Origin of the sequence: Lactobacillus iners DSM 13335 (genome assembly GCF_000160875.1) — a bacterium.
Taxonomy (GTDB): domain Bacteria; phylum Bacillota; class Bacilli; order Lactobacillales; family Lactobacillaceae; genus Lactobacillus; species Lactobacillus iners.
In genome coordinates, this window is sequence record NZ_GG700811.1 from 1 (window position 1) to 57,671 (window position 57,671).

General features: G+C 31.3%; 58 protein-coding genes, 1 tRNA gene and 2 other annotated features (1 of these 61 running past the window's edge). Of the genes, 52 read left to right on the forward strand and 7 right to left on the reverse strand.

Features of this window, described 5'->3' with window-relative positions; translation table 11 throughout:
- The 6 genes from HMPREF0520_RS05005 to HMPREF0520_RS05030 form a co-directional block, all read left to right on the forward strand.
- Positions 1–259: LPXTG cell wall anchor domain-containing protein (locus HMPREF0520_RS05005; RefSeq protein ID WP_428829113.1), on the forward strand; the 259-nt coding region annotated here is incomplete at its 5' end.
- A gap of 138 nt (positions 260–397) precedes the next feature.
- Positions 398–622, forward strand: a complete 225-nt coding sequence (locus HMPREF0520_RS05010; protein WP_006729820.1) for a hypothetical protein — start codon at positions 398–400, stop codon at positions 620–622.
- Between the two features lie 3 nt (positions 623–625).
- Positions 626–1,324 carry a hypothetical protein gene (locus HMPREF0520_RS05015; RefSeq protein ID WP_006729821.1) on the forward strand — a complete coding sequence of 233 codons (699 nt, stop codon included), beginning with the start codon at positions 626–628 and terminating at the stop codon, positions 1,322–1,324.
- 45 nt (positions 1,325–1,369) lie between these two features.
- The gene (locus tag HMPREF0520_RS05020) at positions 1,370–2,713 is read left to right on the forward strand and encodes a hemolysin family protein (protein WP_006729822.1); all 1,344 of its coding nucleotides are present in this window, start codon (positions 1,370–1,372) and stop codon (positions 2,711–2,713) included.
- 92 nt (positions 2,714–2,805) lie between these two features.
- Positions 2,806–3,372 carry a hypoxanthine phosphoribosyltransferase gene (gene hpt / locus HMPREF0520_RS05025; protein ID WP_006729823.1) on the forward strand — a complete coding sequence of 189 codons (567 nt, stop codon included), beginning with the start codon at positions 2,806–2,808 and terminating at the stop codon, positions 3,370–3,372.
- Between the two features lie 73 nt (positions 3,373–3,445).
- Complete coding sequence (locus tag HMPREF0520_RS05030) at positions 3,446–4,663, forward strand: DEAD/DEAH box helicase (RefSeq protein ID WP_006736220.1); 1,218 nt, start codon at positions 3,446–3,448, stop codon at positions 4,661–4,663.
- A gap of 18 nt (positions 4,664–4,681) precedes the next feature.
- Here the strand turns inward: HMPREF0520_RS05030 and HMPREF0520_RS05035 are convergent.
- Positions 4,682–4,754: transfer RNA gene (locus tag HMPREF0520_RS05035), tRNA-Arg, on the reverse strand.
- A gap of 51 nt (positions 4,755–4,805) precedes the next feature.
- Complete coding sequence (locus tag HMPREF0520_RS05040) at positions 4,806–4,985, reverse strand: hypothetical protein (protein ID WP_006729825.1); 180 nt, start codon at positions 4,983–4,985, stop codon at positions 4,806–4,808.
- A gap of 112 nt (positions 4,986–5,097) precedes the next feature.
- Between HMPREF0520_RS05040 and wecB the strand changes: the two genes are divergently transcribed.
- Complete coding sequence (wecB, locus tag HMPREF0520_RS05045; protein WP_006729826.1) at positions 5,098–6,240, forward strand: non-hydrolyzing UDP-N-acetylglucosamine 2-epimerase; 1,143 nt, start codon at positions 5,098–5,100, stop codon at positions 6,238–6,240.
- 65 nt (positions 6,241–6,305) lie between these two features.
- On the opposite strand, the gene HMPREF0520_RS05050 is transcribed toward wecB, so the two are convergent.
- Entirely contained in the window at positions 6,306–6,752 is a 447-nt protein-coding gene (locus HMPREF0520_RS05050) for a flavodoxin (RefSeq protein WP_006729827.1), read from the reverse strand.
- Between the two features lie 132 nt (positions 6,753–6,884).
- Between HMPREF0520_RS05050 and map the strand changes: the two genes are divergently transcribed.
- Genes map through galU form a run of 3 tightly spaced genes read left to right on the forward strand, consistent with a single transcriptional unit; the run spans position 6,885 to position 9,557 of the window.
- Entirely contained in the window at positions 6,885–7,706 is an 822-nt protein-coding gene (gene map / locus HMPREF0520_RS05055; protein WP_006729828.1) for a type I methionyl aminopeptidase, read from the forward strand.
- Between the two features lie 3 nt (positions 7,707–7,709).
- Entirely contained in the window at positions 7,710–8,630 is a 921-nt protein-coding gene (locus HMPREF0520_RS05060; RefSeq protein WP_006729829.1) for a YihY/virulence factor BrkB family protein, read from the forward strand.
- A gap of 39 nt (positions 8,631–8,669) precedes the next feature.
- Entirely contained in the window at positions 8,670–9,557 is an 888-nt protein-coding gene (gene galU / locus HMPREF0520_RS05065; protein ID WP_006729830.1) for a UTP--glucose-1-phosphate uridylyltransferase GalU, read from the forward strand.
- Positions 9,558–9,595: 38 nt separating this feature from the next.
- Here galU and HMPREF0520_RS06380 read toward each other — a convergent pair whose 3' ends face one another.
- Positions 9,596–9,889: a hypothetical protein gene (locus tag HMPREF0520_RS06380; protein ID WP_006736954.1), complete on the reverse strand. Its 294-nt coding sequence runs from the start codon at positions 9,887–9,889 to the stop codon at positions 9,596–9,598.
- An 87-nt stretch (positions 9,890–9,976) separates the two neighbouring features.
- On the opposite strand from HMPREF0520_RS06380, the gene HMPREF0520_RS05075 reads away from it, so the two are divergent.
- Positions 9,977–10,930 (forward strand): alpha/beta hydrolase, encoded by a 954-nt coding sequence (locus HMPREF0520_RS05075; protein WP_006729831.1) that lies wholly within the window; start codon positions 9,977–9,979, stop codon positions 10,928–10,930.
- A gap of 242 nt (positions 10,931–11,172) precedes the next feature.
- On the opposite strand, the gene rlmD is transcribed toward HMPREF0520_RS05075, so the two are convergent.
- Positions 11,173–12,558, reverse strand: coding sequence for a 23S rRNA (uracil(1939)-C(5))-methyltransferase RlmD (rlmD, locus tag HMPREF0520_RS05080; RefSeq protein WP_006729832.1), 1,386 nt, complete (start codon positions 12,556–12,558; stop codon positions 11,173–11,175).
- Positions 12,559–12,653: 95 nt separating this feature from the next.
- Between rlmD and recX the strand changes: the two genes are divergently transcribed.
- Both recX and HMPREF0520_RS05090 read left to right on the forward strand, forming a co-directional pair.
- Positions 12,654–13,469, forward strand: coding sequence for a recombination regulator RecX (recX, locus tag HMPREF0520_RS05085; RefSeq protein ID WP_006729833.1), 816 nt, complete (start codon positions 12,654–12,656; stop codon positions 13,467–13,469).
- Positions 13,470–13,488: 19 nt separating this feature from the next.
- Positions 13,489–13,980, forward strand: a complete 492-nt coding sequence (locus HMPREF0520_RS05090) for a hypothetical protein (RefSeq protein WP_006729834.1) — start codon at positions 13,489–13,491, stop codon at positions 13,978–13,980.
- A gap of 3 nt (positions 13,981–13,983) precedes the next feature.
- Here HMPREF0520_RS05090 and HMPREF0520_RS05095 read toward each other — a convergent pair whose 3' ends face one another.
- The gene (locus tag HMPREF0520_RS05095) at positions 13,984–14,430 is read right to left on the reverse strand and encodes a hypothetical protein (RefSeq protein ID WP_006729835.1); all 447 of its coding nucleotides are present in this window, start codon (positions 14,428–14,430) and stop codon (positions 13,984–13,986) included.
- 107 nt (positions 14,431–14,537) lie between these two features.
- Here HMPREF0520_RS05095 and HMPREF0520_RS05100 point away from each other — a divergent pair, with 107 nt between their 5' ends.
- From HMPREF0520_RS05100 to HMPREF0520_RS05220, 25 genes are all read left to right on the forward strand, one after another.
- A complete protein-coding gene (locus HMPREF0520_RS05100) occupies positions 14,538–15,413 on the forward strand; it encodes a hemolysin family protein (protein ID WP_006729836.1) in 876 nt (291 codons plus the stop codon).
- Positions 15,413–16,984 (forward strand): peptide chain release factor 3, encoded by a 1,572-nt coding sequence (locus tag HMPREF0520_RS05105; protein ID WP_006729837.1) that lies wholly within the window; start codon positions 15,413–15,415, stop codon positions 16,982–16,984. The genes HMPREF0520_RS05100 and HMPREF0520_RS05105 overlap by 1 nt, the downstream gene beginning before the upstream one ends.
- 138 nt (positions 16,985–17,122) lie before the next feature.
- The gene (locus tag HMPREF0520_RS05110) at positions 17,123–20,074 is read left to right on the forward strand and encodes an SIR2 family protein (RefSeq protein WP_006729838.1); all 2,952 of its coding nucleotides are present in this window, start codon (positions 17,123–17,125) and stop codon (positions 20,072–20,074) included.
- 50 nt (positions 20,075–20,124) lie between these two features.
- Positions 20,125–22,776: a DNA polymerase I gene (gene polA / locus HMPREF0520_RS05115; protein ID WP_010222443.1), complete on the forward strand. Its 2,652-nt coding sequence runs from the start codon at positions 20,125–20,127 to the stop codon at positions 22,774–22,776.
- A gap of 12 nt (positions 22,777–22,788) precedes the next feature.
- On the forward strand, positions 22,789–23,619 hold the full coding sequence (gene mutM, locus HMPREF0520_RS05120) for a DNA-formamidopyrimidine glycosylase (protein ID WP_006729840.1): 831 nt from the start codon (positions 22,789–22,791) through the stop codon (positions 23,617–23,619).
- Positions 23,616–24,209: a dephospho-CoA kinase gene (gene coaE, locus HMPREF0520_RS05125; RefSeq protein ID WP_006729841.1), complete on the forward strand. Its 594-nt coding sequence runs from the start codon at positions 23,616–23,618 to the stop codon at positions 24,207–24,209. Before mutM ends, coaE begins: the two co-directional genes overlap by 4 nt.
- 3 nt (positions 24,210–24,212) lie before the next feature.
- The gene (gene nrdR / locus HMPREF0520_RS05130) at positions 24,213–24,680 is read left to right on the forward strand and encodes a transcriptional regulator NrdR (RefSeq protein ID WP_006729842.1); all 468 of its coding nucleotides are present in this window, start codon (positions 24,213–24,215) and stop codon (positions 24,678–24,680) included.
- Between the two features lie 3 nt (positions 24,681–24,683).
- Positions 24,684–26,030 (forward strand): DnaD domain protein, encoded by a 1,347-nt coding sequence (locus HMPREF0520_RS05135; protein ID WP_006729843.1) that lies wholly within the window; start codon positions 24,684–24,686, stop codon positions 26,028–26,030.
- 16 nt (positions 26,031–26,046) lie between these two features.
- Entirely contained in the window at positions 26,047–26,946 is a 900-nt protein-coding gene (gene dnaI, locus HMPREF0520_RS05140; RefSeq protein WP_006734528.1) for a primosomal protein DnaI, read from the forward strand.
- A 268-nt stretch (positions 26,947–27,214) separates the two neighbouring features.
- Entirely contained in the window at positions 27,215–29,146 is a 1,932-nt protein-coding gene (gene thrS / locus HMPREF0520_RS05145) for a threonine--tRNA ligase (RefSeq protein WP_006729845.1), read from the forward strand.
- Positions 29,147–29,191: 45 nt separating this feature from the next.
- Positions 29,192–29,292, forward strand: a sequence feature (ribosomal protein L20 leader region).
- 40 nt (positions 29,293–29,332) lie between these two features.
- Complete coding sequence (gene infC, locus HMPREF0520_RS05150; protein ID WP_029327255.1) at positions 29,333–29,851, forward strand: translation initiation factor IF-3; 519 nt, start codon at positions 29,333–29,335, stop codon at positions 29,849–29,851.
- A gap of 21 nt (positions 29,852–29,872) precedes the next feature.
- Entirely contained in the window at positions 29,873–30,073 is a 201-nt protein-coding gene (rpmI, locus tag HMPREF0520_RS05155) for a 50S ribosomal protein L35 (protein WP_006729847.1), read from the forward strand.
- A 36-nt stretch (positions 30,074–30,109) separates the two neighbouring features.
- Positions 30,110–30,466: a 50S ribosomal protein L20 gene (gene rplT / locus HMPREF0520_RS05160; protein ID WP_006729848.1), complete on the forward strand. Its 357-nt coding sequence runs from the start codon at positions 30,110–30,112 to the stop codon at positions 30,464–30,466.
- 143 nt (positions 30,467–30,609) lie between these two features.
- A complete protein-coding gene (locus HMPREF0520_RS05165; protein WP_006735687.1) occupies positions 30,610–31,362 on the forward strand; it encodes a DeoR/GlpR family DNA-binding transcription regulator in 753 nt (250 codons plus the stop codon).
- On the forward strand, positions 31,362–32,276 hold the full coding sequence (pfkB, locus tag HMPREF0520_RS05170) for a 1-phosphofructokinase (RefSeq protein WP_006729850.1): 915 nt from the start codon (positions 31,362–31,364) through the stop codon (positions 32,274–32,276). Before HMPREF0520_RS05165 ends, pfkB begins: the two co-directional genes overlap by 1 nt.
- A 27-nt stretch (positions 32,277–32,303) precedes the next feature.
- Positions 32,304–34,196, forward strand: a complete 1,893-nt coding sequence (locus tag HMPREF0520_RS05175) for a PTS fructose transporter subunit IIABC (protein ID WP_006729851.1) — start codon at positions 32,304–32,306, stop codon at positions 34,194–34,196.
- Between the two features lie 118 nt (positions 34,197–34,314).
- Complete coding sequence (locus HMPREF0520_RS05180) at positions 34,315–34,833, forward strand: YqeG family HAD IIIA-type phosphatase (protein WP_006729852.1); 519 nt, start codon at positions 34,315–34,317, stop codon at positions 34,831–34,833.
- A complete protein-coding gene (gene yqeH, locus HMPREF0520_RS05185) occupies positions 34,833–35,945 on the forward strand; it encodes a ribosome biogenesis GTPase YqeH (protein ID WP_006729853.1) in 1,113 nt (370 codons plus the stop codon). Before HMPREF0520_RS05180 ends, yqeH begins: the two co-directional genes overlap by 1 nt.
- Entirely contained in the window at positions 35,945–36,574 is a 630-nt protein-coding gene (locus HMPREF0520_RS05190) for a nicotinate-nucleotide adenylyltransferase (RefSeq protein ID WP_006729854.1), read from the forward strand. The genes yqeH and HMPREF0520_RS05190 overlap by 1 nt, the downstream gene beginning before the upstream one ends.
- Positions 36,567–37,175 carry a bis(5'-nucleosyl)-tetraphosphatase (symmetrical) YqeK gene (gene yqeK, locus HMPREF0520_RS05195; RefSeq protein WP_006729855.1) on the forward strand — a complete coding sequence of 203 codons (609 nt, stop codon included), beginning with the start codon at positions 36,567–36,569 and terminating at the stop codon, positions 37,173–37,175. The genes HMPREF0520_RS05190 and yqeK overlap by 8 nt, the downstream gene beginning before the upstream one ends.
- Positions 37,176–37,186: 11 nt before the next feature.
- Complete coding sequence (gene rsfS, locus HMPREF0520_RS05200) at positions 37,187–37,531, forward strand: ribosome silencing factor (RefSeq protein WP_006729856.1); 345 nt, start codon at positions 37,187–37,189, stop codon at positions 37,529–37,531.
- Positions 37,532–37,540: 9 nt separating this feature from the next.
- The gene (locus HMPREF0520_RS05205; protein ID WP_006729857.1) at positions 37,541–38,701 is read left to right on the forward strand and encodes a nucleotidyltransferase; all 1,161 of its coding nucleotides are present in this window, start codon (positions 37,541–37,543) and stop codon (positions 38,699–38,701) included.
- The gene (locus HMPREF0520_RS05210) at positions 38,702–39,229 is read left to right on the forward strand and encodes a DUF177 domain-containing protein (protein WP_006729858.1); all 528 of its coding nucleotides are present in this window, start codon (positions 38,702–38,704) and stop codon (positions 39,227–39,229) included.
- 115 nt (positions 39,230–39,344) lie between these two features.
- On the forward strand, positions 39,345–40,070 hold the full coding sequence (locus HMPREF0520_RS05215; protein ID WP_006729859.1) for a response regulator transcription factor: 726 nt from the start codon (positions 39,345–39,347) through the stop codon (positions 40,068–40,070).
- Positions 40,048–41,589, forward strand: a complete 1,542-nt coding sequence (locus HMPREF0520_RS05220; RefSeq protein ID WP_006729860.1) for a sensor histidine kinase — start codon at positions 40,048–40,050, stop codon at positions 41,587–41,589. Before HMPREF0520_RS05215 ends, HMPREF0520_RS05220 begins: the two co-directional genes overlap by 23 nt.
- An 84-nt stretch (positions 41,590–41,673) precedes the next feature.
- On the opposite strand, the gene yidC is transcribed toward HMPREF0520_RS05220, so the two are convergent.
- Positions 41,674–42,633, reverse strand: coding sequence for a membrane protein insertase YidC (yidC, locus tag HMPREF0520_RS05225; protein ID WP_006729861.1), 960 nt, complete (start codon positions 42,631–42,633; stop codon positions 41,674–41,676).
- A gap of 148 nt (positions 42,634–42,781) precedes the next feature.
- On the opposite strand from yidC, the gene HMPREF0520_RS05230 reads away from it, so the two are divergent.
- From HMPREF0520_RS05230 to rpoN, 14 genes are all read left to right on the forward strand, one after another.
- Positions 42,782–43,543, forward strand: coding sequence for a TrmH family RNA methyltransferase (locus HMPREF0520_RS05230; RefSeq protein ID WP_029327256.1), 762 nt, complete (start codon positions 42,782–42,784; stop codon positions 43,541–43,543).
- A gap of 72 nt (positions 43,544–43,615) precedes the next feature.
- Positions 43,616–43,963, forward strand: coding sequence for a winged helix-turn-helix transcriptional regulator (locus HMPREF0520_RS05235; protein WP_006729863.1), 348 nt, complete (start codon positions 43,616–43,618; stop codon positions 43,961–43,963).
- Positions 43,964–44,009: 46 nt separating this feature from the next.
- Positions 44,010–44,216: a binding site (T-box leader), on the forward strand.
- A gap of 37 nt (positions 44,217–44,253) precedes the next feature.
- On the forward strand, positions 44,254–45,303 hold the full coding sequence (gene pheS / locus HMPREF0520_RS05240) for a phenylalanine--tRNA ligase subunit alpha (RefSeq protein WP_006729864.1): 1,050 nt from the start codon (positions 44,254–44,256) through the stop codon (positions 45,301–45,303).
- Positions 45,303–47,717, forward strand: a complete 2,415-nt coding sequence (pheT, locus tag HMPREF0520_RS05245; RefSeq protein WP_006729865.1) for a phenylalanine--tRNA ligase subunit beta — start codon at positions 45,303–45,305, stop codon at positions 47,715–47,717. The genes pheS and pheT overlap by 1 nt, the downstream gene beginning before the upstream one ends.
- A 23-nt stretch (positions 47,718–47,740) precedes the next feature.
- Positions 47,741–48,841 (forward strand): endolytic transglycosylase MltG, encoded by a 1,101-nt coding sequence (mltG, locus tag HMPREF0520_RS05250; protein WP_006729866.1) that lies wholly within the window; start codon positions 47,741–47,743, stop codon positions 48,839–48,841.
- A 72-nt stretch (positions 48,842–48,913) separates the two neighbouring features.
- Positions 48,914–49,399, forward strand: a complete 486-nt coding sequence (gene greA, locus HMPREF0520_RS05255) for a transcription elongation factor GreA (protein ID WP_006732208.1) — start codon at positions 48,914–48,916, stop codon at positions 49,397–49,399.
- A gap of 54 nt (positions 49,400–49,453) precedes the next feature.
- Positions 49,454–51,556, forward strand: a complete 2,103-nt coding sequence (locus HMPREF0520_RS05260) for a peptidoglycan D,D-transpeptidase FtsI family protein (protein ID WP_006729868.1) — start codon at positions 49,454–49,456, stop codon at positions 51,554–51,556.
- A 27-nt stretch (positions 51,557–51,583) separates the two neighbouring features.
- A complete protein-coding gene (locus HMPREF0520_RS05265) occupies positions 51,584–54,145 on the forward strand; it encodes a sigma 54-interacting transcriptional regulator (protein ID WP_010222465.1) in 2,562 nt (853 codons plus the stop codon).
- Positions 54,146–54,276: 131 nt separating this feature from the next.
- On the forward strand, positions 54,277–54,684 hold the full coding sequence (locus HMPREF0520_RS05270) for a PTS sugar transporter subunit IIA (RefSeq protein WP_006729870.1): 408 nt from the start codon (positions 54,277–54,279) through the stop codon (positions 54,682–54,684).
- A gap of 17 nt (positions 54,685–54,701) precedes the next feature.
- The gene (locus HMPREF0520_RS05275; RefSeq protein ID WP_006729871.1) at positions 54,702–55,193 is read left to right on the forward strand and encodes a PTS sugar transporter subunit IIB; all 492 of its coding nucleotides are present in this window, start codon (positions 54,702–54,704) and stop codon (positions 55,191–55,193) included.
- 16 nt (positions 55,194–55,209) lie between these two features.
- Positions 55,210–56,034: a PTS mannose/fructose/sorbose/N-acetylgalactosamine transporter subunit IIC gene (locus HMPREF0520_RS05280; protein ID WP_006729872.1), complete on the forward strand. Its 825-nt coding sequence runs from the start codon at positions 55,210–55,212 to the stop codon at positions 56,032–56,034.
- Positions 56,031–56,858, forward strand: a complete 828-nt coding sequence (locus tag HMPREF0520_RS05285; RefSeq protein ID WP_006729873.1) for a PTS system mannose/fructose/sorbose family transporter subunit IID — start codon at positions 56,031–56,033, stop codon at positions 56,856–56,858. The genes HMPREF0520_RS05280 and HMPREF0520_RS05285 overlap by 4 nt, the downstream gene beginning before the upstream one ends.
- Complete coding sequence (locus HMPREF0520_RS05290) at positions 56,859–57,563, forward strand: MgtC/SapB family protein (RefSeq protein WP_006729874.1); 705 nt, start codon at positions 56,859–56,861, stop codon at positions 57,561–57,563.
- A 13-nt stretch (positions 57,564–57,576) separates the two neighbouring features.
- A protein-coding gene (rpoN, locus tag HMPREF0520_RS05295) for an RNA polymerase factor sigma-54 (RefSeq protein ID WP_006729875.1) crosses the window boundary here: on the forward strand, positions 57,577–57,671 show its start. 1,186 nt of this gene lie beyond the right edge of the window; 95 of the gene's 1,281 nt are visible here — the first part of the coding sequence; its start codon is at positions 57,577–57,579; its stop codon lies beyond the right edge, outside the window.

Genomic DNA, 57,671 nt, shown 5'->3' on the forward strand with positions numbered 1-57,671 from the left:
AATAGATAATATTTCTAATAACAATACTATTGGTAACGATTTAATGAATAATACTTCTGATTTAAACAATGAAGTAACTGAATCATCAACTGCCAATAAGCAAAAAGATTTATCCGCAACTGAAAAGAAAACTAATTCCAAAATTACTAAACGCCTACCTCAAACAGGTGAAAAAGAAAATTCTGTTTTAGGATTATTGATTATAGGGCTTAGTGGATTGTTAGGAATTGTTGATCGTAAAAAGAAAAAGGATAAATAATATAACTTATTAAACGAAAAGTCGGTAAATTAAAATTACCGGCTTTTTTGTTTGGTATTATCAATGAATATAATTGTTTTTTTGTATAAACAGAAATATCATATAATTTATATGTTATTGTTAAGGTGGTAATGTTGTATGAAACAAAAGGGAATGTTACTAGGACTTGTTTTGATGATTATAGGAATAGTATGTTGGTTAATGGTAAAATATGTTCTATATGATATTAAGGTATTGTATCCTGTAGGATGTATAATTTTATGTGTTGGTGGCTTGATAGTTACGATTAACTTATTTATTAATACCGTTAAGGACGATAAAATATTACGTAGTAAGATTGATCAAAAGAAGGAAAAAGAATAGAAAATGTTAGATTTGTTAGTATCGCCTGCTCAGTGGGCTTATTTTGATAATTGGTATAATTTTATATCACCAACTATATTTTTGGCTTTTGGAGCTTGTTTTATTTTTGTAGGATTGTTACCAATTAGTTGCATAAAAAATAAGATTACTATTACATTGTTTATAATCAATGTTTGTTTAGGACTTATCTTGGCAGCGGTTGTTTATGTGCATAATCAAAGTGCAAAAGAGTATTTTAAGGAATCACATTATGTCAGTGCAATGACGAGAACGTATAGTTTTCAATTATTTTCTAAACGATATTATGCTTATGATGACGTTGATACACTTAGATACATTTCTGATCCTAGTACACCATTAGCCATAAAATCAGTATATAAGGCTACTCAAGTAAAAGAACCAATTACATACTTGGGTAAAGACGATGGCTATGTTTATATAAAAATGCACAATCAAAAACTGAAGTTTGGCAAAGATATTTGTCGAAAAGTAAATGGTAATGTTGCATATATGACTGGTTATCGATTTGATATGCGATCAGCTGGATTTAGTAAAATTGGATTTTTAAAATTGCCAAATTATTTTAGAGATAAGTTAGAAATACCAGCCAAATTATGGAATACTAAAGCACCGCAAAAAGTAATTAATAATTATGATCGACCAGGATTGGTTGGACATTGGATAACAGATTCATGTAAATGATAATAGATTACTATTTTATGTATTTGATTAAAAAGGTGAGAATTTGTGTCAATAACTAGTATAACTGCTAATTTAATAGTCATTGGTATAGCTTTTTTGATAGCTATTTTTTTCGTAGTGTCAGAGTTTGCGTTGGTGCAAACACGTTCTAGTCAATTAGAGGATCTTATTGCTAATAAGCAAGGAAATATTAAGAAATTACACCGTGCTTTGCATATGGTAAAAAATCTTAATGAATATTTATCTACTACTCAGGTGGGTACTACTTTGGTAGGAGTCATTCTTGGTTGGGTTGGACAAAGCACTATTGAAAAAGGATTGACTAAGTTATTTGGTATGGCTAACTTGTTTGGCGGAAAAACTAATGCTATTTTAGGAGCAACCGTTGGTGTAATTTTGCTGACTTATTTGGAAGTTGTTATTACTGAGATAGTACCAAAAAATGTTGCTATAGATATGCCAGTTAAATGCTTAATGGCTATTGTCAATCCGTTAGTTATGTTTCATATAATCGTGTATCCATTCGTTTGGCTTTTAAATCATTCTGCTGATTTATTTTTAAAATTAATGGGATTACATACTGCTGGTGAAGAGAAAGAGGTTTATTCGCAATCTGAAATTTTGCGTTTATCTCAAAAGGCTGTAACTGGTGGATCACTTGATCAAGATGACTTACTTTACATGGAGCGAGCATTTGAACTTAATGATAAAGATGCTAAAGATATCATGACCGATAGAACTAGAGTTGAAGTTTTAGATGTTAAAGATAACGTTAAGCAGGCATTACATATGTATTTGGAAGAAGGTTATAGCCGTTTTCCTGTTGTACGTGATAATGACAAAGATGATGTTGTTGGTTATGTATACTCTTATGATTTAGTTAAGCAAAGTATAGATGATAGTGATGTTCCAATTAGTCGTTTAATTAGAGCAATTATTACTGTACCTGAATCTATGAAAATTCAAGATATTTTAAAATTGTTAATCAAAAAGCATACACCAATTGTTTTAGTGGTTGATGAATATGGAGGAACGTCAGGTATCGTCACAGACAAGGATATTTATGAAGAACTTTTTGGTAGTATTAAGGATGAAATTGATGATGTTGCTGATGAATACATTGTCAAAGATGAAACAGGTATTATTCGTGTTTCGGGAAAAACTACTCTTTATGATTTTGAACGTTACTTCCATACTAAATTAAAAGCATTTCAGGATAATGATATTATTACCGTGGGTGGTTATTTTATGGAGCAATATCCGGATTTGAATGCAGGTGAATTTGTTGAATTAGAAGGCTTTAAATTCAAATTGGTGGCAATAGAACAAGGTTTTATGCGATGGTTTGAAGTTGAAAAAATAGTTAAAGATACGCCAATTAACGAATAATATTGCCCTTTTTGTCAAATTTATGTGATATTAATACTGATAAAATGTTATAATCACATTATGTCAAAGGATTAAATGAATGGGGATAAGAAATGGCTAATTGCGACAATATTTCTAGTATTATTGATAGAAGATTGTTTACTGAAGAAGATATTAAATTGATGTGTAAACGATTGGGCAAGGAATTGACTAAAGAATATGCTGGCAAGGATTTGTTAGTTATCGGTGCACTAAAAGGTGCAGTATTTTTCTTAACTGATTTGGTTAGAGAAATGGATGTACCTTTGCAAATGGATTTTATGGATGTTTCTAGTTATGGAGATTCTATGGAATCTAGTGGCAAAGTTAGATTGGATGTTGACGTACAGACAGACGTCAAGGGCAGAGATGTCTTGATTGTTGAAGACATTGTCGATACTGGTCATACAATGAAGTATATGAAAGATTTATTGGCAAGTCGAGGTGCTAATAGTGTTAAGTGTTGTGCTTTATTGAATAAAACCGAGCGACGTGTAGATGATGTTGATGTAGAATATTATGGATCTATTGTTGAAAATGAATTCGTAGTAGGCTATGGTCTTGATTTAGCTGGACGGTATCGTAATTTGCCATTTGTTGGTGTATTAAAGCCAGAAATTATAGCAAAATATACCAAGTAATATAAAGATTGATAGTAATTTGACAGTACTTAGTAAATGCTAAGTGCTGTTTTTGATGTTTAAGTGGAATGTAATGTATTTAAAAGAGATAAGAGAAGTTTTAAACGACGAAAAAAAAGCTAGACCGACATTAATTCAAGAGCGAACATATGATGCTTTGAAAAACGGTGAAAGTATTGTAGGATTGGCTAAAACGGGGACAGGTAAGACCTTAGCTTATGGATTGCCTATTTTAGAACGTGCTAGAGAAATTGGCGGTCTTGCTGTTATTTTAGAGCCGACAAGTGAGTTGGCAGTGCAGACTAAAAATGTTTTGTTACCGTATGTTAAAGCCTTGGGCTTAAAATCTATAGCTCTTGTTGGAGCAGGTAATCGAAATCGGCAAATGGAACAGTTAAAAAAAGAAAAACCAAGTATTTTAATTGCTACACCAGGAAGATTATTTGATTTCATCTCTGCCAAAAAAATTAATTATCAGGACATTAAGGCATTAGTAATTGATGAAGCTGATGATATTTTAGAATTTGCTAAGTTAGATTTGCTATCAGCTTTGGGGCAGAATTTGTCCTCGGATGCTCAAATTGTATTATTTGGTGCTTCAGAGTCATCGATCACTAAAAATTGTGAAACAATTTTTGAACGGTCATTTTTCCTAATTGATGTACGTTCTGAACAAAAATTGGCAGTTAAACATTATTTCTTACAAGTATCTAATGAATATAAGATTCAATTTTTGCAAAGATTGACTAAACTAGATAAATTTAAAGGCTTAATTTTTTTCAGTTCTAATGAAAGCCAAATGCGTTTTGCTAGAATAGTTGCACATACTAAAATGCGATTTGCTATTTTGAATAATGAAATGGATAAGACAGTACAAAAAAATATACTGACTTCTTTTCAAAAAGGCAAAGTGAATTTGCTTTTTGTAACTGATTTAATTGCAAGAGGGTTAGATTTATCTGAAGTAACTTATGTTGTTAATTTTGAGATACCAGACGATGCAAATACTTATTTACATCGTAGTGGTAGAACTGGGCGGATGAATAATGCGGGTTATGTTGTTAACTTAGGTGATGATCACGATTTTCGTAAATTAAAGAAAATGATAGCACCAGTAGAAGTTAAGCAAGTATACTTTAAGGGTTATCAGCTAGTGACAGAAAAGCCCCTGCAAAAAGCCAAAGATAAAAAAGTGGTTTCGATGTCAGAAACTAAGAAAAAGGGCAAAAAGAAAAATAGATGGAAAAAGCAGAAAAATAAAGGATATCACGCAAAAAAGCAGGATAAATAAATCCTGCTTTTTGTATAATGATTCGGGTGAGACTCGAACTCACATCTACAGTTTAGGAGACTATCGTTCTATCCAGCTGAACTACCGAACCGAAACCATAGTCTATTATATAAAAAAATCTATGAGTAGTACAAGAGAAAGTTTATTTAAAAGCTGTGTTGAGCATAATGAAAATAAACGTAAAAATAAGTAGTTGGCAAATGATAGCAACAAATAACATTTTTTTACGCAAATTTGCATTTTTCTTTTTATCCATGCTAATAACTAGACACACACTAGCTATAACAATCAAAATACCTGTCAGATAAATTAAATAAATCATATCATTTCTCCTTAGCAATGTTGTTAATATAATTAAAACACAATCTTTACAATATTTCTTGTTCAAAATTAAATAAAATTAAGGTATAGTAGTATTGATTGTGGAGGTAATTATGAAGCAGATTAAAGTAATGACTGTTTTTGGTACAAGACCAGAAGCTATAAAGATGGCACCATTAGTATTAAAATTAAAAGCTGATGAAAGGTTTGATGAAGTTACTGTTGTTACGGCTCAGCATCGTGAGATGTTGGATCAAGTATTAGAAATTTTTGATATTAAGCCTGATTATGATTTTAATATTATGCATAAAAATCAAACTTTAGGTGAAATTACCTCAAAAGTTATGTTGGATTTATCTAAAGTTATACAAGATGAACAACCTGATATAGTTTTAGTTCATGGCGATACGACTACTAGTTTTGCTGCTGGGTTAGCTACCTTTTATGAACAAAAAAAATTAGGGCATGTTGAAGCTGGTTTAAGAACTTGGAATAAATATTCACCATATCCTGAAGAAATGAATCGTCAGATGACAGATGATTTAACCGATTTATATTTTGCACCAACGTCTTTGAGCAAGCAGAATTTGTTAAAGGAGAATCATAATTCTGATAATATTTATATTACAGGTAATACAGCAATAGATGCCCTTAAACAGACAGTTCAAAAAGATTATCATCATGAAGTGTTAGATAAAATCAAAGCTGGTAATAAAATAATTTTGGTTACTATGCATCGTCGTGAAAATCAAGGTGAACCGATGCGACGTGTATTTAAAGTGATGAAGCAGGTGGTTGATTCACATAATGATGTTGAAATTATTTATCCAGTGCATTTATCTCCACGTGTTCAAGCGGTTGCTAATGAAGTTTTAGCAGGAGATCCTAGGATTCATTTAATAGCTCCATTGGACGTAGTTGATTTCCATAATTTAGCTAAAAGATCTTATTTCATCATGACAGATTCTGGAGGCGTACAAGAAGAAGCTCCATCTTTAGGTAAACCGGTGTTAGTGTTAAGAGATACTACTGAACGACCTGAAGGAGTAGCTGCAGGTACATTAAAATTAGTGGGAACTGATGTAGATGTGGTTCGTAAAGAAATGATTACTTTATTGGAAAATAAGCAAGCATATGAGCAAATGGCTAATGCTAATAATCCATATGGTGATGGTTGTGCATCAGATAGAATTATTGAAGCAATAGCATCATATTTTGAACCTAATCTATATTGCAAGCCTTCTGATTTTAAATAGTGCCTTCTTGATTTTATAGATAAAAAAATTGACATATTCGGATTGTCCCGATTATGCCAATTTTTTTATTTTTTAAAAGCAGCGAGCATTTCTTTAGCTGCATTTTCAATTAAAATTACATCATGATCGTCAACAGCATTTTCAATTTTAACGGGGTTAGCAGCCTGTGTTGCCCCACATTTTTCAAATGCTTTTTTAAAGTCATCTACATTTTCGCAGTAATGTTCTTTATAGATTTTATCACCAGATCCCATGACGGCAAATTTTTTACCAGATAAATCGAGTTGGATAAGTTGCTCATAGAAATCATCTAATTCATCTGTAAAAATTCCTTCACCATATGTATAGGTGACCATAATACATAAATCTGCATCTAGGTAAGAAGTAGCATCTGCAAAACTGACGTCAGTATTCGTAACATCAAATCCCAATGTTGTTAACTCTTCGGATAAAATTTCTGCCATATCTTCGTTATTGCCTGTCATACTTGCAAAAACAATTTGTGCTTTCATTGAAAAGTATCTCCTTTAAGATTATCATCTTTATTAATTATACTAGATTAAATAATTAATATATAGAGAAAAACTTTGTAAAAAGCTTTATAATTAAAATGATTATAACATTCAATATAAGGAGAATAAATTTTGATTACAATCAAGTCTAAAAGAGAATTAAAAGGAATGCAAAAATCAGGTCGTTTGTTAGCCTCATTATTTGAGGAATTACGTGAGGTAATTAAACCAGGTATTTCCACATGGGAGATTGAAAAATTTGCTCAAAAATATGTTAAAAGTCATGGTGGTAGATTATCTGAACAAGGCTTTGAAGGATATAAATATGGAACTTGTATTAGTGTAAATGATGAGATAGCTCACGCCACTCCGCGAAAAGATAAGATTTTAAATGAGGGTGATCTAGTTAGTGTAGATGTAACTTGTAATGTTGATGGATATGAAACAGATTCATGTACTACATATCCAGTAGGTAAGATCTCGGCAGAGGATCAACGCTTATTAGATGTGACTAAAAGGGCTATGTATTTAGGTATTGATCAAGCTATAGTTGGTAATAGAATTGGTGATATAGGTTCTGTTATTCAAAAGTATGTTGAAGATGATAACCATTTTGGTGATGTTAGAGAGCTAGTTGGTCATGGCATTCAACCTACTATCCATGAAGATCCAGAAGTACCTCATTTTGGTAAAGCTGGGCATGGATTACGTTTGAGAGAAGGAATGACCATTACTGTCGAGCCGATGGTTGAAGCTGGCGGAGATTGGCGTATCTTACAAAAGACAGTTGAAGATCCTAATGACGATTGGGTTTATTATGCTACTCCTGATGGTTCTAAGGCTGCACAATTTGAACATACTTTTGCGATTACTGCTGATGGCCCTAAAATTTTAACATTACAAAAACCATATGATGGATTTGAAAAATATTTACCCCATTTTGATGAAGAGTAATAGATGAAAAAAGGTAGTATAAAACATAGTTGTAGTCATTTTATGTTGATTTTGACACAGATTATGACGCGTGGTGAAATTGGACAAACATCTATTATTATTGCATATTATATTTTATTTAGTATTTTTCCTGTAATAATGATTGTAGGTAATATGTTGCCATTATTACAAATCAATACTTCATCGATTGCAACTTATTTGAACGTTATTTTTCCTGAACAAATAGCACAATTTATTTTGCCAATAGTTAAAAGTCTTTTGCATCAACAATCTAATGGATCTATTTCTTTGGGTATTATTTTTGCTCTATGGTCATTTTCAGGACTAGTTAATTCAATTAGAATAGCTATGAATAAGATTTATGGTGTTTATGAACAGGAAAAAACATGCCCTTGGTGGTATTATTTCGTAACACGTACATTGATGTTGTTGTTATCAATTTTTATGATATATATTTTTTTATTGGCGATTTTTGTGGTAGCTTTTGGTAATCAAATTATGAATTTTTTAGGTGTTACGCTAAATTTTTCAGTTGAATGGCTCAATCAATTATTACATTATCGCTGGCCATTAATTATTTTAATGACTATTTTGTTTAACACATATATTAATTACACAATACCTAATATTAGTATGAAGTCTAGAATTACATTTCCAGGAACAATTTTTACTACCATATGTTGGTGTGGGCTATCATACTTTTTCGGATTGTATTTGCATGAGTTCGGCATCAGATGGGAAAATTATGGAATAATTGGCACTTTCATCATTTTTTTAATGTGGTTGAATTTAGCTGCTATCTTGTTTTTAATTGGCGTATGCTTAAATGCGACAATTAGTTATATTAAGTATGGTAATGCTCAATATAAGCTTAGACCCATTACAGATTATCTGAAGAGTTGCACATCCAAAGCAAATCGATAATAATATTCTGGAGGTCTTATTGTTTAGGAGGATTTATTAATGAAAGTAAGAAAAGCTGTTATACCAGCAGCAGGATTGGGAACTAGATTTTTGCCTGCAACCAAAGCTATGCCTAAAGAAATGTTGCCAATTGTTGATAAACCTACAATTCAATTTATTGTTGAAGAGGCAAAAAAATCAGGTATTGAAGATATTTTGATAGTTACAGGTAAATCTAAGAGACCTATTGAGGATCATTTTGATTCTAACCCTGAATTAGAAGCAGAGCTGAAAGCTAAGCACAAAGATTCTTTACTAGAACTTACCCAATCTATTACTAGATTAGGAGTAAATATTTATTTCACCAGACAACCGCATCCAGCTGGGTTAGGTGATGCTATATATAGAGCTCGCAGCTTTGTTGTTAATGAGCCTTTTGTAGTTATGCTGGGAGATGACTTAATGTCTGATACAGTTCCTTTAACTCAACAATTAATTAATTGTTATAATAGGACGCACGCTTCAACTATTGCTGTAATGAAGGTACCTCATGAAGAGGTTTCTAAATATGGTGTAATTGCACCTGATGATGAAATTGAACCAAATCTATATAATGTTAAGACATTTGTTGAAAAACCGAGTTTAGATGAAGCACCAAGTGACTTAGCAATTATTGGTAGATATCTACTTACTCCCGAAATATTTGAGATTTTAGCTAGCCAAAAGCCTGGACGAGGTGGAGAAATTCAGCTAACTGATGCTATTGATACTATGAATAAGACGCAACGTGTATTTGCTCATGTGTTTACTGGTGAGCGTCATGACGTCGGCAATAAAGAAGGATATTTGGAAACTTCGATTGAATATGGCTTAACACATCCAGAAACCAGCGAAGAATTAAAACAATATATTATCAAGTTAGCCGCTAAATTATCTAAATCAAAGTAAAAAAACATAGAAGCATGGATGATCAAACTTCTATGTTTTTATTTTAAAATTATTTGTTTCTTATCAGGTTGAATTTGCATCCCGAAGATGGAATATTCATGATTATTGATAGCAAAGTATACATTAACATTTTTATGTTTTATTTGGCAGCAGATAGTTAGTAGTTGGTAGATAGTACGTGGATTAATTGATAGGGATGTTAATATACACTTGTTCTGTGAGAAGATAATTTTGCTGATAGGATAATTGTTTGGATGGGTATCTTCATGAAAATAAATTTGATAATTTGAATCAACATCTTGCATTAATTGCAGCAAATTGACTAATTTCATAGAAAAAAACCTCCGTATAGCATATGAATAGTATTTAATGATAGATATAATATTTAATGATAACTAACAAGTATTAGGAGAAAGTTTATGCAAAAAAAACATCGAAAAAAATGTTATATTTGGTTAATTACTATTATAACAATGTTCTTTACATTATATTTAGGAGCTGGATATTATTTTTATCAAGTAGCTTTTGTACCAGGGCATAAGAGCTTTTTAAAAAAGCATAAAGCTTTAAGCAAGAGCGACCCTTTATATAAAGAAAAATTGTGGTATTTAAATTCAAAAAAGCAACAATATTCAATAAAATCTGCTGATAATAAATTACGATTAGTTGCAAATTATTTGCCTGCTTCTTCAAAAAGCTTCAAGACAGTTGTGATTTTACATGGTTATATGGGTAATAAAGATAAAATGGGGCAATATGCAGCTTTATTTCATCAATTAGGTTATAATGTCCTTTTGCCAGATGCTCGTAGTCATGGAGCTAGTCAAGGCCATTTTATTGGATATGGTTGGCCTGAGCGTAATGATGTCAAAAAATGGTCGCAATATATTATTAAAAAGCAAGGTAGCAATAGTAAAATTGTTATTTTTGGATTAAGTATGGGAGCAGCAACTGCAATGATGACTAGTGGCGAAAAGTTACCAACGCAAGTTAAAGCTATTATTGAAGATTGTGGATATACAAGTATTGAGGATGAATTAAATTACGAAGCTAATAAATTGTATAAATTGCCTTCGATGGTTGAGGTGCCAATCGTTAAGTTACTTAGTCTTAGTGTCAAGATTAAGTATGGTTATTTTTTAAGCGAAGGAAATTGTATCAAACAGCTTGAAAAAAATCATAGGCCATTTTTATTTATTCATGGTGAAAAAGACAAATTCGTTCCAATGTACATGGTATATAAAAATTATCGAGCATGTAGAGGACCTAAAGAATTGTGGGTAACTAAAAATGCGGCTCATGCTGAATCATTCCCCAAGCATCCCAAAATATATAAAAATAAAATAGCTCAATTTTTAAATAAATATGTTTAAGTTAGGCGTTGAAAACGCTTTAATAACTGACTATAATTTAATTGGAAGGAATGTTACCCATAGTTTTAATCTTCGAATTATAGTGTTTTTTGACAGATTCTCTTATTAAATGAATGACATAATATTTAGAAGGTATTTTCCTTCCGTGCCTTTTTTTAGCAAGTTGTGTATAACAACTTGTTTTTTTATATATAAAAAAACTCTTTATCATAGTGAAAAAGAGTTTTAATTATATCAAATGTCTATTTACGTAACACTAATTTTGCAATTCCTTCCCAGCGAGGTGTTTGCGGCATCATATCTACTGGCTGTATTAAACGAACATCATATGCTTGGCTTAATAGGACTAAATCACGTGCTAAAGTCGATGGATTACATGAAATATAAACAAAGTCTTTAGGCTTGCAAGTTAAAAGCGTCTTAACTAATTGCTTGTTTAGTCCAGTACGCGGTGGGTCTACAATTAAAGCATCTATAGCGATACCATCTTTTTGCATTTGTGGTAAGATTTTCTCTACGCTACCATTGATGTATTCAGCATTTTTTACATTGTTTAAACGACAATTAAATTGTGCATCTGCTATTGCTTCAGGAATGGATTCAATACCAATTACTTGTTTGACTTTTTCACTAGCTAAAATACCTAATGTTCCTACACCAGCGTACGCATCAACAAGAATAGAATTAGCATTTAGTTCGAGATAGTTTAATGCTGTTGAGTAGAGTACTTCAGTTTGCTCAGGATTTAGCTGGAAAAATGCTCGAGGTGAGAGAATAAATTTCTTATTTAATATCTGTTCGGTAATATAATTTTTCCCTATCAGCTTAGTTGTTTTATTACCCCAAACTAATGGGTTATTCCATTGGCTTTCATTTTGAAATACAGATACCACATTTTCTAGTTCAATGATTTTTTCTGCCAACTTATCTAAATTCTTAATATTCTTACCGATAGTAACTAATGTTACTTGAATTTCATCTGTAGCATGAGATTGACGAACAACTACAGTCTTAAGACCATCTTTTTTATATCGACTATCAGCGATTGCAATGTGCATTTTTTCAATCAATTTTTTGATAGCAAACTCTATCTTTTGTGTATTTTTTGACTGGGTAGGCATGATTGGTAAGTCAATTATTTTTTGGCTCTTTGGAGCATACATTCCTAATGAAATTTTATTTTTAATACTTTCAATTTGGTATTGAGCCTTGTTACGATAATACCATTGCTTGGGTGCAGGAATGGTATTTTTGACTTTTATTTTCTGATAATTACGTGGATGAAATTTTAATAAGCTGTCTTTAATCAATTCTTTTTTAAATAATAATTGACTGTCATAATCAAGGTGGGCTAATTCTAATCCACCAGTTTCTGGATTGACATTTTTAGGAAATGCAACTCGATGAGGTGATTTTTCTTTGATTCTGATTAATTCACCCTCTAAATATTTTGGAAAAGTTTCGGTGATTTTAGCTACAACTACTTCTCCTGGTAAAGCATTCGGAATAAAGATTATTTTTTTCTTATAGTATCCGATACCTTCACCGTTGATTCCTAGCCGTTTTATAGTGATAATTACATCTTTTTCAGATGTGATTTGATTATTTTTTTTCAAAATATGCCTCATTTCGTATATATTATATAAGGTAACTATATTAATGATAAGCTCTAATTAAATCTTGAACAAGAGCTTGAAGTAAAACTTTTTAGAAAGAAGAAAAAATGGCAATTATAACTAATGTTAGTACTCAGAAACAAAAAAAACGTTATAATATTTTTTTGGATGGTCAATATGCTTTTAGTGTTAGCGAAAACATATTAATAAAAAAACGGCTATTTAAAGGCACAAATTTAACCGATGAACAAATTGCAGAAATTAAACAAGCTGAATTAGATCAAAGGACTTTAAATTTAGCACAAGATTTTCTTAGCTATCAAATGAGGACGGTTAATGAAGTATGCATTTATTTGCGTCAAAAAGGGGTCAGTGAGACCGCTATTAAAGTTGCTATAGCTGATTTAAAAAAACTAAAGTTATTAGATGATCAAAATTATGTAAAATTATATGTTAATAATAATTTGCAAATTGGCAAGGAGGGTCCTAATAGTATTAGGCATAAGTTACTTAATAAGGGCGTAGACAATAAGTTGATTGAAAATGTATTAAGTAGTTATGATAATATAGATTGGGTTGATCCAGGAATTAGATTGGTTAAATCTATGTCAAATAAGTTAGGAAAATTATCTACTAAAGCTATTATTCAAAAAACTAAGTTAAAATTGATGCAACATGGATTTAGCTCGGATCAATTAGATTTGGTAATTGAACAACTCGATTTATCTAATAATAGTGATGAACAACTTGAAGCTTTAATTAAGGAGGGAATTAAAGCTTACAAGAAATATGCACAGGAGCCTGATTTTAAACGTAATCAAAAAATAAGGCGATATTTATTTACACATGGGTTTGATAGTACAGAAATAGATCAGTTTTTGGATGGGCAAATAATTGATTTTAATAGTCTTGAAGATTATTAAGTGAAAGGAATGTAAAAAAATGGAAATTATACAGAAACAAGCTTGTACGATGATTGGTAAAGTATTTTTACCTACTGATATTGATGAGCAACGATCATATGCTGCAGCTATTCAGCAAGTAGAAAATGATATTAATTTTGTTAACTTTTTAAAAGAAAATAATTTGGAACATCAACGGGCTGCGTTATATGTATTTGCTCCAGATAGTTTTATGTATTGGTATGGTGTAGTTGTGCACCAGCTTCCGAATGAGTTGAAGGGATTAAGACAATTTGGTCTACCATCTTGTAAGGTAGCAAATTATATAACTGAATCACAAAATTTAACTCACTTTTTGGCTCCAGTAAATCAAACGATACCAATGTTTTTAGATAAGTTAAATAAGGAAAATGTAACTTATCATGAAAATTTGGGTGAAAGTGATGTTCCATATATTTTAGAAGAATTAGATTTGGATACAAAAAAACTGACACAGTCGCTATATCTGGATGCCAGTGATTTAAGTAAATAAATTTTATATTGATAAGTTATCATACTCGATATACGCACCAATGCAGGTTGATATGAGCATGATTAACAAGATGATGCCAGTAACTTTATCGATTATAATTGATAAAGGTAAAATATGGCGAATAATAATAGTTGCTAATAAGCATAAAATGAAGTCTAAGGCGATATTACCTATCAAAAATATTTTGCGGCGTCTAATACTAAAAAAACGAAATATTTGTTTGAGTAGTTGGCTGGAAATATTTTCTGATACTAAATCTAGAGGTCGCTGAATAGTTGCTTTGATAGCAAACATAATCAAGGCACCAATAAATGCTCCTACAGCACTACGCCATGCATTTGCAGAATGATAAACTAGGGCATTATAGCAGGAACCGATAAGAGCTAGACTACAAAGATATGGTATTAGTAATAAAAAAACAAATACGAGATAAATTCTTACTTTTTTCATAAATAAAACCTCATTTCTTGACATCATTCTAACATATAACCTCTTTATGATATAATATTTTTAAACATTGAATATTTATTTTTGTACAGAAAAGAGAGAAAAAAACAATGAGTACAGACCCCGGTGCGGGAGATTTTTTTAGTAAATTACGAGCAAAGTTTCAAGCAGATGAAGATATTGATGCGGATCAAGAATTAACGTTGAAATTGGATGAGTTTTATAAGGCTCATGCAATTGATGAGCTTGAATATTCGATGATTCAGGGTGTTATTAATTTTAAAGAAAAAATAGCACGTGAAGTTATGGTTCCTAGAACTGATGCTTTTATGGTTGATAAGCATGATGATTTTCAAAAAAATTTAGTCGAGATTTTGCGTGAACCATATTCGCGAGTTCCCGTTTATGATGGTGATAAAGATAAGATAGTGGGGGTTATTCATATTCGCACTGTTTTAAGAAAAGCATTTGAATTAGGCTTTGATCATCTTAGTTATGAAGATGTGATGTTTGATCCGCTTTATGCACCTGAAACCGTTGAATTAAAGGATTTATTGATTGAAATGCAACAAACCCAACGTCAATTAGCTATTCTTACTGACGAATATGGTGGGGTGGTCGGACTTGTTACAATTGAAGATTTGATTGAAGAAATAGTCGGTAATATTGATGATGAAACTGACGTTGCACAGGTACTATTTCACAAAATATCAGAAAATAAATATGTTATTAGTGGCAAGATGACGTTAGATGATTTTAATGAGGAATTTGATACTGATCTTGAAATGGAAGATGTTGATACTATTGCTGGATATGTGATTACTAAATTAGGATTGATTCCTGGCAAGGGCGAAAAATTGAGTGTTAAGTTAGATGACGGTATAATTTTAACTACTAGAAGGATGAGGGGTTCACGATTACAAACATTGTTATTAACTTTGCCTAAGACAGATACAAAAAATACAAAGGAAGATATTGAGGATTAATGAATAAGTTAACAGAAAAAGTAAATTCACGTCGTACATTTGCGATTATTTCTCACCCAGATGCTGGTAAAACTACAATTACTGAACAGATGTTATTATTTGGTGGTATTATTAGGAACGCTGGAACTGTTAAGGCTCGCAAGAGTGGACATTATGCGACTAGTGATTGGATGGAAATTGAAAAAAAGCGTGGTATTTCCGTAACCAGTTCAGTAATGCAATTTGAATATGACAATAAAAGAATTAATATTTTGGATACACCAGGTCACCAGGACTTCTCTGAGGATACATATAGAACATTGATGGCAGTTGATGCTGCGGTGATGGTTATCGATAGTGCCAAAGGTGTTGAACCACAAACTAAGAAGCTTTTTAAAGTTGTCAAAAAACGTGGTATACCTATTTTTACTTTTATGAATAAGTTAGATCGTGATGGACGTGATCCATTAGATTTGACAGCAGAACTGGAAGATTTGTTGGATATCGAATGTGTTGCTATGAATTGGCCTATAGGAATGGGTAAGCAACTCAAGGGCTTATATGATCTTGCCAATAAACGTGTTGAACTATATCGTCATGAAGATGATTCAGATCGCTTTTTGCCACTTAATGAAGATGGCACTTTAGATAATAATATAGCATTAAGTCATGACAGTCTCTTTGAATCTACTTTAGCGGACATTGAATTGTTGAAAGAAGCTGGAAATAATTTTGATCTGGATAAAATATTAAGAGGTGATCAAACCCCTGTATTTTTTGGATCAGCTTTGGCTAATTTTGGTGTAGAAACATTTTTGAAAAGTTTCGTTGAGTTAGCTCCTGCTCCTAAAGAACATGAATTAATTGATAATACTACAATTGCTGCTGATGATGATGAATTTTCGGGCTTTGTTTTTAAGATTCAAGCTAATATGAATCCAAATCATCGTGATCGAATTGCATTTATCAGAATTGGTAGTGGTGAGTTTCAAAAAGGTATGGATGTTACATTAGCTAGAACTAATAAAGTTATTCGATTGAATAATGCTACAGAATTCATGTCAAGTAGTAGAGTGCAAGTTTCAGAAGCTGTCGCTGGGGATATTATTGGTTTATATGATACTGGTAATTTCCAGATTGGTGATAGTATTTATGCTGGTAAGAAAAAAATTGAATATCCAGAATTACCACAATTTACACCAGAAATATTTATGAGAGTTACAGCTAAAAATGTGATGAAACAAAAGTCATTTCACAAAGGAATGACGCAATTAGTTCAAGAAGGTGCCGTTCAGTTGTATCGTGGATATGCGACAGATGATTATATATTAGGTGCTGTTGGACAATTACAATTTGAAGTTTTTGCATTTAGAATGAAGAATGAATATAACTCGGAAGTAGAATTAACATCACTTGGCGGACGTGTAGCACGTTGGATTAATCCGGACCAATTAGATCCAAAAATGTCATCATCTCGAAACTTGTTGGTGAAAGATAGAGAAGGAGAACCTTTATTTTTATTTGAAAATTCTTTTGCTGAACGTTGGTTTAAGGACAAATATCCTGATGTGGAATTGACTTCCAAACTATAAGATTTATACGCAGTTAGAAATATAGAATGCCTTGATGTGTTTTATGTTTCTTTTTTTGCTCTAAATTGTAGGAAAATAGGTGAAAAAAATATAATATAATAAAATATGACAGCATAGTTTGTTAGAAAGTCAGATATTATGAATAAGTGTAATTTTAATTCTAAGCAATTTTATAATCAATTAGTTGATGAATTGATTGTTTCACAAAAAAATAATTCCCTGTTTTTTTTGATAGGTGCGGGTGTTTCAAATCAGCAAGGCTATGGTGATTGGAACGATTATGTGCGTAAGTTAGCTGAATATTGGGGACTTAGGAATAAGAGATATGCTGATACATTAAAATATATTTCTTCTTTGGCAGGCTTGAGTAATAAGCGTAAGATTGATTTTATCAATCAAATTATCAAAAAAATTTGCAATAGTGATGAGCAATTTAAGATTCGCTGTTTAGATTTTGAGAAAAAACATTTTGGCAATCATCAGTTACAAATAAATAATGACATATTGAGTACCTTAATTAAATTTAGTGCGATTTTTTTTACTACAAATTACGATTATGAAGTTGAAAATGCTATTGGCTCTAATTCCATTATTAAGGATTATATGGAATTGAGTGAAACAGATGAGCTTTTGCCAAACTTTGTCGTGCATTTACATGGTGAACCTAATGGAAATGTATCAAACTTTATTAATACATCTGATAAATATTTGAAATTGTATGCTAATTTAGATAATTTACAGCATAAACTTACGATGTTTTATAAGAAAAAGAAAAATCCGGTATTAATTATCATTGGATCTGGATTACAGGAAGATGAATTATTATATTCGATGTGTCCTGATAATGAAATTTCAGTTTATGCTTTATGTAAATATGATAATTGTGGTAATAATGATACGATTTCAGCTGATTTAGCAAGCATTAAAGAAAAATTTTATCTAGAAAAAAATATCAAAATTATTTGGTATGGTAAGGAATTTTCTGATTTAAGTGTATTTTGTAATCAATTATATGATGATGTACAACACAAGATAATGAAACGGTGTGGATTTATTACGCCAGATGAATTAATTTCTGAAGCTATCGCAAGTAAAGATTTTAGTGAATGTTATTGCCTGCATAAGGTTATTGAACAAAAAAATATGGATTTACTTGATGCATTTTTCACTAATATTAGTAATGATTATTTTAAAAAATTACTTAATGATAAGGTATTTATCGAGAACTATATAGCTAAAAATTATTTATCTTCTGTGTTTTTAGAAAGAAGTTTAGCTTTATTTAATCAAATTAATTATCATACACGAAAAGTAATTGAAAATTCGATTAAGTTAGGCAATACATGGGCTAATAAAAGTGCTTCTATCAATATAATTGTTGCCGAATCCAATAATTATGTTGGTACAGATAAAATCGCATTTATGGAAGAATATTTATGTAATATATTGACACAAATAACACGTCCAGATGAAATTAAAAATAGTGATGTTAAATGTTTATATTTATTGCAAATGCTACAAAATGACAAGATATTTTTAAATACTGAAGATTATGATTTATCAGAAGCGTTTTATAGTAGATTTTATCGTGTACTAATAAATATTGATCATTGTTTAAATGTAGATCAATATAGTTTCAAAGAATTGCGTGAACATTGTATTGTCAAGAAATTGTATACACTTCTTTTTAATAATAAGTTGAGATTTTGTCATAGTAAGGCTTTTCCAGAATTTTTGTTTAAAAGCAAACTTATTAGACGATTATTAATTAATATAGATTTGATTCATGATTTATCAAATACAAATTTATCAAATTTGATTAAATATTTTGATTATAATAAACAAATTCAAGGTTCAGAAGTAAATATATTTGTGACTAAGCATATTAAGCAAATCAAGACTGATGCTAAATATATTAATTTATCTGTTGCTATCAGGCAAAAAATACAAAATGGTAATTATTATTTAGATGGTAATATGTATTTTAATAATAATAAAGATATGATGAGATGGACAAATATAGATACATGTGCTCGATATATTGCAAAAGCAATTAATAATAATAGTTTTGATATCAATTGCTATCAAATTTTTCATAGTATAATTAACCAGCAAATAAAAGATGATTCTTTATTAAATCAATTATTATCGTTTGATATCTGGAAACTTAAATGTGATTGCTCGAATATAATTAATATTTTGAACTTTTTTGAGACTGATTTAGGTAGATATATCAATATATTAAATGAGTTGGAAAATACTAGACCGCAATTGCTAGCACAATGTCGAAGTAAAATTATTAATAATTTGTCCAGATTTAATAATAAAAATATTTGTGATTATTTACGAGGTAAGTATTTACCATTAACTGGAGCAAATATTAGATGTTCAGTTAATTACTTGGTGGGCTATGCACATAGTCATACCACTGCTGTTGATTATAAAGATGAAACAGTCTTTAAAGAGCCTGCAATTGTATTGGCTAATTGCACTTTCAATGATGACTATGCTTTATTAGAAATGATAGTTAAGATATTAATTGCGACTGCTAATCCTAATTGTATTGATTCGCAAAAAAATAATTCTTTATTTAATCGTAATTTAGATCGAATTGTATTGATTGTTTTGTTAAATTTCCATAAATTTTATATATCATATAAAAATCAATTGTTGGCTTGGATCGATTTTTTATGTTTGCAAATTGGCCTTGATAAATTTATTGAAAAAATATTCTTAAATATCAAATATTTGAAAAATAATGATTTAAATATACTTTTTGGTAATTTGAAATCGATTATTAATAATCTTGATTCTAATTTGATTAGTTTACAATGTCTAAATAATTTGACATCTTTGGATGATAAAGAACAGGTAAATATCATTATCCAGTTTTTAATTTATGCCAAAGCAAGTAATATAATTCCTTTCTCGGTAGACAATTCGTACATTTTGGCACATATGTTAGATTTGTTAAATAGATACGATTATGTGGCTGAAATGAAGAATCTATATGAATGTTTTGAAAATATTGTGCCCAACCATGATTATGCTTTTTTAGGCAATAAATATCATATTAGGACAAAATGTTAAAAGATTGCTAAAATAGCAATAGATTATATATGTTAAGGGAGACAAATTCTTTGAAAAAATTACTGCTTATTGATGGTAACTCTGTAGCATTCAGGGCTTTTTATGCACTATATAAACAATTAGATAAGTTTAAAAGCCCTGAGGGATTGCATACAAATGCAATATTTACATTTAAAAATATGCTGGATGTCTTATTGAAAAATATACAGCCAACGCACATGTTAGTAGCATTTGATGCAGGTAAAATTACTTTTAGAAATAAAATGTATGCTGATTATAAAGGCGGGAGAGATAAGACACCAAATGAATTATCTGAACAGTTGCCAATTATTAAAGAATTGCTTGCTTATTTAGGCATTAAATCATATGAATTAAGTAATTATGAAGCGGATGATATTTTAGGTACAATGGCTAAAATGGGCACCGATTTAGGCTTTGAAGTTACGATTGTAACTGGAGATCGGGATTTAACACAATTAGCTGGGGAACATGTTACGGTCATGGTAACAAAAAAAGGTGTCAATGACTTAGAAATCTATACACCAAAACATATGCAGGAAGTATATGGAGTAACACCCAAGCAATTTATTGATGTGAAAGCTTTAATGGGGGATGCATCTGATAATTATCCTGGCGTAGAAAAAGTAGGAGCTAAAACAGCTAGTAAGTTAATTAATCAATATGGTTCCGTTGAAAATCTTTATGAAAAAATTGACCAAATAAAAGCCTCAAAAATCAAAGAATATTTAATTAGGGATAAAAATAATGCTATTTTAGGTAAAAAATTAGCCACAATTGATTGCACATCACCAGTAGATTTAAAAATTGATGATGTAAAATTACAAGCCCAACAATTAACGCAATTACGTAGTTTCTATGAAAGATTAGGATTTAAAAAGTTTTTGTCAGAATTGCCTGATGTTGAAGAAATAGATAATAAAGTTCAAGATGAATGTCATTATGAAATTTTGGATAAAGATAATTTATCTGAAATTTTTGCCACTGATTTTGATCATATTTCTTTTAATTTGGAAATGATAGGTGATAATTATCATTTGGCTCAATATGCTGGTTTTTCTGTGAAGATCAAGCAAAAAATATATGTTTGTGATGATGTTACGTTATTGCAAGAAACACCACTAAAGAAAATATTAGAAGATAAGAATATTGCTAAGCAAGTTTTCGATTTGAAACGCAATTATGTAGGTCTACAAAGATTAGGTATTACTTTATTTAATGTTACAGATGATATAATGCTTGCATCTTATATTGCTGATAGTGAAAATAATGCAGGAGATTTAGGTGTATTAGCTAATTCTTATCAAGAATTTTATGTTCAATCTGATGAAATAATTTATGGTAAGGGAAAAAAGCAACATAGTGTGGATGTAGACACGTTGTATGCTCATATGGCAACTAAAGTTGATGTTTTAGATAAATTAAAAGCAAAAATTATGCCAGAATTGCAACAGCATGAACAACTGCATTTGTATAAGAATATAGAAATTCCTATAGCCGTAATTTTGGCAAAAATGGAAATAGCTGGAATTAAGGTTCAAGCAACCACTTTAGTTAAAATGAAAAATGATTTGGATGTGCGAATAACTGATCTAAAAAACAAAATCTATCAACTAGCTGGTGAAAAATTTAACATCAATTCACCCAAGCAATTAGGTGTTATCTTATTTGAGAAGTTAAAACTAACACCAGCTAAGAAAACAAAAACAGGTTATTCGACTTCTGTAGATGTTTTAGAAAAATTAGAATATCAAAGTCCGATAGTTGCTGATATTTTGGATTATCGCCAAATTTCCAAAATCCAATCAACATATATTAATGGCCTGTTGGATTATATTCAAGCGGATGGAAAAATACATACACGCTTTTTACAAACTTTAACTACTACAGGACGATTATCATCTGTAGAACCAAATTTACAAAATATACCTGTCAAACTTGAGGAAGGCAAGCAAATTAGAAAAGCGTTTGTTCCTTGTAAACAGGATAGCTATCTTTTTTCGTGTGATTATTCTCAGGTTGAACTTAGAGTTTTAGCACATGTATCACACGAAAAAAATATGTTGGAAGCATTTAAAGAGGGATATGATATTCATGCTCATACAGCTATGAAAATTTTTGGCTTATCAAATTTAGATGAAGTTACACCATTAATGCGTCGACATGCTAAAGCTGTTAATTTTGGTATTGTTTATGGGATATCCGATTATGGTTTAGCTAAGAATTTAGGAATTAGTCGTCAGGAGGCCCAAAATTTTATTAATAATTATTTTGAACAATATCCTCAGATAAAAGATTATATGAAAGCAGCTGTTAAATTGGCACGTGAAAAGGGATATGCTGAAACTATCATGCATCGTCGCCGTTTATTACCTGATATTCACAATAAGAATTTTAATATTCGTTCATTTGCAGAACGAACTGCAATTAATTCTCCGATTCAAGGTTCTGCAGCAGATATTATTAAAATAGCAATGATTAAAATGCAATCTGAGTTGGAACGGAGAAAATTGAAAACAAAAATGATTCTACAGATTCATGATGAATTGCTTTTTGATGTTCCTAGCGAAGAGCTAGATTTAATAAGGACTCTTGTTCCTGAGATTATGCAACAAGCTGCACAATTAGATGTTCCATTAATTGCTGATGCTAATTGGGGCCATAATTGGTATGAAGTTAAATAGAGGTGATCTTAAATGCCAGAAATGCCAGAGGTAGAAACAGTTCGTCGTACGTTGGAGCCACTGATTAAGGGAAAAATTATAAGTAATGTAACAATTTGGTATGATAAAATCATTGTGAATGATGCCGATTTTTTTCAAAGAAAAGTAGTAGGTCAAAAAATTTTGGCTATAGACCGATATGGTAAATATCTTTTAATAAGATTAACTAATAATCTGACTATAGTTTCACATTTGCGGATGGAAGGCAAATATCATTTTTTAGATAGTGATGCACCTAAGCAGAAACATGAACATGTACAATTTACTTTTTCTGATAATACATATCTTAGATATGATGATGTTCGCAAATTTGGTAGGATGCAATTGATTGAAACTGGTACTGAACGAAGAAATACTGGTATTAAGAACTTAGGATTTGAACCAAATAGTGAAGATTTTACCCTAGATTTTTTTCTAAACAGGGTAAAAGCTAGAAAAAGAGCGATAAAAAATGTATTATTAGATCAAAGTATTGTTTGTGGATTAGGGAATATTTATACAGATGAAGTTTTATGGCAGAGCAAAATACATCCCTTAAGTATTGCAAATAAAATTGCTCAAGATAGTTTGGTAGAATTATTTTATGATATAAACAATACAATAAAAATAGCTATTCAATACCATGGTACGACTTTTCATAGTTTCTTAGATGCTGATGGTCATACTGGTAAGTATCAATCAATGCTAAAAGTTTATGGCAAAAGTGGTGAACCTTGCAGCCGTTGCAATACTACTTTAGAAAAAATTAAAGTTAATGGTCGAGGAACAACATTCTGCCCATTGTGTCAGGTGGTTTATAAATGACATACTTTTTGGGATTAACTGGTGGTATAGCTACTGGTAAGAGTACTGCATCGAATTTCTTTAAAAAGCAAGGTATACCAGTTATTGACTCCGATTTGATAGCTCACCAGCAATTAAGTAAGAGAAATGTTATTGAAAAATTATCTCAATTGTTTGGAAATATGATTTTAACATCTAGTGGTCAGATTGATCGCAAAAAATTGGGAGCGATTGTTTTTAATGATAAAAATTCATTAGCTAAGTTAAATGCTGAATTACATCCATTGATTTGTCAGCAGATAAAGCTCAAGATAGCTGAATATGAACGGATTGGTTGTCCTTTTGTTGTTTTAGATGCTCCTTTGCTTTATGAACTTAAATTAGATAAAGTTTGTAATACAGTTTTGGTGATTAGTTTAAATTTTGAATTACAAAAGAAAAGATTAAAAGAACGTAACAATTTAAGCGACCTGGAAGCAGAAAAGCGGATATATAGTCAGTTGCCACTAGAAATTAAAAAAAATTATGCCAATTATGTGATTGAAAATGATCAGTCAGTAGAGATATTAGAAAATAAATTAGCAACTTTATTGAAAAATATAAGGAGATAAATTATGGAGTGTCCTAATTGTCATGAAAATGCCTCAAAAGTAATTGATTCTCGTCCTAGTGATGAAAATCGCTCAATTAGAAGACGGCGTGAATGCGAAAATTGCGGTTACCGTTTTACTACATTTGAAAGAGTTGAACAGACGCCATTATTAGTAATAAAAAATGATGGTACTAGGGAACCATTTAATCGTGAAAAAATATTACGTGGGGTGATGATGGCTGCTCAAAAAAGGCCGATTTCTAGTCAGCAATTAGATACATTGGTTGATCATGTAGATAACGCTGTACGTAAACAAGGTGTATCAGAGATTTCTTCTAAGGAAATTGGCGAGATTGTGATGGATGAATTGGCTAATTTAGATGATGTTGCATATATAAGATTTGCAAGCATTTACCGTCAATTTACTGATGTTTCTGGGTTTATGGAAGCAATGACAGATATGCTTAAAAAACAACATGGGGAGGACTAATACATGTATTCATGTACTAATCCTAAACAGCCGTTTTATGTAGCTAATAATGTTACGATTACTGCTGATGGTCAGAAAATATTATCTAGATTGTATCAACCATTAATTGGACATTTAGGTATGAGTATATATATCACATTGGCTAATGAATTTAATTCTTTACCTTTATCGATTGATTATAAAGTGTTATATCAACTTCAAGAGCAATTAGATTGTGGCTTGAAAGATATTTTTGATAGTATTCATAAGTTAGAAGCTGTCGGTTTAGTTAAAACATATTTAGGCGATAATCCTAGGTTAGGTTCAATAATTATTTTTAAATTGAGTGAAATTACTAATGCTCAGGAATTTTTTTCAACTTTTTTGTTGTCTAGTCTATTACAAGAAAAGGTAGGTATAGTCGCTTTTGATAATTTGGTAAAAGATTTTACGCCATCTATTTTTCAAGGATTAAATGATGCCCAGGATGTTTCCAGTGGATTTTTTGACGTGTTTAAGCTAACAGGTGATCATGCAATCGAACCTACTAAAGAAGTTATGGATGCTAAGAAGGTTATTGCTGCTGATAGTAATTCTAAGGTTGATATTAAGATGGGGAAAATGATTCAAAAAATTGATTGGCAATTTTTGGAAGATCTTTTACTTAAATACCATATTCCGGCAAATGAGGTAGATAGTCATAGAACTGAAATCGCTCAATTGATGACTTTTTATCAATTAGGTGAGCAAGATTTTACTAAGCTAGCTACAATGTGTTTGCATGCTGGAGATAAAAAATTGGATATGAAACTAATTCAGCGGATGGCTCATAATCAATTAGGACAACAAAAATTAGTGCATACTGTTGAACAACAACTATCTGAAACTAAGTCTGAAGATAGTTTAATACCAGATTTTGATAACGATGAAAAAAAGTTGCTAGAGGATGTTAATAGTAATCAACCACTAGATTATTTATATAAAATTAAGGAAAAAAAAGGTGGATATGTAACCGCCAATGAGAAAAGGGTTGTATATCGTTTGGAAAATGAATATCGTCTACCTAGTGAGTTGATAAATGTTTTGATCAAAACATGTCTTGATTATACATCTGTATTAACATTAAATTTAGCAGATAGAATTGCTAATAATTGGCTTCAAAATAAAATACATACAGCTCAAGAGGCTATTGCTTATACTAAAAAATGGCAAAAAAATAGGCAAGTACGTAGATTTAATAATAATTCAACAAGAAAACAAGCTAAAACCGATTGGAAGAATTATGATGTTGATAATGGTAAAAATACCGATGTATCATTGTCAAATGAAGAGTTGAATAATATTTTCAATAATTTTGGACGAAAAGAATAGAAAGAAAATAAGGCCAATGGAGAATATTTCTAGTATTTTAAAAAAAATAATCGCTAATCATAAATGTCAAATTAATCAAGATCAAATTATCGATTTAGTCTTAAATAATGCAAGTGTCCAAGAATTTTTACAAGTACATAAACTTAAAATTACTGATGATATATTTAAAAGATCACTAAACAATTTGTATATCTATATTCAAGAATGTGAGCATCCTTCTAAGGTAAATCAGGGATATGAACCATACTTATTCGTTAATGGCAACATGATAGATTTTGCTTATCGAGCAACACTTCAAAAAAGGATCGATGATCGTAAAAAGTATGTACAGAATTTAATTCATTTAGTAGATTTACCATTGTCATTAAAAAATGTGGAATTGTCAGCTGTTGATAAAACTCCTGAACGAATTAAAGCCTTGCAGGAAATTGGTTTATTCATTCAACAATATCATGTAGATAAACATGCAAAAGGTTTATATTTAGAAGGCGATTTTGGTGTAGGTAAAACATATATGATGGCTGGATTAGCTAATGGATTAGCTCAAGAAGGAAATGAAGTGGTATTTTTGCATGTACCATCTTTTATTGCGGGATTGAGTGATCATTTTAAAGATAATAGTCTTACCGATAAAATTATGAAAATTGCTACGGCTACTATTGTTATTTTTGATGATATTGGTGCTGAATCTTTAACCGAATGGTCTCGTGATGAAGTTCTAGGGGTTATTTTGCAAAGAAGAATGGATAATCAGTTACCAACCTTTTTTACATCAAATATGAACTTTGATGCATTAACGATTCATTTCGCACAAGTTAAAAATTCATATGATGATGTGAAAGCAAAAAGATTAATGGAAAGAATACGTTGCTTGAGCAAAGAAGTATTTGTAGGTGGAGAAAATAGAAGGCGTTAATTCTTTTATTTAATACTTGCATCCAACGTTTATGCTAGTATAATGTAGATAATAAGAGACATGACATCTGCACCTCAGAGATAAAGGCCAAGTTCTGGAAGCCTTTTAATTGTAAGATGTCCCAACTTTTATTTTGTTAGATTAATATGGAGGCTGGATACCTTTATCAATCTTAATGAGGAGTTTTTATACTCGAATTTGGGTGGAACCACGCTTTTAACGTCCCGGCATATTATTTATTGCCGGGATTTTTTATTTGGAGGTAAAAATGAGTTTAGTTATTACATTGCCTGATGGCTCAAAGAAAGAATTTAATCATGCATTAACTATTAAAGAAGTAGCAAGTTCAATTGCAACGTCTTTAGCTAAGTCCGCTGTAGCTGGTAAAGTTAATGATGAAATAAGACCGCTTGATTTTGTAGTTGATACAGATGCTAGAGTTGCTATTATAACTGATAAAGACGAGGAAGGATTACAAGTATTAAGAAATACTGCTGCCTTTGTGTTTGAAATGGTAGCAAGCAAACAATATCCATCAGTTAGATTAGGAACATCTGAATTAGAAGAAGATGGTTTCTTTGTTGATACTGATAAAGAAGATCAGATAAAAGCATCTGAATTACCTGATTTAGAAAAAGAAATGCAAAAAATAGTTAAAAATGGTGAAAAAATAGAATACAAAATAGTATCAAAATCTGAATTGTTAGATTTATTCAAAGATGATCCATATAAACTAGAGTTATTGAAAGAAGAAGCAGACGAAGTTGCAGTTTACAAATTAGAAGATTTCGTAGATTTTGGCTTTAATGCTCTTTTGCTGAATACTGGTAAATTAAAGCATTTCAAATTATTATCTGTAGCTGGTGCTTATTGGCAAGGTAAATCTTCAAATCCGATGCTTCAAAGAATTTTTGGTACAGCTTTCTTCAAAGAGGCAGATTTAAAGGCTGATTTACAAAGAAGAGAAGATATAAAGGAAAGAGATCACCGTACAATTGGCCGTGACTTAGATTTATTCTTTGTTGATCCCAAAGTTGGAGCTGGATTACCATATTGGATGCCTAAAGGTGCTACTATTAGACGTGTTATCGAGCGTTACATTATAGATAAAGAAGTTGCTGATGGTTACCAACACGTTTATACACCCGTATTAATGAACTTGGATGCTTATAAGACTTCAGGACACTGGGCACATTATCGTGAAGATATGTTCCCACCAATGGATATGGGAGATGGTGAAATGCTAGAATTACGACCAATGAACTGCCCATCTCATATTCAGATTTATAATCATCATATTCGTTCTTATCGTGAGTTGCCAATTCGTATAGCAGAATTAGGTATGATGCACAGATACGAAAAATCAGGTGCTTTGTCAGGTTTACAACGTGTTCGTGAAATGACTTTAAACGACGGACATACATTTGTTGAATTAGACCAAGTGCAATCTGAATTTGCTAAAATTTTGAAGTTGATCATGGAAGTATATCGTGATTTTGATATTACAGATTACTACTTCAGATTGTCATATCGTGATCCTAAAAACACTGATAAATATTTTGCAAATGATGAAATGTGGGAAAGATCACAAAAGATGCTTAAAGGTGCAATGGATGATCTAGGATTAGAGTATGTCGAAGCTGAAGGAGAAGCTGCTTTTTATGGTCCTAAGCTTGACATTCAGACTAAGACTGCATTAGGAAATGATGAAACAATGTCAACTATTCAATTAGACTTTATGTTACCAGAAAGATTTAATTTGTCATATGTTGGTAAGGATGGAGAAGAGCATAGACCTGTTATGGTTCACCGTGGTATTGTTGGTACTATGGAGAGATTTATTGCATATCTTACTGAAATATACAAAGGTGCCTTTCCAACTTGGCTAGCTCCATTGCAAGTAAAAATTATTCCTGTAAATAATGATGCACATGGTGAATATGCACAAAATGTTAAAGATCAGTTAATGAAATTAGGCTTTAGAGCAGAAGTTGATTTCAGAAATGAAAAATTAGGTTACAAGATTCGTGAAGCCCAAACTCAAAAGGTACCATATACATTGGTATTAGGAGATGACGAGTTGCAACATAATAGTGTAAATGTTCGTAAGTATGGTAGTGAAGATCAAGAATCTAAGGCATTATCTGAATTTGTTTCTGAATTATCTGCTGATGTTGCATCTTATTCAAGAAATAAATAAAAAAGTTTGACATAATTAAATTAGTCGCTTATAATAATTAAAGTTGAGAACAAGAAGAAGCACCCGCTTCTCGCCTAAGTTTTAAACCTCTAGGCTGATATGATCATTTAAAAAGCGGGCTCTTTTGCCCGCTTTTATCTTGTCCTCGAAAATTCAATGCGGAGGTGAATACCCATATCAAAGAATATAATCTTAAACGAAGAAATTCGTGCTCGTGAGGTTCGTTTAATTGGTGAAGATGGAGAACAAATCGGTGTTGTAACTAAGAGTGAAGCATTACAACGTGCTACAGAAGCTGATTTGGACTTAGTTCTTATTTCTCCTAATGCTAAGCCACCAGTTGCCAGAATTATGAATTATGGAAAATACAGATTCGAGCAACAAAAAAAAGAAAAAGAAAATCGTAAGAACCAAAAAGTTACTGCAGTTAAAGAAATACGCTTAAGCCCAACTATAGAGGGCAATGATTTTGATACTAAATTAAAGCATGTTCGTAATTTCTTAGCCAAAGGTGCAAAAGTTCGAGTTTCTATTCGTTTTAGAGGTCGTGCTATTACTCATAACGAATTGGGCAAAGAAGTATTGGAGAAAATGGCCGAGCAAGCTAAAGATTTATCATCTGTCACTGCAAGCCCAACCATGGAAGGTCGTTCCATGTTTTTAATATTATCTCCTTTGAGCGATAAGGACAAAAAGAAAAAGTAGTTAATTGGAGGATTTGTACATATGCCAAAGCAAAAAACACACCGCGCTTCAGCTAAGCGTTTCAAGAAAACTGCTAGTGGTGAATTAAAACGTCACCAAGCGTATACAGGACACCGTTTTCACGGTAAGACAAAGAAACAACGTCGTCATTTGAGAAAAGCTGCTATGGTTTCAGCAAGTGACTTAAGACGCATCAGACAGATGCTTTCCCAAATGCGTTAATTATAAATTGAAAAGACTTTTGAGGAGGAATTTTAGATGCCAAGAACTAAAGGTGGAACCGTAACACGTAAACGTCGTAAGAAGATTTTAAAGTTAGCTAAAGGTTATCGTGGTGCAAAGCACTTACAATTTAAAGCTGCAAGTACACAACTTTTTGTATCACGTAAATATGCTTTCCGTGATAGAAAGAAAGTTAAGAGTGAATTCAGAAGATTATGGATTGCTCGTATCAATGCTGCTGCAAGACAAAATGGTCTTTCATATAGCAAGTTAATGCATGGTTTGAAAGTTGCAGGTGTTGATATTAACCGTAAGATGTTGGCTGATATCGCTTATAATGACGAAAAGACATTTGCTGAGTTAGCAGCAACTGCTAAAAACGCTCTAAATTAGAATTATTAACACTCACGTAAATCACGTGAGTGTTTTTTTATCTTCTTTTGATTAAAAGTGATTAAAAATAATCATTATATTCAAAAATATGATTGAAATTGATTGCGTAAACGGTTACAATATTAATTGAAAGTGTGGTAGAAATGTTAACTCAAGAAAGACATCAAATAATTGTTTCGCATTTGAAGAGTAGAGGTATATGTAGTGTTAAAGAATTATGTTCTGTTACTAATAGCTCGCAAGCAACCATTAGGCGTGATTTATATGAATTACAACAAAAAGGAAAGTTAATAAGGGTTCGTGGAGGAGCACGGAGTCTGGATGAATTTTCCAGCGATGTAGAGCAGACAATTCGTTTTAATTTGCATGTAGAAGAAAAAAAGCAGATTGCCCAAGCAGCTGCAATGCATGTAAGAGATGGTGACAATATATTTATTGATGCAGGAACTACAACATATGAAATGATTCAATTTTTACGAGATAAAAAGGATCTCACAGTAGTGACTAATGGAATTGATGCTGCTATTGCATGCATTGAATTGGGCATTCGCACCAAAATTTTAGGTGGCACCATTAAGAAAAAAACACATGCTACTATTGGTACACAAACTTGTCAGCAGTTAATGCAATTCAATTTCAATGCGTCATTTTTAGGCTCAAATGGTTTAGGAAGTAATGGATGTTATACTACGCCAGATTGTGCGGAGGCAGATATAAAAAAGCAAGCAGTGGATTGTAGCAAAGTAACATTTATTTTAATGGATAAATCTAAAATTGGAATTGAGAGTTTTGTTAATTTTGCCAAAGTAGAATCGGTTACTCTAATAACAGATCAATTAACTGAGATGGATAAAAAGAAAATACCCAAAAAAACAAATATAGAGGAGATTAATTAATGATTTATACAGTTACTGTAAATCCAGCACTAGACTATGTTATTCAGTTGGAGAAATTTAACAACGGTGACATCAGTCGTTCTAATAATTGTAATTTCTTTGCTGGTGGCAAAGGAATTAATGTATCACAAATTCTTAATCAAATTAATGTTGAAAATACAGCTTGGGGATTTGTAGGTGGCTTTACTGGCAAGGAACTTGTTCGCCAATTAAATACTAAAAGAATTGTAAGTGATTTTGTAAAAATAAGTGACTTAACTCGAGTTAATGTCAAAATTCATGCCAAATCTGAATCCGAAATTAATGCTAGTGGTCCTAAAATTTTTCCAAAGGAAATTGAAGCATTTAAAATGCGTTTGGAAGATCTAACTAGCGAAGATATTGTTGTATTGAGTGGTAGTTTGGCTCCTAGTTTACCTGCAGATTTTTATAAGCAATTGCTACCAACTATAGTTGAAAAAGGTGCAAGTTTTGCTGTTGATACTACTGGTAAAGCCTTGTTAGAAACAATACCATATAAACCTTTAGTTATTAAACCAAATCATCATGAATTAGCAGATTTATTTGATATTAAAATTGAAAGCAAAGAACAATTATTTGAGTGTGCTAAAAAATTATTGGATATGGGTGCACAAAATGTGATTGTTTCCATGGCTAGTGAAGGAGGGTATTTGATAACTTCTGATCATATTTATCATGGTATACCTGCTGTTGGTAAGGTCGTTAATTCAGTTGGTGCAGGAGATTCTATGCTGGCTGGATTTGTAGGTACATATACTATGACAAAAGATGTAATCGAATCCTTTAAAGTTGGTATGGCTTGTGGTGCTGCCACAGCATTCACAGAAGATATTGCAATTAAAGAGCAGATTGATGCAATATATCCTCAAATTGGTGTTGAAACAATAATATAGTTAGTAATTTAGAAAGAAGGAATGAATATGAAAATAGAAGAGCTATTAAATCCTAAGTTAGCCATTTTAAATTTACAAGCTAATGATAAAGATTCAGCAATTCGAGAAATGGCTGATATGATGGCTGATCAAGGAATTGTTAATAATGAGGAAGAGTTTATCAAATCAATATGGGATCGTGAAAATCAAACTACGACTGGTATTGGTGATGGTATTGCGATGCCTCATGCCCGTAATAAAAATATCAATAAAGCTGCTGTCTTATTTGCCAAGAGTGAAAATGGAATTGATTTTAAATCACTTGATGGTAAGCCTGTGCATCTGTTTTTCATGATAGCAGCTCCAGAAGGTGCAGATAATGCTCACTTACAAGCTTTAGCAAAATTATCAAGCTTGTTAATCGATCCTGAATTTGTTAATGAATTAAAGAAAGCTACGAGTGGTGAAGAAGTAATTTCTTTGTTTAAACAAAAAGATGCAGCAATCACTAATGAAAAAAATAAAAAGCCTAAAATATCTTCTGAAAGACCATTAATTGTTGGTGTAACTGCATGTATTAATGGAATTGCACATACATATATGGCACAAGAAGCTTTGATTAAAGCAGGTGAAGCTTTAGGCTATAATGTACATATTGAAACTAATGGTTCTGAAGGAGTTAAGAATAAGCTGACTGCAGAAGATATCAGCAAAAGTGAAGGCGTTATTATTGCTTCAGATAAGAAAGTTGAAATGGCTCGGTTTGATGGTAAACCGCTAGTTTCTGCACCAGTTGTAGCTGGGATTAATAAACCGCAAGATTTGATTAAGCAAATAGCTGATCATCAAGCAAGCATCTATAATGCTGGAGGTCAAACTACTAAGCAAGCAGATAAAGCTGAGATTAGTGTTGGCAGTACTATATATAGAAATTTAATGAATGGTATTTCTCATATGTTGCCATTTGTTATTGGTGGTGGTATATTAATTGCTTTATCATTTATTGTTGAACAATATGCAGGTGGTGCTAAGAGTCCGTTATTTGTATTTTTAAATACAATTGGTGGTATGGCATTTACATTCATGGTACCTGTTCTGTCAGCATATATAGCAGAATCAATAGGTGATTTGCCTGCATTGATGCCTGGTTTTGTTGGTGGATATATGGCATCTAATGTTATTAATAACGCTAAGTCTCCCGCTGGATTTTTAGGCGGATTAGCAGCCGGTTTTATGGCAGGTTATATTACATTAGCATTAAGAAAAGTATTTAGTAAAATTCCTAAGTCGCTTGAAGGTATGAAACCAATGTTGCTTTACCCTGTTTTGGGATTACTATTAATTGCTGCTATTATGTACTATATAGTTAGTCCGATCTTTTCTGGCTTGAATTTTGCAATTACTAATTTCTTAAACCACATGGGTACAGGTAATTTAATTATATTAACCAGTATTTTAGGTGGTATGATGGCAATTGATATGGGTGGTCCTTTTAATAAAGCTGCATATGTATTTGCATCCGGAGCATTTGCTAATAATCCACATGATCCAGTTAACGCAATTTTAATGGCTGCAGTTATGGTAGGTGGTATGGTTCCTCCATTTGCTACTGCAATTGGTACAGTTTTGTTTAAAAATAAGTATACAGAATCAGAGCGTAGAGCTGGCATTTCTAATTGGATTTTAGGTTGGTCATTTATAACTGAAGGTGCTATTCCATTTGCAGCAGCAGATCCTGGTCGTGTAATTCCTTCATGTGTTTTGGGATCAGCTATAGCTGGATTTATTGTTGGACTTACTAAAGTAGGTATACCTGCACCTCACGGTGGATTCTGGGTTGCACCATTAGCTACAAACATTGTATGGTACTTTATCGCAGTGATAGTAGGATCTTTAGTTTCTGGTGTAGTGTTGAGTTTATGGAAAAAGGCAGTTAAATAAAGTGAAAATACACATAACGAAAGTTATGTGTATTTTTTAAGGAAATATATATACATGATTTTCTTATTTTTCCTTATAAATTCTGTTAATATATAAATAGACGATTAGGGAGATAATTATGATATTTAGACCAACATATACAATTGATTCAATTTATAATTTAGATATAAATGCTCTTAAGAATATGGGAATTAAAGCTATTTTTAGCGATTTAGATAATACACTTTTGGCATGGAATAATTTTGAAACTGATGATTCTTTACAAAAGCTTGAACGTCGGCTAGCTGATGCAGATATCAAATTAATTGTAATTTCCAATAATAGTAGTGAACGCATTAGTAAAGTATTAGATGTTTATCGTATTGAATTTGCAGCTAGAGCCAGAAAACCATTACCTATTGGCATCAACAATGCAATTGAAAAATACAAGTTGAATAAATCAGATGTTTTAATGGTTGGTGATCAGCTTTTAACTGATATAGTATCTGGAAATTTAGCAGGTGTTAGAACTGTTTTAGTTAAACCTTTAGTTAAAACTGATAAATGGAATACACGGATTAATCGTTGTGTAGAAAAGTTTATTTTTTTTGTTTTTAGATTTACTAATCCAATTAAGTTTGAGGAGCATTTAAAGTAATGTGTGATGAAGAAATAAGATGTATAGGCTGTGGTAGTATATTACAAGATAAAGATAGTAAGTTGTCGGGTTATATGCCACATTCAGCTTTTAATAAAATGATTCAAGAACCTGATACAAGTGTATATTGTCAAAGATGTTTTCGCCTAAGACATTATAATGAAATTACACCAGTTAATGAAAATAATGATGATTTTTTAAGATTATTGAATTCATTGGGAAATAAAAAAGCACTAATTGTTAATGTGGTTGATTTATTTGATTTTAATAATTCATTAATTACATCCCTTGATAGATTTATTGGTGATAATGAGTTTGTTCTGGTTGGAAATAAAGTTGACCTTTTTCCAAAAAATTCTAAAGAATCGAAAATAAAAGACTGGATGAGACAAGAGGCTAATAGAAATGGGCTGTTTCCTAAGAAAATATTTTTATTGTCTGCCATAAAAAAAAGAAATATCGATGAACTAATTAATTATTTAGCTACCAAAGGAAAAAATGAGGACATTTATTTTGTAGGGACAACAAATGTTGGCAAATCAACTTTAATTAATGCAATTATTGAGACACGCAGTGAATATAAAAATTTGATTACCACCTCTAAATTCCCTGGAACAACATTAGATTCGATCAAGATACCATTAAATGAGGGACATTATTTAGTAGATACGCCTGGAATTTTAAGTAAAAAACAAATGGCATCTAGGTTAACTGGCAGTGAGTTGGAATTAGTAGCTCCTAAAAAACAACTAAAGCCAGCTACCTATCAATTGTTGCCAGGGCAAACGATATTTTTAGCGGGATTAGGTAGAATTGATTTTATCAAAGGTCCAGCTAGCGGTTTTACAATATATGTTGCACGTGATTTATATTTACATCGAACAAAAACTATAAATGCAGATGAATTTTATTTAAAACATAAATCAGATTTATTAAATCCACCTTGTGATAATGATGATTTAGGAGCATTAAAAGGTCAACTTTATTCGACAAGTGAAAAAAGTGATATCTTATTTGGCGGTGTAGGATTTATTACTGTTCCTTCAGGAGTAGTTATTAAAGCTTACACGCCAGAAGGGATAGGATTAGGTATTAGGAGAGCGTTAATTTAATGTCAGAAGTATTTCTAAAAACAAAACCTAAGGTACTTTTAGTTCGGAAAAATCTAGAAGCTAAACAAATTGGAATTATGGGAGGAACATTTAATCCCATTCATAATGCACATTTGTTAATTGCTGATCAGGTAGCTAAAAAACTTAATTTAGATGAAGTTTGGTTTGTACCTGATAATATTCCCCCACTAAAAAAAGTTGCAGATAAGATAGATGCAAATGATAGACGTACAATGATAGAATTAGCAATAGCTGGTAATCCAAAATTCAGTGTTAAATCATTTGAACTGAAAAGAGGAGGTATTTCATATACTGTAGATAGCTTGAAATATCTTAAGAAAGCATATCCTCAATATAGATTTTATTTAATTATGGGATCTGATCAGGTAGCTCAATTTAGCAAGTGGAAGGAGCCTAATACAATAGCTACTTTAGCAACGTTAGTAGGTGTTAATCGGGCTAATTATTCTGCTAATACTAATTACCCTATGATATGGGTTGATTGTCCAAGTTTTGCAATAAGTTCAACACTGATTAGACAAAATATTAAAACAAACAATTCAATTAGATATTTAGTACCAGAAGCAGTACGTGAATATATTAAAAAAAAGGGGTTGTATCGTGAATAATTTTAAATTTGAAAAAACATTTTCTATTTTGACAACTGAACAGTTGGTAGAAAAAGTAAAATCAAATATGGATGAAAGGCGTTTTCAGCATTGCATTAGAGTAAGTGAAGAATGTAAAAAGTTAGCTAAGTTGAATGGATATTATGATATATATAAAGCACAAGTAGCTGGCTTTATTCATGATTATGCCAAGCAGATCAGTGTGGATCGCTTTATAAAAATTATTAAAGAGCAAGATTTTGATCTGGATTTATTAAATTATAATCGTGTAATTTGGCATGGTATAGTTGGAGCGTATTTTATACAACATGAGTTAAAAATTAATGATGATGAAATTCTGACAGCTGTTAGAAGACATACTACTGCAGATGTTGAAATGTCATTATTAGATAAAATTGTTTTTGTAGCTGATTATATTGAACCAGGAAGAGATTTTGAGGGAGTAGAAGAAGCTCGAAAAGTAGCATATGATAATCTGGATGAAGGAGTAGGATATGAATTAGCTCATACTTTAGCATATTTAGTAAAGCAACGAAGTAAAATTTATCCCAAAACAGTTTTAGCATATAACAAGTGGTCAGTTATCAATAGTAAAGAATAAGAGGTTTTAGTGTGGAAAATACAGAATTATTAGATTTAACATTAGAGGCAATTTCTGAGCGTCATGGTGAAGAAACAAAAGCGTATGATATGCGAGGAATCAGTATATTAGCAGATTATTATGTAATTACTACGGCAGGTTCTAATCGTCAATTACATGCTATTGCTAATTCTATTATTGAAAAAGTTCATGAAAAAGGTAAAAATGATTATCGTATAGAAGGATCCAGAGATTCTAATTGGCTATTAATCGATTTGGGAGATGTAGTAGTTAATATCTTTACTTTCGAAGCTAGAGGATTTTATGGCTTAGAAAAATTGTGGTCCAATGGTAAGCCATTGGATATTGAGGAATGATAATTATTGATGGATGCTGTAGGAATTATTGCAGAATATAATCCGTTTCATAGTGGTCATGAATTTCTTTTAAATCAGGCCAGATTAATATCACAAAATAAACCGATTGTAGTCTTAATGTCAGGAAATTATGTTCAACGTGGTCAGATATCAATATGTGACAAATGGAGTAGAGCTAAATCTGCATTGCTATCAGGTGCAGATTTAGTTTTTGAATTACCTTTTTCTTATGCTGTACAGCCTGCTGATATATTTGCCTATGGTAGTATGAAAATCTTGGAGCAGTTAGGTGTTAGTGATCTTGTTTTTGGTGTAGAAGACGATCAGATTGATTATATGAACTTAGGTGTGAAAATTTCTAAATTAGCACAATCGAGTCATATTTTTAAAGATTATACGCAAACGTATTCTACGCAATATAATCAAATGTTGATTGAGCAAATCGGTTATGATTTAACACAACCTAATATTACTTTGGCAGTTGCATATGCAGTGGCTAATTGTAGCTTAAGTAGACCATTACGTCTGCATGCAATTAAAAGATTTGGTAGTGGTGGACATAATGATAAGTATATTCAGGACATTGTAGCTTCTGCTACTGCTATTAGGCGACAAATTTTGTATGAACTAAATGGAGATTTTTCTAAATTAGAAAATTATTTGCCTAAAGAAGAATTATTATGGTTAAGTAAGCAAGCAGTTTTTCCTAATTGGGAGATGATGTTTCCATTTTTAAAATATCGATTAGAAAGTACAAACATTAATCATTTGCAATCTATTTATCAAATGAGTGAAGGATTAGAATATAAAATGAAGGCCGAAATCCATCAATCACATAATTTTGAGGACTTTTTACATAAAATCAAATCTAAAAGGTATACGTATGCCCGTTTAAGACGCTTATGTTTATATACTTTGTTAGATATAACATGTGATGATATTGAGGAAGCCAATCAAATTATTACTCCAATGTTATTAGGGTATAGTTTGCGTGGCAGAAAATATTTAAAAAAGATACGCAAATCGACAAATTTACCAATTATTTCCAAAGTTGATAAGAAAAATTCAGAAATTGGTAGTTTGCGATTACAGATTAAAGTAGATAGATTTTTTGAACAGTTAATAGGTTATGATCAGAATTTTGGTCGTAAGCCATTTGAGGTAAGATAGATGTTAACATATTCGTTTCTAAATATTGAAAATAGTAAAGAACCATTAGTTTATGTAGATCAAGATGTTAAATTTGAAGCAGATTTTTTTGATAGGGCTAAAGATTTTATTTTAGATATTAAAAATGTACATATTAAAGGGCAATTTTTTTATCAAGATCCATTTGTAACTGGAAATTTTGAAGTTGAATATGATGTTATTGTACCTTCAACTCGTAGTTTGAAGCCAGTATCTATAAAAAATAGCTTCACATTTACTGAGAATTACGCTGAGGTGCTTCCTAGTGAAGATGAAGATGCTGGTACTGTGATTTTGATAGAAAATGATATTATTGATTTGCAAAAAGCAGTTGAAGATAATTTATTATTAAATTTGCCTACTATTAATTTAACAGATGCAGAAAAAGAAAATGGCGAGTTTCCTGAAGGTGAAGGTTGGACAGTTATATCAGAGGAAAATTATAAAAATAGACCTAGAAATACTATTAACCCTCAATTTGATAAGTTAAAAAATTTATTTAATAAATAAAATTATTAAAAATGCATTGAAAAAATAGTATTAAAAATTTATCATTAATAATGAGATCGTTTAGATATGTTACTTTTAATGTGTACTGATTTAATGAATAGATGGAGAAATAAAAATGAGTAAAATTTTAATTATTGAAGATGAAAAAAATTTGGCACGTTTTGTAGAATTAGAATTACAACACGAAAAGTATGATACTACAGTAGAGTCAAATGGTAGAAAAGGACTAGATTTAGCATTAAGAGATAATTATGATGCTATTTTGTTGGATTTAATGTTGCCCGATTTGAATGGTCTAGAAATTGCACGACGTGTAAGACAAGAGAAGACAACTCCTATTATTATGATGACTGCAAGAGATTCAGTTATTGACCGTGTTTCTGGATTAGATCATGGAGCAGATGACTACATTGTTAAACCTTTTGCAATTGAAGAGTTATTAGCTCGTTTACGTGCAGTGCTACGTCGTGTTCAAATTGAAAAAAGAGCTAGTGGTGAAGCTGCAGGTGTTCAGCGTGTTATTCGTTTTAATGACTTAACTATTGAGACGGCTAATAGAATTGTACACCGTGGTGATAAGACTGTTGATTTAACTAAACGTGAATATAATTTATTAATGACTTTAATTGAACACAAAAATAATGTTGTAACACGCGAACAATTATTAAAGAAGATATGGGGATCTGATTCTAAGATCGAAACTAATGTAGTTGAAGTATATGTTAGATATTTGAGAAATAAGATTGATGTTCCTGGTAGATCTTCTTACATTAAAACAGTTCGTGGTACAGGTTATATGGTAAGAACAGATGAACTTGATGAATTTGATACATCATTATAACAAAAAAGAGACCAGGAGATCTTCATTAACACTTAAGTGGGTTGCGATTGTTGCTACTACAATCATGGTCTCTTTTGTTATATTTTCGCTAACGATATATTCATTAATTAAGAGTCAATCATTAGAACAAGAAAGTGATGTAACTAAAAATGTTGTACGTACTTTTGAACAACGATTAGTAAATATTAATGAACCCTTTCAAGTTTCTAATGTTGTAACTACTTTATCGCCTAATACTTTGCGATTAATTTCGGGAAATTCACCTAATTATAATAGAAAAGACAATGGTGTTTTTGATGATGATATTTTGGCTACATTAACTAATAAAGACATAAATATTTACATCTTTGATCCGCAAAAGAATCTCGTATTTTCAAATTCAAATTGGGTAAGTAATGAGGATTTAAAGTCTGTTAATCAAAAAAAAGCGTCCGAATTAATTTATAAGACCAGAGGCGGAATGCATTTTAGAAATGCAGAACGTATTTATTCTAATGATAATCGAAAATTATTAGGTACGTTGATAGTAGATAATCGGATGGTACAAACTAATAAATTGTTGAAACAATTACAGCAATCTATGGTGTTTTTATCAATTTTAGCAATTATTTTCTTTTTAGTAGCATCCTACTTTATTGTAGATGGTATTGTTAAGCCGATTAAGCGAATGACTAAGATTTCGCGTGAGATTGACCAAGATCCTAATGCTAGAGAACGAATGCCTAATATTAGACGTAATGATGAATTAGGTGAATTGGTTGTTAATTTTAATAAAATGCTGGATAGGATTCAGAATTATATCTTGCAACAAAAGCAATTTGTAGGTGATGTGTCACATGAATTGAGGACGCCAGTGGCAGTTATTCAAGGGCATTTGAATTTGTTAGAAAGATGGGGTAAGGATGATCCCCAGATATTGGAAGAATCTATTCATGCTTCTTTGCAAGAGACTGATCGTATGAAGCATTTAATACAGGAAATGTTAGATTTAACTCGGGCAGAACAAGTTGATATGCAATTTCCTGATAAAGTGTCAGATGTAAATGAAGTTTTAATCCGAACTGTTAATGATATGAAAATGATTCATAAAGACTTTACAATCAATTTGGATATAACTGACTTGAAACCTGATACAATTATTAGAATGTATAGAAATCATTTAGAGCAATTATTAATTATTTTGATTGATAATGCAATTAAATATTCGACGGATCGAAAAGAAGTAAATGTTAGTGCTTCAACTGAAAATAAGTCGGTAATTATAGCTGTTCAAGATTTCGGTGAAGGTATAGATAGCGTCGAACAAGAAAAAATATTTAATAGATTTTATCGGGTAGATAAAGCCAGAACACGTGAAAAAGGTGGTAATGGGTTAGGTCTATCTATTGCTAAAAAATTAACTGAAAGTTATCATGGTACGATTGGTGTAACTTCTATTTTAGGAACGGGTAGTACCTTTAGGTTAAAATTCCCTTTGCTTAAGAAAAAATCTTTAAAAGGTTCACAAGCAACTAAATAAAAATAAAAGATTCTATTGTTATGATTTGACCCCAAAAAGTTAGATTTTTGGACAGTCAATACATTAATAGAATCTTTTATTTTTTTATTTATTTCTATTTTGTTTGCCTGAATTACGTTTGCGTAATTGCTCATGTAAATTTGTTATCTCGTCAGATTTATTTTGGTTCATTTGATCAGATGATTCATTAAGTATTTGATCAATCATTGCCTGATTAATGACCTCTTTAATAGGATGTTTTGTCAATTCTTTATCAACATCAGCTCTTACTTTTGGCATTAAAATAAATGTAGCAATCAATTGTTGAATCACAATGACGATACCACCTACTAAAAAGTATAATCCCAAAGCACCAGAATACATGATTGAAAATACTAAAGTCATTAGTGGACTAGCAATAACTGTTATTAACATTGTTTGTTTTTGTTGCTCACTAATACCTATTAATGATAAATATCCTTGTATCAAGTATAAGATAGCAGCCACAACGGCAAAAACAATAGAGGGTTTACTTAAAGATATTCCCATAAAACTTGATGATGCTAAAGTTTTTGAATATGCTACAGCTTGATAGATACCAATCATAATTGGTAATTGGATAAGTAATGGTAAGCATCCCATTCCACCAATCATTGACATATTGTTATCTTTGTAGATCTTCATTTGCAATTGGCTTAGTTGCATTTGCTTGTTACTATTTTTTTTCATAGCAGCTTGAATTAAGCTTAATTGCGGTTGTAGCCTTTTAGTTTTTTCCTGTTGTTTAATCATCTTACTTTGTGAGGAAAGTCGTAATGGTAATACTATTAATTGAATTACGAAAGTAATAATGATAATTGCCCAACCAGCACCATTTGTACCACCTAAAAGGTTGCTAACATGTAACATTATATTTTGGAGTGGATGACCAAACAAATTGTAAATCCATGCATATGGTCCTACTAATGGAGGAGTCCAATTACCAGTATTGGTTGCACAAGCAGTAGTAATTATGGCAATGATAGCTATCAAAGCTGACGTGATTATATATTTTATTTTTTTCATTAAATTTAATATCTCCTTCTTTAACTGGTATCAGTTTACTATATTATATGTAATACAAGCAACTATGTATTATCACTATTAATATTGTTTTTAGACCTTACTTTATAAATTGTTAATTTAGTATAATAAATACGAGGTAGGTATGGATATGAAAGAAATTAATTCAGTAAATAATAGTATTATTAAGCAAATTCGTAAATTAAAGCAAAAAAAATATCGCAAAGATCAAATGTCTTATTTAATCGAGGGCTTTCATTTAGTCAAAGAAGCATTGGATATGGAGCAAAAGTATGAATATGTTATCGGTACTCAAGAGACGATTAATAAATTAAAATTGACAAATAAAATTTTTGATAAGTCAATAATTTTGGTTAATCAAGCAATTTGTGATCAGTTGTCTGATACGGAAAATAGTCAAGATATTTTTATGGTGTTACCGATTAATCAACCTCATAGTTTTTCTTTTAAGTTTGGAAAATGGGTCATATTAGATAATTTAACAGATCCAGGCAATGTAGGGACAATTATTAGAACAGCTGATGCTGCAAGTTTTGATGGTGTAATTTTGTCCAATCAAAGTGTAGATTTATATAATTCAAAAGTGCAACGAAGTATGCAAGGTAGTCAATTTCACTTACAAATTGTACAGACAGATATTGAGCAAGTTTTATTAGATTTTAAAAATAATGGCTTACCATTGTATGCAAGTGTATTAGATAAAGATGCAGAAATACTTTACAATTGCAAGGCAGTATCCCAATTAGGGTTGATTATTGGTAATGAAGCACATGGCGTTAGTCGTCAAGTTCAATTAGAATGTGACCATAAAATATATATACCAATTAAAGGAAAAGCTGAATCATTAAATGCGGCAGTTGCTGCTGGCATTATGATTTATTATTTTTCTTAGTTTGTATAAACATAAAATAGATATATAATATTAGCATATGTATTATTAGCACACGATTTTAAGGAGGATCATATGACTGACAAAAGTATGGAAATAACGGAAAATGCACAGCCGGATCCTAAAGATTATTCTTTATGTGGCCATTTAATTAATGCGTTCAGCATAATAGGTAAAAAATGGAACGGATTGATTATTAATGCATTATGTGATACTGAAGCAATGCGGTTTAGGGATTTAGCTCGTTGCATTAGTAGATGCAGTGATCGAGTACTAGTTGAGCGATTAAAAGAATTGGAACAAGAAAATATTGTTCAGCGGCAAGTTGATCACGGCATTATTTCGTATAGTTTAACTACCAAAGGCAAAGAGTTAAAGCCTGTATGCGAACATGTACATAATTGGGCTGATAAGTGGGCATAATTTAGTTGCAAGTTGATATGAAATGCATTAAAATTCTAAATGTATTATAAATGCTAAGATTGAGGCTAGTAGTATTTTTTATTTTCAAGAGAGGACTTTTTTTGCTGTGATAAGTTTAAATAAAAAATATGAAATTCACCTCAGGAGCAGAATCCAATCAATTCCGGTATTTTCCCGTTAAAGAAATAGAGTGTAAATTTTTATTAATTTGAAAATTTAAACTAGGGTGGTACCGCGGAGCTTCGTCCCTTTTAGGGGGCGAGGCTTTTTTTGTTAAGAAAGGAAAAATTATGAATTTATTTGAACAGCTTAAGTCTTTACAAGAGATAGGACTTGAAAAGATAAGAAACTCAAAAGATATTCAAGAATTAGAAAAAGTCAGAGTAAACATAGTAGGAAAAAAAGGACAACTTACTGAAATTCTTCATTCAATGAAAGATGTTTCTAAAGAAGAACGTCCTAAAATAGGTCAACAAGTTAATAAATTACGTGATATTTTTCAAAAAGAACTGGAAGAAACTAAGCAAAGCTTATTACAAGTAGCCTTGAATAAGCGATTAGAAGGTGAAAAAATCGATGTTACTTTGCCTGGTCGCAGAATCATGGCTGGTGCTAAGCATCCTATAAATATTATATTAGATGATTTAGAAGCATTTTTTATCGGTATGGGATATCAAGTAGTGCAAGGACCAGAAATTGAGACAGATCATTATTGTTTTGAAATGATGAATTTACCTAAAAATCATCCTGCTCGTGATATGCAAGAAACTTTTTATATTGATGAAGAAAATTTGCTACGTACGCAGACTTCTGGTGATCAAGCTCGTGTACTTGAGGTTCATGATTTTAGTAAAGGTCCACTAAAAATGGTAGGGCCTGGTAAAGTTTATCGTCGTGATGACGATGATGCTACACATTCACATCAATTCCAGCAAATGGAAGGATTAGTAGTTGATAAAAATGTGACTATGTCTGATTTAAAAGGTACATTAGAATTAATTGCTAAGCATGAATTTGGTGCTGATAGAAAAACCAGATTAAGACCATCATATTTCCCATTTACAGAACCATCTGTGGAAATGGATGTATCATGTTTTAATTGTAATGGTACGGGATGTGGCATTTGCAAAAATACTGGTTGGATAGAAGTATTAGGAGCTGGTATGGTTCATCCTAACGTCTTAAAAAATGCTGGTATTGATCCAGAAGTGTATGGTGGATTTGCATTTGGTGTAGGATTAGATAGATTTGCTATTTTGAAATATGGCGTTTCAGATATTCGTGATTTTTATACTAATGATATTCGTTTCTTAAGTCAATTTCGTAAGGAGGAAGATTAATGTTAGTTTCATACAATTGGTTAAAGGATTTTTTAGATTTAGATATTGAACCTAACGAATTAGCTGAAAAAATAACACGTACAGGTGTTGAAATAGCTGATGTAATACATCCTCAATCAGGGTTAAAGAAGATTGTAGTAGGACATGTTCTAACTTGTGATATTGTTGAGGGAACACATTTACATGTAACAAAAGTTAATGTAGGTGAAGCTGAACCCTTACAGATTGTTTGTGGAGCACCTAATATTGCCGCAGGGCAAAAAGTTATTGTGGCTTTACATGGGGCCCGAATTGCTGGAAATGAAAAAATAAAGCGTGGAAAAATTAGGGGCATTCAATCTGAAGGCATGATTTGTGGATTACAGGAAATAGGTTTTGATGACAAAGTAGTTCCTGCCAAATATGCAAATGGGATTTTTGTATTTGATGAAGATACTGATGTTCAACCTGGTGATGATATTTATGAAGCATTAGGTATGGATGATTATATTTTAGATTTCGATATTACGCCTAATAGGGCAGATACTTTATCAATGGAGGGAGCAGCATACGAGGTTGGTGCAATCATTGATCAAACTCCAAAGATAGAAGAAATATCGTTGAAAAGTGATGGTCAGGATTGGACAAATTCTTTAAAGGTTAGTGTAGATCCAGAGCTTGCAACTAAGTTTTATTTACGCAAAATAACTGGAATCAAGATATGTTCTAGTCCACTTTGGATGCAACGCCGTTTATGGAATGCAGGGATACGTCCCATAAATAATGTGGTTGATGTTACAAACTACGTTATGCTTCTTACAGGTCAGCCTTTACACGTTTATGATGCAACTACATTTAGTAATGGCTTATTAGAGGTGAGAAGAGCTCATGCTAGCGAGACTTTGCAACTTTTAAATGATAAATCTGTTGAGCTAGATGAAAATGATATAGTGATTACTGATGGAAACAAGCCTGTAATGTTAGCTGGTGTTATGGGTGGCAAAGCATCTGAAGTAACCGATCAAACGACTGACATTATTCTAGAATCTGCGATTTTTAATGGCTCATTGGTAAGAAAATCTGCATTAAGACACGCCAATAGAACAGAAGCCTCTAGCAGATTTGAAAAAGGTGTTAATTCAGATAACACAATGAAAGCCTTAGATATTGCTGCTTTATTATTGCGAAATAATACTGATGGAACTATTTTGAATGGTATCATTAAAGGTATAGATAAAATAGCAGAACCAGTAAATATTCGTACAACTATTTCATATATAAATAAAACTTTAGGCACGAATCTCAAAGATCATGATATTATTAAAATTTTTGATCGCTTGAATTTTCCAATTAAAGTTAATGGCGATGAATTAGTAGTAAATGTACCACATAGACGCTGGGATATATCTATTGCTGCAGATTTAGTAGAAGAAGTGGGGCGTATTTATGGCTATGATAATTTGATTTCCACACAACCACTTTTAGCCGAAACACATGGGGGATATAGTCCAACTGAATCAATTATTCGTCGCATAAAAAAGATAATTCAAGGACAAGGGATGCTGGAAGCTATATCTTATTCATTGACTACTTTAGAAAAAGCTACTAGCTATGCATTAAATCCCAAACCAACTGTCAAAATTGCAATGCCATTAAATACTAGTCGTTCTGTAATGAGGCAAAATTTAATTTGTGGTTTGCTAGATGCTGCAGCTTATAATATGGCTAGAAATCAAAGTAATATAGGAATTTATGAGCAAGGTCGTGTCTATTATAAAGATGACGGTAATTATATCGAACATGAGCATATAGCTGCTTTATATTCAGGCAATATTTATGCTGATAATTGGCAACATCTAGATCAAAATATTGATTTTTATTATGTAAAAGGTCAATTAACAAATATTTTTATAGCACTTGGTCTTGATTTGCATGATATTGTTTATAAGGCGGAAAATATCAAAGGGATGCACCCTACACGTACAGCAGCTATTTATTTGAAAAATAAGTATTTAGGTATGATTGGGATGTTATCTCATGAAGAATTGTATAGTGAAAAGGCACTTCGTGGTAATGAAATTTATGTCTATGAATTAGATCTTGATGTACTCATTCCTGAAATTTCTAAGGGTGTAACAGCAAAATCAGCACCTAAGTTCCCTGCAATTAATAGAGATTTATCATTGTTGATTGATGCACATATTACTAATGATGCTATCATTTCTAATATTAAGGCTAATGCTGGAAAATATTTAACAGACATAAAAGTTATAGATGTTTATGAGGGTAGTCAGATTGAAGCAGGTAAGAAATCAATAGCATACTCTTTGACATTTAGAAATGAGAAAGAAACATTAACCGATGAAGTTGTTAGTTTAGCAATTGCGGAGATTACACATAATTTAGAGTCAGAACTTGGAGCAGTTGTTCGTTAATATTTATTTAAGAGGTACAACAATTGTTTGATCAGGATACAAAAAAACAAAATAAGCTAAAAAAAGAGGCCAGTAACAAATTATTACGATGGATTTTTACCTTTTTAGGTGTTTTTGTCGTCTTGTTTATGTTGGTTGCAACAGTGTTTACAATTTATGCATTGCAACCTGTAGATTCGCAAAATCGTAGTCACGTAGTAGTACATATTCCAGTTGGTGCAGATAATAAAGAGATATCTAAGATATTGGAAAAAAAGCATTTGATTAGAAGCTCGATAGTTTTTAATGCTTGGATGAAGATTAAGTCTGTTAAAGGTTTTCAAGCTGGTGATTTCTATATTTCTCCGTCTATGAATAATAATCAAATTATCAACCAACTACAGGGTGCTGGCGGACGCGTTGCTCAGGACCATCTCCTTATTAGGGAAGGAGAGCAAATTGATGAAATTGCGACAGCTGTGGCTAGTCATACTAAGTATAGTAAGAGCAGTTTTATTAATCTGATGAATAATCAAGAGTTTTTGCAAGAATTAACTCATAAATATCCTAAGTTATTAAAGAGTTCAATGAAGTCTAAGAATGTTAGATATCATTTGGAAGGATATTTATTTCCAGCAAAATATGATGTTTATCAGTCTATGAGCTTAAGAGAACTTGTAGACAAAATGGTAGCGAAAACTAATGAGACACTTAAACCGTATTATACTGATATTAAAAAGCTAAAAATGACTGTTCACCAAGTATTGACTTTAGCTTCTCTGATCGAAAGAGAAGGCGTCAATAAAAAAGATCGACGTATGATTGCTGGAGTATTTTTTAATAGATTAGATGCACATATGCCCTTGCAATCGGATATTGCTGTTATGTATGCCTTAAAGAAACATAAACATCGTTTGAGCTTGAAAGACATCAAGGTTGATTCACCATATAATTTATATATTCATAAAGGCTTTGGACCAGGTCCATTCAATAATCCAAGTTTGGATTCAATTAGTGCTGTGTTGAATCCGTTAGAGCGAAACCGACATTATCTGTATTTTGTTGCAGATTTAAAAACAGGCAAAGTTTACTTTAATCGTAAATATATTCAGCATTTAAATAAAAATAATAGTTTAGGTCAATAAGACTTGACAATTGTTTGATAAAAACATAAGATTTTGTTTGCATATGAAAGAGAGATAGGAGTAATTATAGATATGGCAGAGAAAGTCTATCCTATGACGGCTGAAGGTAAAGATAAGCTTCAGAATGAATTGAAAAATTTAAAATTAGTTAAACGCCCTGAGGTAATTGAAAGAATAAAAGTAGCTAGATCGTTTGGTGATTTATCTGAAAATTCCGAATATGATGCTGCTAAGGATGAACAAAGTGCTGTAGAGCATCGTATTGCACAAATTGAGGAAATGTTGAAATATGCTCAAGTAATCGATGCAGGTAGTGTGGATCCTAATGAAGTATCTATTGGTAAGACAGTTACTTTTACAGAAGTTGGTACTGATGATTCTGAAATGTACACAATTGTTGGATCTGATGAATCTGATCCACTTAGTGGAAAAATTTCTAATGATTCACCAATTGCTAAAGCATTATTAGGCAAGAAAAAAGGCGATGTAGTTTCAATTAATACACCTGGTGGTTTATTTGAAGTTACTATTGATGAAGTAACTACGTCTGGTAAGTAGTAAGAGGGCTGATTCACTGAGGAATCAGCCTTCTTAGTTAGTGAGGGAAATTCTTTGAAAACATATAAGAGAAAAAATAGTTTAAAGAGTAAAATTGCAAGTACCTCCCTAAGATTAAATATTATTTTAGGAATTATTTGTGTTCTATTTTTATTATTAATAGGTCAATTGGCATATCTGCAATTGATTTATGGTGGACGTTTTCAAACAGAGGTACAAAAGACTGACAAAAAAATTGTTTGCAATAATGTCCCTAGAGGTGTTATGTATGATTCTAAAGGCAGAATCCTAGTAGGTAATAAAGCAAATAATGCTATTACTTATACGAAAAATTCTAATCTTACTACAGCTAAGATTTATGATATTTCGGAAAAATTAAGTAAATATATTAGACTTAACGATGAAACTCCCACAAAAAATCAGCTATTTGATTATTATTTGGCGAATAGTAAAAACGCACTGAAAATTAATCGCCAACTACCTAGAAATCAAAGATATGATGAACATGGTGATGCTTTAGATGATCATATAGTATATCAAAATACTTTGAAGTATTTGAGAAGCAAAAAACTTGTGTTTAGTAAAAGACAAAAAACAGCTGCTTTAATTTTTAATAAGATTTCAGGAGCATATACTTTGTCGACTATTTATATTAAAAATAAGCATATCACTGGTAAAGAATTAACGTTGGTTGGTGAAAATTTATCAGAATTGCCTGGTGTAGGAATCGGTACAGATTGGTCTAGAGATTATCCAAATGGAGAATCCATTAAAAGTATTATTGGATCTGTTTCTTCTGAGAAAGCAGGATTACCTAACACTAATTTGCAATATTATTTATCTCAAGGTTACTCTCGTAATGATCGTGTAGGAACTTCATATTTGGAAGAAAAATATGAACCATTATTAAAAGGAACAAAATCAAAATCACAGGTTATTTCTAAACATAAATCAGATAGTATTGATCAAACTAAAACTATATATAAAGGTGAAAGTGGAGCAAGTTTAATCCTAACAATTAATTCTAAATATCAAAAGAAAGTTGATAAGGCATTAAAGACAGTTTATAACGAAGCTCAAAGAGCGGGTGCTACACGATATTCTAGTGGTGCGTATGCTGTTGCCATGAATCCAAAAACAGGTGCCTTATTGGCGATCACAGGTCTTATGCATAATACTAAGAATAATAAGATTGTCGATAATGCATTGGGTGTAATAAATCAAGCATATGTAATGGGTTCAGTCGTCAAAGGAGCTATGGTATCTGGTGGTTTATTGAATAATGTTATCACTCCAGCGAATAATACATTACCAGATGTACCAATTTATTTGCCAGCGACACCAGTTAAGAAATCTGTTTATCCAATTGGTACATTTGGTGCCTTAAATGCTCCTACAGCATTAGAGGTATCTAGTAACATATATATGATGCAATTAGCTTTACGTTGGCTACATGCTAAATATGTGCCAAAATCGTATATTTCTGTGCCTAAGAATGCTTTTACTATTTTACGAAGAAATTTTGCTATGTTTGGATTAGGACAAAAGACAGGTATTGATTTACCAGGTGAAAGTCATGGTATTACAGGAAGATCATTTGATAAAAATGGTAACATCTTGTCTGGTTCTGTTCTTGACCTTTCATATGGAAATTATGATGCCTATACTCCTATTCAACTTGTTCAATATATTTCAACTATTGCTAATGGCGGATATCGTATGAAGCCGTATTTAGTACAGTCAATTGGTAAAACCGATCCTCACAATAATAAAATTTCTATTCTGTATAATACTAAGCCTAAAGTGCAGATGTGCATTCCATATAAAAAGGGTCAGTTAGATGTTATTAAAAAAGGGTTATATCAAGTGGTTCATGGAACTAATGGCTGGGGAACAGGACGTTTTTTGAAAAAAGAAAAACCCGCTATTGCTGGGAAAACGGGAACTGCTGAAACATTCTTCTTTGATCCAGAACATCCTGGTAATATTCATGCACCTGAAGTAATTAATTCTACATTTGTGGGCTATGCTCCTGCAGATAATCCTAAGATTGCAGTAGCAGTTGTCTTTCCAGGATTAAATCCAAATTTGGAAGGTACATTTACTTTACAGGTTGCTAAAGCAATGTTTAATAATTATTTTAAAATGTATAAATAAAATTATATGAGTAAAAATGGTGTACATATGGATGATGCAAAAGATAAAGTTGTATCTTATTTAAATCATGTTTCAAAAAGTATGACGACTGTAGAAATAGCAAATAGTTTAAATTTATCCAGATCTGTTATAAGCAATTATTTGAATACACTATTTAAAGAAAATAGAATAAAGAAAATAAGCGGAAGGCCAATTAGATGGAGCAAAAACTGTGCTGATGTAAGTGAACGTACAAGTTCTTTTTGCAATTTTATAGGATATGATGGATCTATGAAACATGTGATTGAACAAGTTAGTGCAGCTGTTGCTTATCCTCCTAATGGATTAAATATTTTAATTACAGGTAATTCTGGTGTTGGTAAAAGTTTTCTAGCTAAAAAAATTTATGAATATGCTAAAGAAATAAAAATTATTAGATCAAATTCGCCATACTTTGTTTTAAATTGTGCTGATTATGCTAATAATCCAGAATTAGTATCCAGTATGCTATTTGGTTATGTTAAAGGTGCATATACAGGTGCTGATTCTTCTCATAATGGATTACTTTTGCAAGCAAATGGTGGATACTTATTTTTAGATGAAGTTCATAGATTGAGCAGTGAAAATCAAGAAAAATTATTTAGTTTTATAGATAATGGGCTTTTTTATCAAATAGGTGATAATAGTCATCCAATTAAGTCAAATGTAAGATTAATTATGGCTACTACAGAAAGGCCAACAGATACTTTGTTGACTACCTTTTTAAGAAGAATACCTATTCATGTTACTATTCCTGATTTTTTAAAAAGATCTATCGATGAAAGATTAACATTGCTTAGATATATAATTTACCAGGAAGCAGTTAAGTTAAATAAAAAAATATATGTGAATAATCAAGTGGTTTCTGCGTTGGTTCAAACTAATAATCGAGGAAATATAGGTTATTTAAAAAACTTGATTCAAATTGCTTGTTCGATAGCTTATAAAAAGCAACATGGATTGGACCAAATTGATTTAAGTATGGATTCTTTATTAATAGATAAGTTGCCTAATTTTGAAGATTATGGTGATTTATTAATAGATGGTCAGGCCGCATTTATTTTTAATGAAAAAAATAGTTTAAAAAATGCTAAATTTGCTCAACTGATGACTGAATTTCATAAATTAACTGTTGATTTTTCGTCAGATAACGTCCAAAAGGTTAAAAGTAGTATTAGGAAAATAAATCAGTTGCTGGAAAATAGTTGTCAGAAGACAGGCTTATACTATAGGCATCAAGAATTATTTAAAAAAATTATTGAACAACAATTTGGATTAAATAAAACCTCATACTTAGAACCATTAATGTTTTTGTTTTATGAAGCAAAGTTTTGCATTGATAATCATGATCTTGAGCCGCTTTATCATCACATAAATATTTCGTTTAGTCGCTCATTACATGTAGCAGTCTGCTTCTATAAAAATATTGATATTGAAGATAAGGTCAAGCAAAGTTTGATTATTGTTTTGGCCATGCTTTTAAGTGATCACGTTGATGAAAATATTACTATTAGAGGATTAATGATTGCACATGGTAAAAATACTGCTACTAGCATACAAACGGTAGTAAATTCTTTGTGCGGCAATTATTTATTTGATGCTATAGATATGCCAATTAATGTAGGTGTATCTTCAATTATCCAAGAAGCTAATGCATTAATAGATACTTTTAATACCACTAAAGGCTTTATTTTGATGGTTGATATGGGATCGTTGAGTCAACTTTATTCTGAGATTAGCTCCCATATTAATGGTGATTTATTAGTTGTTAATAATTTAACAACAATAACTGCTTTAGATTTAGCATTAAAAATGCAGCAAAAAATGACATTTCAGGAGATAACTAATCGAGTAGATCAAGGATATCATATTGATACTCAATATTTTGAAGGTGTGTCGCAAAATATTAACATTTTAGTTTCTTGTGTTTCAGGGTTAGGTATAGCAGAAAAGATCAGCGAATTATTTCAAACGCTAATGCCAGATAATATTCAAATAGTACCAGTAGATTATAGTACGTTGAAATATAAAATTATGAATTGTGACTGGAATTATTTTAAACAGACTATCCTAGTTTTGACGACAGTTGATATTGATGATAAAATCCCATTTGATCAAATGAATATATATGATTTATTGGATGCAACAGGTGAACGAAAGTTAAACAAGTGTTTATCTCAGTATTTAAGTCAAGATAAATTGAAAAAATTGAACCAAAAATTATTACGATTTTTCTCCAAAGAAGGAATATCAGAAAAACTTAGCTTTTTAAATCCAGACGTTATTTTAAAAGAAGTAGAGGATGTTAATAGCAAATATGAAGATTTTTATCACTTGAAATTAGATGGAAAAATAAAATTGAATTTATATTTACATATAGCATTGATGATTGAAAGGCTAATTGTCCATAATACAAAAGATATTTCTATTCAGGCAATTAGTAATGAGGAGAAAGATTTCTTTAAAATAACTAAAAGTATATTTCAACCACTAGAAATGAAATATAATATACATATTCCTAATTATGAACTTTCACTATTATATGAATTGTTTAGGCAATTTATTAAGTAGTGTTTAAATGTCAAAACAGAAGTGTTTAATTATTAAACACTTCTGTTTTTTTGTTGATATAGCAACTGTAATAATACTTGGTACACTTTTTGCTAATAAATAAGTGAAGGAGTTAATCGGAGGTGAAAAATATGACAGATATTTTAATTGCAAGTCATGGACATTTTGCGAGTGGTTTAAAAAATTCTATCAAAATTTTAACTGGTTTAGATAGCAACATTCAAACTATTGATGCTTATGTTGATGAAAGAGATTATGTTGCTGATATCAAAAAATTTGTTAAAAATGCAAAAAAGCCTGCTGTAATTTTTACAGATTTGAAAGGTGGCAGTGTTAATCAAAAAGTTATGCTAGAAGTTGCTTCTCATGATGATATTTATGTTGTTACCCAAATGAATTTAGCAATAATCATTTCCATATTGCTAGATAGTGAGCCTTTAAATAAAGATAGGTTAAAAGAATTAATATCTCAAAGTCAAGTCGAGCTAGTTGAAATTAATAGCTCTGATAATTATCAAAGTGATGATTTTTTTAGTTAATTTTAAGGAGGAAAAAAATGATTGCACAATTAAGAGTTGATGATCGATTAATACACGGCCAAGTAGCCTTAGTTTGGACTAAAGAGTTAGATACCCAAGGTATAGTTGTTGCAAATGATAATGCTGCCAAAGATGCAATGGTGCAAATGACATTGAAGATGGCAACACCTACAGGCAAAAAATTATTAATTAGATCTGTACAAGATTCAATTGCAGTCTTTAATAATCCTAAGGCAGCGAATATGAGAATTTTTGCATTAACTAATTGCGTTGAAGATGCATTGGAGATTGCTAAGCATGTTTCAAATATTGAAGGTATTAATGTTGCAAATGTCGGTCGATTTGCTAATGGTCAGGGAAAAGTTACGCAATTAACTTCTACTTTGATGTTAAACGATGAAGAAATGGTGGCATTAAAGCAATTATCTGAACTTGATATTCCTGTATTTACTCAAGTAGTGCCAAGTAATGCTAGAACATCAATTGCATCATTATTAGCAGAAAAATAAAAAGGAGGAAATATATATGTTACAAATAGCATTATTGGCCTCATTATGTGTTTTCATCTGTTTTGGTGGAAATTGGTTATGGGGTCAAACTATGATTGAGCGACCATTGGTTGTCGGAGCTGTGGCTGGCTTAGTATTTGGAGATTTACAAACAGGTATTTTGATTGGAGCTTCTTTGGAAGCAATCTTTATGGGGGCAGTAGATATTGGTGGTGCATTGTCTGCAGAACCAGTTACTGCCACTGTTTTAGCTACAACTTTTGCTATTACATTAAATGTTAATATGAAAGCAGCCTTAGCTTTAGCTGTGCCAATTGGTGTATTTGCTGCATTTATTTCAATGTTTTTAAAGAATGTTGTTATGAATATCTTTGCTCCATTAGTTGATAAAGTAGCTGCCAACGATGACTCTAAGGGATTAACTAAGTTACATTTTGGGATGTGGTTTATTAATTATTTTGTTTTTTCATTAGTAACATTTTTCTCCGTTTTAGCTGGAGCACAACCAGTTCAACATTTGGTTAAACAAATTCCTGCAAATCTGATGGCTGGTTTGGCAGCAACAGGTGGATTATTACCTGCAGTTGGTTTTGCCATTTTATTAAGAATGCTGTGGAGCAAGAATTTATCACCATTCTATTTCTTAGGATTTATTTTAGCTGCATATGTTAACTTACCATCTGTTGCTATTGCAGCTATAGGTATTATTATCGTAATTTTACAGTGGAACCGTGATAAACAAATCATGGATTTTGAAAATAAACAAAAGAATATTAATACTACTCATGTTGCAGAGACATTAGACAACAAAGATCAAGAAGAGGAGGAATTTTTCTCATGAGATTTACAAAGAATGTAACGCCTGAAGACAGGAAAATGCTTAACAGAATATTTTTACGTTCCTTTACAGTGTTTGCTAGCAGAGCTGGTGCTACTAAAACACATGCTCCTGGTTTCATGTATTCAATTATGCCTGCTTTAGACAGATATTTTAAAGATAATAAAGCTGAACATAGAGCAGCTATGATGCGTCATACCACTTGGTATAATATTACCCAAAATGTGGGTACCTTTGTTATGGGACTTGTTGCTTCCATGGAAAAGAAAAAGGCAGAAAATAGTAAGTTTGATGCTGAGTCTACAGTTGCTATTAAAACTTCACTGATGGGTCCATTATCTGGTATTGGTGATTCAATCTTCTGGGGTGTTTTAAGAGTTATTGCTGCTGGAATTGGTATTAGTTTAGCTAGCCAAGGCTCAATTTTTGGACCAATTTTGTTTTTGCTAATTTATAATATACCATCTATTTTAACGAGATATTATCTTACATATGCTGGTTTTACATTAGGTGATACTTTTATCCAAGATATGTATGAAAGCGGTAGTATGAAGTTGCTTAATAAAGCTGCATCTACTTTAGGTTTGATGATGATCGGTTGTATGACTGCAACTATGGTTAAGTTCCAAACTAAATTATCTATTCCTATTAAGGGTGGAAAAGCGATTTTAATGCAAAGTTATTTGGATCAGCTTTGGAAAGGTTTAGTTCCATTAGCATTAACATTATTATGTTATTGGTTATTATCTAAGAAAGTAAATGTAAACTGGATTTTATTAGGTATTTTAGTTTTGTCATTAGTTTTAGGTTTAGTAGGGGTGGTATAATTGGAAAATTCGATAACACTTGTAGAAATTATTTTAAGATTATTTTTATCGGTAATGATTGCTGGTGTTATCGGTTTTGATCGTGAACATAAAAATCGACCGGCAGGAATTAAGACACATGCCTTAGTTTGTGCTGGAGCCTGCTTAATTGCCTTATTGCAAAAACAGATTGGTTTTGATGCATTACAATTAGCAATTTTAAGACCAGAATTATCCGGAATATTAAGAGCTGATGAAGCAAGATTAATTGCACAAGTTGTATCAGGTATTGGTTTTCTAGGAGCAGGCACTATTTTAGTCAATCATCGTGTTGTTCTAGGATTAACTACAGCAGCGAGTTTATGGGCTGTTGCAGGGATAGGACTATCATTCGGTATGGGATACTATAATATTGGTCTTGTTGGAGCTTTATTTGTTATTTTAGTACTAGTTTTTTCTAAAAAGATTATTCGTGTTAATACAATAAAAAAACTAGAAATAAAGTATAGACACAAATTTGAAACCAAAGAATTTATTCAAAAGTATTTTGAAAATAAGGGAATTATTGTATCAGACGTTAATTTTAAAGTAACTCAAGATGCTGATAAAATTATATATGTTAATGTTTATGAAATTGAAATACCACGTGATTTGAACTATGCCAGCATTATAGAGGATATCTCTATGAATAAGAATATTATGTGTATTCAAATGATAAGTATATGATAGGAAATGTTTGATGAAATATAAAAATGGATTATCCTTGCGATTGAAAGAATCGCTAATTACCAGATTGTTTTTATCCCCCAAGTTAAAGCAGGATCTGGATATATT

Coding starts and splice junctions, on each gene's coding strand:
- HMPREF0520_RS05010 (WP_006729820.1), top strand. CDS start 398: ATGAAACAAAAGGGAATGTTACTAGGACTTGTTTTGATGATTATAGGA.
- HMPREF0520_RS05015 (WP_006729821.1), top strand. CDS start 626: ATGTTAGATTTGTTAGTATCGCCTGCTCAGTGGGCTTATTTTGATAAT.
- hpt (WP_006729823.1), top strand. CDS start 2,806: ATGGCTAATTGCGACAATATTTCTAGTATTATTGATAGAAGATTGTTT.
- HMPREF0520_RS05030 (WP_006736220.1), top strand. CDS start 3,446: ATGTATTTAAAAGAGATAAGAGAAGTTTTAAACGACGAAAAAAAAGCT.
- HMPREF0520_RS05040 (WP_006729825.1), bottom strand. CDS start 4,985: ATGATTTATTTAATTTATCTGACAGGTATTTTGATTGTTATAGCTAGT.
- wecB (WP_006729826.1), top strand. CDS start 5,098: ATGAAGCAGATTAAAGTAATGACTGTTTTTGGTACAAGACCAGAAGCT.
- HMPREF0520_RS05050 (WP_006729827.1), bottom strand. CDS start 6,752: ATGAAAGCACAAATTGTTTTTGCAAGTATGACAGGCAATAACGAAGAT.
- HMPREF0520_RS05060 (WP_006729829.1), top strand. CDS start 7,710: ATGAAAAAAGGTAGTATAAAACATAGTTGTAGTCATTTTATGTTGATT.
- galU (WP_006729830.1), top strand. CDS start 8,670: ATGAAAGTAAGAAAAGCTGTTATACCAGCAGCAGGATTGGGAACTAGA.
- HMPREF0520_RS06380 (WP_006736954.1), bottom strand. CDS start 9,889: ATGAAATTAGTCAATTTGCTGCAATTAATGCAAGATGTTGATTCAAAT.
- HMPREF0520_RS05075 (WP_006729831.1), top strand. CDS start 9,977: ATGCAAAAAAAACATCGAAAAAAATGTTATATTTGGTTAATTACTATT.
- rlmD (WP_006729832.1), bottom strand. CDS start 12,558: ATGAGGCATATTTTGAAAAAAAATAATCAAATCACATCTGAAAAAGAT.
- recX (WP_006729833.1), top strand. CDS start 12,654: ATGGCAATTATAACTAATGTTAGTACTCAGAAACAAAAAAAACGTTAT.
- HMPREF0520_RS05090 (WP_006729834.1), top strand. CDS start 13,489: ATGGAAATTATACAGAAACAAGCTTGTACGATGATTGGTAAAGTATTT.
- HMPREF0520_RS05095 (WP_006729835.1), bottom strand. CDS start 14,430: ATGAAAAAAGTAAGAATTTATCTCGTATTTGTTTTTTTATTACTAATA.
- HMPREF0520_RS05100 (WP_006729836.1), top strand. CDS start 14,538: ATGAGTACAGACCCCGGTGCGGGAGATTTTTTTAGTAAATTACGAGCA.
- HMPREF0520_RS05105 (WP_006729837.1), top strand. CDS start 15,413: ATGAATAAGTTAACAGAAAAAGTAAATTCACGTCGTACATTTGCGATT.
- HMPREF0520_RS05110 (WP_006729838.1), top strand. CDS start 17,123: ATGAATAAGTGTAATTTTAATTCTAAGCAATTTTATAATCAATTAGTT.
- mutM (WP_006729840.1), top strand. CDS start 22,789: ATGCCAGAAATGCCAGAGGTAGAAACAGTTCGTCGTACGTTGGAGCCA.
- coaE (WP_006729841.1), top strand. CDS start 23,616: ATGACATACTTTTTGGGATTAACTGGTGGTATAGCTACTGGTAAGAGT.
- nrdR (WP_006729842.1), top strand. CDS start 24,213: ATGGAGTGTCCTAATTGTCATGAAAATGCCTCAAAAGTAATTGATTCT.
- HMPREF0520_RS05135 (WP_006729843.1), top strand. CDS start 24,684: ATGTATTCATGTACTAATCCTAAACAGCCGTTTTATGTAGCTAATAAT.
- dnaI (WP_006734528.1), top strand. CDS start 26,047: ATGGAGAATATTTCTAGTATTTTAAAAAAAATAATCGCTAATCATAAA.
- thrS (WP_006729845.1), top strand. CDS start 27,215: ATGAGTTTAGTTATTACATTGCCTGATGGCTCAAAGAAAGAATTTAAT.
- rpmI (WP_006729847.1), top strand. CDS start 29,873: ATGCCAAAGCAAAAAACACACCGCGCTTCAGCTAAGCGTTTCAAGAAA.
- rplT (WP_006729848.1), top strand. CDS start 30,110: ATGCCAAGAACTAAAGGTGGAACCGTAACACGTAAACGTCGTAAGAAG.
- HMPREF0520_RS05165 (WP_006735687.1), top strand. CDS start 30,610: ATGTTAACTCAAGAAAGACATCAAATAATTGTTTCGCATTTGAAGAGT.
- pfkB (WP_006729850.1), top strand. CDS start 31,362: ATGATTTATACAGTTACTGTAAATCCAGCACTAGACTATGTTATTCAG.
- HMPREF0520_RS05175 (WP_006729851.1), top strand. CDS start 32,304: ATGAAAATAGAAGAGCTATTAAATCCTAAGTTAGCCATTTTAAATTTA.
- HMPREF0520_RS05180 (WP_006729852.1), top strand. CDS start 34,315: ATGATATTTAGACCAACATATACAATTGATTCAATTTATAATTTAGAT.
- yqeH (WP_006729853.1), top strand. CDS start 34,833: ATGTGTGATGAAGAAATAAGATGTATAGGCTGTGGTAGTATATTACAA.
- HMPREF0520_RS05190 (WP_006729854.1), top strand. CDS start 35,945: ATGTCAGAAGTATTTCTAAAAACAAAACCTAAGGTACTTTTAGTTCGG.
- HMPREF0520_RS05205 (WP_006729857.1), top strand. CDS start 37,541: ATGGATGCTGTAGGAATTATTGCAGAATATAATCCGTTTCATAGTGGT.
- HMPREF0520_RS05210 (WP_006729858.1), top strand. CDS start 38,702: ATGTTAACATATTCGTTTCTAAATATTGAAAATAGTAAAGAACCATTA.
- HMPREF0520_RS05215 (WP_006729859.1), top strand. CDS start 39,345: ATGAGTAAAATTTTAATTATTGAAGATGAAAAAAATTTGGCACGTTTT.
- HMPREF0520_RS05220 (WP_006729860.1), top strand. CDS start 40,048: ATGAATTTGATACATCATTATAACAAAAAAGAGACCAGGAGATCTTCA.
- yidC (WP_006729861.1), bottom strand. CDS start 42,633: ATGAAAAAAATAAAATATATAATCACGTCAGCTTTGATAGCTATCATT.
- HMPREF0520_RS05230 (WP_029327256.1), top strand. CDS start 42,782: ATGAAAGAAATTAATTCAGTAAATAATAGTATTATTAAGCAAATTCGT.
- HMPREF0520_RS05235 (WP_006729863.1), top strand. CDS start 43,616: ATGACTGACAAAAGTATGGAAATAACGGAAAATGCACAGCCGGATCCT.
- pheS (WP_006729864.1), top strand. CDS start 44,254: ATGAATTTATTTGAACAGCTTAAGTCTTTACAAGAGATAGGACTTGAA.
- pheT (WP_006729865.1), top strand. CDS start 45,303: ATGTTAGTTTCATACAATTGGTTAAAGGATTTTTTAGATTTAGATATT.
- greA (WP_006732208.1), top strand. CDS start 48,914: ATGGCAGAGAAAGTCTATCCTATGACGGCTGAAGGTAAAGATAAGCTT.
- HMPREF0520_RS05265 (WP_010222465.1), top strand. CDS start 51,584: ATGGATGATGCAAAAGATAAAGTTGTATCTTATTTAAATCATGTTTCA.
- HMPREF0520_RS05270 (WP_006729870.1), top strand. CDS start 54,277: ATGACAGATATTTTAATTGCAAGTCATGGACATTTTGCGAGTGGTTTA.
- HMPREF0520_RS05275 (WP_006729871.1), top strand. CDS start 54,702: ATGATTGCACAATTAAGAGTTGATGATCGATTAATACACGGCCAAGTA.
- HMPREF0520_RS05280 (WP_006729872.1), top strand. CDS start 55,210: ATGTTACAAATAGCATTATTGGCCTCATTATGTGTTTTCATCTGTTTT.
- HMPREF0520_RS05285 (WP_006729873.1), top strand. CDS start 56,031: ATGAGATTTACAAAGAATGTAACGCCTGAAGACAGGAAAATGCTTAAC.